The organism is Candidatus Avelusimicrobium sp. (assembly GCF_050873505.1).
Classification (GTDB): domain Bacteria; phylum Elusimicrobiota; class Elusimicrobia; order Elusimicrobiales; family Elusimicrobiaceae; genus Avelusimicrobium.
Genome location: NZ_JBNMIY010000007.1, coordinates 1 through 57,671, shown reverse-complemented (window position 1 = coordinate 57,671; position 57,671 = coordinate 1). Strand labels below are relative to the sequence as shown.

At 48.7% G+C, this 57,671-nt stretch carries 50 protein-coding genes and 1 tRNA gene (1 of these 51 running past the window's edge); 34 read left to right on the top strand and 17 right to left on the bottom strand.

Annotated elements, in window-relative coordinates:
• The 4 genes from gyrB to dnaA all read right to left on the bottom strand — a co-directional run.
• Positions 1–2,131, bottom strand: partial view of a DNA topoisomerase (ATP-hydrolyzing) subunit B gene (gene gyrB, locus ACR0QV_RS05380; RefSeq protein WP_428060049.1) — the 5' portion only. It extends 344 nt beyond the left edge of the window; only the first 2,131 of its 2,475 coding nucleotides appear in the window; its start codon is at positions 2,129–2,131; its stop codon lies off the left edge, out of view.
• Between the two features lie 30 nt (positions 2,132–2,161).
• The gene (locus ACR0QV_RS05375; RefSeq protein ID WP_428053239.1) at positions 2,162–2,458 is read right to left on the bottom strand and encodes a DciA family protein; all 297 of its coding nucleotides are present in this window, start codon (positions 2,456–2,458) and stop codon (positions 2,162–2,164) included.
• Positions 2,458–3,567 carry a DNA polymerase III subunit beta gene (gene dnaN, locus ACR0QV_RS05370; protein WP_432635210.1) on the bottom strand — a complete coding sequence of 370 codons (1,110 nt, stop codon included), beginning with the start codon at positions 3,565–3,567 and terminating at the stop codon, positions 2,458–2,460. Before dnaN ends, ACR0QV_RS05375 begins: the two co-directional genes overlap by 1 nt.
• 171 nt (positions 3,568–3,738) lie before the next feature.
• Positions 3,739–5,121 carry a chromosomal replication initiator protein DnaA gene (gene dnaA, locus ACR0QV_RS05365; protein WP_428053235.1) on the bottom strand — a complete coding sequence of 461 codons (1,383 nt, stop codon included), beginning with the start codon at positions 5,119–5,121 and terminating at the stop codon, positions 3,739–3,741.
• Between the two features lie 310 nt (positions 5,122–5,431).
• On the opposite strand from dnaA, the gene tpx reads away from it, so the two are divergent.
• From tpx to ACR0QV_RS05320, 9 genes are all read left to right on the top strand, one after another.
• Positions 5,432–5,941, top strand: a complete 510-nt coding sequence (gene tpx, locus ACR0QV_RS05360; RefSeq protein WP_432635208.1) for a thiol peroxidase — start codon at positions 5,432–5,434, stop codon at positions 5,939–5,941.
• Between the two features lie 9 nt (positions 5,942–5,950).
• On the top strand, positions 5,951–6,337 hold the full coding sequence (locus ACR0QV_RS05355) for a desulfoferrodoxin (protein WP_432635206.1): 387 nt from the start codon (positions 5,951–5,953) through the stop codon (positions 6,335–6,337).
• Positions 6,338–6,357: 20 nt separating this feature from the next.
• Positions 6,358–7,554, top strand: a complete 1,197-nt coding sequence (locus ACR0QV_RS05350) for an FprA family A-type flavoprotein (RefSeq protein WP_432635204.1) — start codon at positions 6,358–6,360, stop codon at positions 7,552–7,554.
• Positions 7,555–7,567: 13 nt separating this feature from the next.
• On the top strand, positions 7,568–8,080 hold the full coding sequence (locus tag ACR0QV_RS05345) for a flavin reductase family protein (RefSeq protein ID WP_432635202.1): 513 nt from the start codon (positions 7,568–7,570) through the stop codon (positions 8,078–8,080).
• Between the two features lie 21 nt (positions 8,081–8,101).
• The gene (gene rd, locus ACR0QV_RS05340) at positions 8,102–8,263 is read left to right on the top strand and encodes a rubredoxin (protein ID WP_432635200.1); all 162 of its coding nucleotides are present in this window, start codon (positions 8,102–8,104) and stop codon (positions 8,261–8,263) included.
• 135 nt (positions 8,264–8,398) lie between these two features.
• Positions 8,399–9,508: a glycosyltransferase gene (locus ACR0QV_RS05335; RefSeq protein WP_432635198.1), complete on the top strand. Its 1,110-nt coding sequence runs from the start codon at positions 8,399–8,401 to the stop codon at positions 9,506–9,508.
• 8 nt (positions 9,509–9,516) lie between these two features.
• Entirely contained in the window at positions 9,517–10,485 is a 969-nt protein-coding gene (gene lepB / locus ACR0QV_RS05330) for a signal peptidase I (protein WP_432635196.1), read from the top strand.
• An 82-nt stretch (positions 10,486–10,567) separates the two neighbouring features.
• Positions 10,568–11,401: a ParA family protein gene (locus ACR0QV_RS05325; RefSeq protein WP_432635194.1), complete on the top strand. Its 834-nt coding sequence runs from the start codon at positions 10,568–10,570 to the stop codon at positions 11,399–11,401.
• 1 nt (position 11,402) lies between these two features.
• Positions 11,403–12,308, top strand: coding sequence for a ParB/RepB/Spo0J family partition protein (locus ACR0QV_RS05320; RefSeq protein WP_432635192.1), 906 nt, complete (start codon positions 11,403–11,405; stop codon positions 12,306–12,308).
• Between the two features lie 844 nt (positions 12,309–13,152).
• On the opposite strand, the gene ACR0QV_RS05315 is transcribed toward ACR0QV_RS05320, so the two are convergent.
• The 4 genes from ACR0QV_RS05315 to ACR0QV_RS05300 all read right to left on the bottom strand — a co-directional run bounded on the left by ACR0QV_RS05315 (position 13,153) and on the right by ACR0QV_RS05300 (position 16,309).
• On the bottom strand, positions 13,153–14,292 hold the full coding sequence (locus tag ACR0QV_RS05315) for a DegT/DnrJ/EryC1/StrS family aminotransferase (RefSeq protein ID WP_428053216.1): 1,140 nt from the start codon (positions 14,290–14,292) through the stop codon (positions 13,153–13,155).
• Positions 14,293–14,310: 18 nt separating this feature from the next.
• On the bottom strand, positions 14,311–14,940 hold the full coding sequence (locus ACR0QV_RS05310; RefSeq protein ID WP_432635190.1) for an MgtC/SapB family protein: 630 nt from the start codon (positions 14,938–14,940) through the stop codon (positions 14,311–14,313).
• Between the two features lie 100 nt (positions 14,941–15,040).
• The gene (locus tag ACR0QV_RS05305; RefSeq protein WP_428060035.1) at positions 15,041–15,679 is read right to left on the bottom strand and encodes an outer membrane protein; all 639 of its coding nucleotides are present in this window, start codon (positions 15,677–15,679) and stop codon (positions 15,041–15,043) included.
• Positions 15,680–15,721: 42 nt separating this feature from the next.
• Positions 15,722–16,309: a KdsC family phosphatase gene (locus ACR0QV_RS05300; RefSeq protein ID WP_432635187.1), complete on the bottom strand. Its 588-nt coding sequence runs from the start codon at positions 16,307–16,309 to the stop codon at positions 15,722–15,724.
• A 48-nt stretch (positions 16,310–16,357) separates the two neighbouring features.
• On the opposite strand from ACR0QV_RS05300, the gene ACR0QV_RS05295 reads away from it, so the two are divergent.
• From ACR0QV_RS05295 to ACR0QV_RS05275, 5 genes are all read left to right on the top strand, one after another.
• Positions 16,358–17,038, top strand: a complete 681-nt coding sequence (locus ACR0QV_RS05295) for a CsgG/HfaB family protein (protein WP_432635185.1) — start codon at positions 16,358–16,360, stop codon at positions 17,036–17,038.
• Complete coding sequence (locus tag ACR0QV_RS05290) at positions 17,035–17,286, top strand: hypothetical protein (protein ID WP_432635183.1); 252 nt, start codon at positions 17,035–17,037, stop codon at positions 17,284–17,286. Before ACR0QV_RS05295 ends, ACR0QV_RS05290 begins: the two co-directional genes overlap by 4 nt.
• A gap of 10 nt (positions 17,287–17,296) precedes the next feature.
• Entirely contained in the window at positions 17,297–18,586 is a 1,290-nt protein-coding gene (serS, locus tag ACR0QV_RS05285; protein WP_428053204.1) for a serine--tRNA ligase, read from the top strand.
• Complete coding sequence (locus tag ACR0QV_RS05280; RefSeq protein WP_432635181.1) at positions 18,586–19,779, top strand: tetratricopeptide repeat protein; 1,194 nt, start codon at positions 18,586–18,588, stop codon at positions 19,777–19,779. The genes serS and ACR0QV_RS05280 overlap by 1 nt, the downstream gene beginning before the upstream one ends.
• Positions 19,780–19,923: 144 nt before the next feature.
• Positions 19,924–20,559, top strand: coding sequence for an outer membrane beta-barrel protein (locus ACR0QV_RS05275; protein WP_432635179.1), 636 nt, complete (start codon positions 19,924–19,926; stop codon positions 20,557–20,559).
• Between the two features lie 624 nt (positions 20,560–21,183).
• On the opposite strand, the gene speB is transcribed toward ACR0QV_RS05275, so the two are convergent.
• Together speB and ACR0QV_RS05265 are read right to left on the bottom strand one after the other, a co-directional pair.
• Entirely contained in the window at positions 21,184–22,056 is an 873-nt protein-coding gene (gene speB, locus ACR0QV_RS05270; protein WP_428053198.1) for an agmatinase, read from the bottom strand.
• 14 nt (positions 22,057–22,070) lie between these two features.
• Positions 22,071–22,625: a pyruvoyl-dependent arginine decarboxylase gene (locus tag ACR0QV_RS05265; protein ID WP_177746613.1), complete on the bottom strand. Its 555-nt coding sequence runs from the start codon at positions 22,623–22,625 to the stop codon at positions 22,071–22,073.
• A 163-nt stretch (positions 22,626–22,788) separates the two neighbouring features.
• Between ACR0QV_RS05265 and ACR0QV_RS05260 the strand changes: the two genes are divergently transcribed.
• From ACR0QV_RS05260 to ACR0QV_RS05235, 6 genes are all read left to right on the top strand, one after another.
• Positions 22,789–24,834 (top strand): M3 family metallopeptidase, encoded by a 2,046-nt coding sequence (locus ACR0QV_RS05260; RefSeq protein WP_432635177.1) that lies wholly within the window; start codon positions 22,789–22,791, stop codon positions 24,832–24,834.
• Entirely contained in the window at positions 24,831–25,679 is an 849-nt protein-coding gene (gene coaW, locus ACR0QV_RS05255; protein ID WP_432635175.1) for a type II pantothenate kinase, read from the top strand. The genes ACR0QV_RS05260 and coaW overlap by 4 nt, the downstream gene beginning before the upstream one ends.
• The gene (locus ACR0QV_RS05250) at positions 25,666–26,487 is read left to right on the top strand and encodes a phytoene/squalene synthase family protein (RefSeq protein ID WP_432635173.1); all 822 of its coding nucleotides are present in this window, start codon (positions 25,666–25,668) and stop codon (positions 26,485–26,487) included. Before coaW ends, ACR0QV_RS05250 begins: the two co-directional genes overlap by 14 nt.
• Entirely contained in the window at positions 26,462–27,796 is a 1,335-nt protein-coding gene (locus ACR0QV_RS05245; RefSeq protein ID WP_432635171.1) for a tetratricopeptide repeat protein, read from the top strand. The genes ACR0QV_RS05250 and ACR0QV_RS05245 overlap by 26 nt, the downstream gene beginning before the upstream one ends.
• A gap of 389 nt (positions 27,797–28,185) precedes the next feature.
• Positions 28,186–28,833 (top strand): hypothetical protein, encoded by a 648-nt coding sequence (locus ACR0QV_RS05240; protein ID WP_432635169.1) that lies wholly within the window; start codon positions 28,186–28,188, stop codon positions 28,831–28,833.
• 20 nt (positions 28,834–28,853) lie between these two features.
• On the top strand, positions 28,854–29,456 hold the full coding sequence (locus ACR0QV_RS05235) for a hypothetical protein (protein ID WP_432635167.1): 603 nt from the start codon (positions 28,854–28,856) through the stop codon (positions 29,454–29,456).
• Between the two features lie 151 nt (positions 29,457–29,607).
• Here the strand turns inward: ACR0QV_RS05235 and ACR0QV_RS05230 are convergent, their stop codons facing one another.
• Positions 29,608–30,564: an L-lactate dehydrogenase gene (locus tag ACR0QV_RS05230; protein WP_432635165.1), complete on the bottom strand. Its 957-nt coding sequence runs from the start codon at positions 30,562–30,564 to the stop codon at positions 29,608–29,610.
• An 82-nt stretch (positions 30,565–30,646) separates the two neighbouring features.
• Positions 30,647–34,138 (bottom strand): DNA polymerase III subunit alpha, encoded by a 3,492-nt coding sequence (gene dnaE, locus ACR0QV_RS05225; protein ID WP_432635163.1) that lies wholly within the window; start codon positions 34,136–34,138, stop codon positions 30,647–30,649.
• 72 nt (positions 34,139–34,210) lie between these two features.
• Here dnaE and ACR0QV_RS05220 point away from each other — a divergent pair, with 72 nt between their 5' ends.
• On the top strand, positions 34,211–34,771 hold the full coding sequence (locus ACR0QV_RS05220) for an NUDIX domain-containing protein (RefSeq protein ID WP_428053435.1): 561 nt from the start codon (positions 34,211–34,213) through the stop codon (positions 34,769–34,771).
• Between the two features lie 897 nt (positions 34,772–35,668).
• Here the strand turns inward: ACR0QV_RS05220 and ACR0QV_RS05215 are convergent.
• Genes ACR0QV_RS05215 through ACR0QV_RS05205 form a run of 3 tightly spaced genes read right to left on the bottom strand, consistent with a single transcriptional unit; the run spans position 35,669 to position 37,392 of the window.
• Positions 35,669–36,169, bottom strand: a complete 501-nt coding sequence (locus ACR0QV_RS05215; RefSeq protein WP_428053630.1) for a thermonuclease family protein — start codon at positions 36,167–36,169, stop codon at positions 35,669–35,671.
• A complete protein-coding gene (locus ACR0QV_RS05210) occupies positions 36,170–37,057 on the bottom strand; it encodes a diacylglycerol/lipid kinase family protein (protein WP_432635161.1) in 888 nt (295 codons plus the stop codon).
• A complete protein-coding gene (locus ACR0QV_RS05205; RefSeq protein WP_432635159.1) occupies positions 37,054–37,392 on the bottom strand; it encodes a hypothetical protein in 339 nt (112 codons plus the stop codon). Before ACR0QV_RS05205 ends, ACR0QV_RS05210 begins: the two co-directional genes overlap by 4 nt.
• A 128-nt stretch (positions 37,393–37,520) precedes the next feature.
• On the opposite strand from ACR0QV_RS05205, the gene alaS reads away from it, so the two are divergent.
• Together alaS and ACR0QV_RS05195 are read left to right on the top strand one after the other, a co-directional pair.
• Positions 37,521–40,133: an alanine--tRNA ligase gene (gene alaS, locus ACR0QV_RS05200; RefSeq protein WP_432635157.1), complete on the top strand. Its 2,613-nt coding sequence runs from the start codon at positions 37,521–37,523 to the stop codon at positions 40,131–40,133.
• Positions 40,134–40,783: 650 nt separating this feature from the next.
• A complete protein-coding gene (locus ACR0QV_RS05195) occupies positions 40,784–41,377 on the top strand; it encodes a type IV pilin protein (protein WP_432635156.1) in 594 nt (197 codons plus the stop codon).
• A 261-nt stretch (positions 41,378–41,638) separates the two neighbouring features.
• On the opposite strand, the gene ACR0QV_RS05190 is transcribed toward ACR0QV_RS05195, so the two are convergent.
• Positions 41,639–41,725 (bottom strand) — tRNA-Tyr (locus ACR0QV_RS05190).
• Between the two features lie 186 nt (positions 41,726–41,911).
• Here ACR0QV_RS05190 and mutS point away from each other — a divergent pair.
• Both mutS and mutL read left to right on the top strand, forming a co-directional pair.
• A complete protein-coding gene (gene mutS, locus ACR0QV_RS05185; RefSeq protein ID WP_432635154.1) occupies positions 41,912–44,473 on the top strand; it encodes a DNA mismatch repair protein MutS in 2,562 nt (853 codons plus the stop codon).
• Positions 44,466–46,343 carry a DNA mismatch repair endonuclease MutL gene (mutL, locus tag ACR0QV_RS05180; protein WP_432635152.1) on the top strand — a complete coding sequence of 626 codons (1,878 nt, stop codon included), beginning with the start codon at positions 44,466–44,468 and terminating at the stop codon, positions 46,341–46,343. The genes mutS and mutL overlap by 8 nt, the downstream gene beginning before the upstream one ends.
• A gap of 60 nt (positions 46,344–46,403) precedes the next feature.
• On the opposite strand, the gene ACR0QV_RS05175 is transcribed toward mutL, so the two are convergent.
• Positions 46,404–47,780: a hypothetical protein gene (locus tag ACR0QV_RS05175; protein WP_432635150.1), complete on the bottom strand. Its 1,377-nt coding sequence runs from the start codon at positions 47,778–47,780 to the stop codon at positions 46,404–46,406.
• A 128-nt stretch (positions 47,781–47,908) separates the two neighbouring features.
• Between ACR0QV_RS05175 and hpt the strand changes: the two genes are divergently transcribed.
• The 9 genes from hpt to ACR0QV_RS05130 all read left to right on the top strand — a co-directional run bounded on the left by hpt (position 47,909) and on the right by ACR0QV_RS05130 (position 57,198).
• Entirely contained in the window at positions 47,909–48,439 is a 531-nt protein-coding gene (hpt, locus tag ACR0QV_RS05170) for a hypoxanthine phosphoribosyltransferase (RefSeq protein ID WP_428053885.1), read from the top strand.
• Complete coding sequence (gene ftsH, locus ACR0QV_RS05165) at positions 48,439–50,370, top strand: ATP-dependent zinc metalloprotease FtsH (protein ID WP_432635148.1); 1,932 nt, start codon at positions 48,439–48,441, stop codon at positions 50,368–50,370. Before hpt ends, ftsH begins: the two co-directional genes overlap by 1 nt.
• Positions 50,371–50,443: 73 nt before the next feature.
• Positions 50,444–51,796, top strand: coding sequence for a phosphoglucosamine mutase (gene glmM / locus ACR0QV_RS05160; RefSeq protein ID WP_432635146.1), 1,353 nt, complete (start codon positions 50,444–50,446; stop codon positions 51,794–51,796).
• Positions 51,793–52,509: a pyridoxine 5'-phosphate synthase gene (locus tag ACR0QV_RS05155; RefSeq protein ID WP_432635144.1), complete on the top strand. Its 717-nt coding sequence runs from the start codon at positions 51,793–51,795 to the stop codon at positions 52,507–52,509. Before glmM ends, ACR0QV_RS05155 begins: the two co-directional genes overlap by 4 nt.
• A 9-nt stretch (positions 52,510–52,518) precedes the next feature.
• Positions 52,519–54,360: a glutamine--fructose-6-phosphate transaminase (isomerizing) gene (glmS, locus tag ACR0QV_RS05150; RefSeq protein WP_432635142.1), complete on the top strand. Its 1,842-nt coding sequence runs from the start codon at positions 52,519–52,521 to the stop codon at positions 54,358–54,360.
• Positions 54,360–54,707, top strand: a complete 348-nt coding sequence (gene acpS / locus ACR0QV_RS05145) for a holo-ACP synthase (RefSeq protein ID WP_432635140.1) — start codon at positions 54,360–54,362, stop codon at positions 54,705–54,707. The genes glmS and acpS overlap by 1 nt, the downstream gene beginning before the upstream one ends.
• Entirely contained in the window at positions 54,704–55,594 is an 891-nt protein-coding gene (locus ACR0QV_RS05140) for an NAD(P)H-hydrate dehydratase (RefSeq protein ID WP_432635138.1), read from the top strand. Before acpS ends, ACR0QV_RS05140 begins: the two co-directional genes overlap by 4 nt.
• 9 nt (positions 55,595–55,603) lie before the next feature.
• Entirely contained in the window at positions 55,604–56,503 is a 900-nt protein-coding gene (locus ACR0QV_RS05135) for an alpha/beta hydrolase (protein ID WP_432635136.1), read from the top strand.
• Between the two features lie 44 nt (positions 56,504–56,547).
• On the top strand, positions 56,548–57,198 hold the full coding sequence (locus ACR0QV_RS05130) for an HAD family hydrolase (protein WP_432635134.1): 651 nt from the start codon (positions 56,548–56,550) through the stop codon (positions 57,196–57,198).
• The last annotated feature ends 473 nt before the right edge of the window (positions 57,199–57,671 follow it).

Sequence of the window (57,671 nt, the reverse complement as noted above, 5' to 3'; positions counted from 1 at the left end):
ATTGGGCAAACGTAAAGCCGAAGACTTCCATTTTCTTTTCGTCGGCTAACAATTTGCCGAACTCAAAGAGGCTCTGGTGTTCCGGCACGAGCGAATCGTTGCTGACGGTGGCAATATCCACTCCGTCGGCGGCTAATTCGTCGCGTTTTTCCTGCATATACTGTTCCTCGTATTCGCGGTATTCCTGTTCCGTATAGAAATAGCGGAAACCGCCGCTTCTTAACGGGATGCGGTACACCGGCACTTTGCCTTCGGCGAGGAACGCCATAAAGTCGGAAAGCGTAATGTTTTTAACTTCCAGTTTACCCAAGGTGTCTTCCACGTCGCGCAAAATTTTGAGCAAATCGCGCAACTGGTCGCCGGACAGGGCTTCCTGCTTCTTCATATCCGTAACCGTAACGGTGGCAAGGCCTTCCTTCATTAACCATTGTTGCATTTGGTCTTCGGTTTGCAGGTACTGTTCCACTTTGCCTTTTTTGACCTTGTACAAAGGCGGCTGGGCCAAATAGACGTGGCCGTTTTCAATAAGCGGCTTTAACTGGCGGTAGAAGAACGTCAAAAGCAAGGTAGAAATGTGCTGTCCGTCCACATCAGCATCAGCCATTAAAATAATTTTGTGGTAGCGGAGTTTGGCAATATCAAAGCCGCCTTCCCCTTCGCCTACGCCCGTACCGACGGCGGCGATTAAGTCGCGCACGGTATCGCTGGATAAAATCTTCACAAGCGGGGCTTTTTCCACGTTGATAATTTTACCGCGCAGCGGCAAAATGGCCTGGAACACGCGGTCGCGCCCTTGTTTGGCGGAACCGCCTGCGGAGTCCCCTTCTACGAGGAAGAGTTCGCACTTGGCGGAATCTTTTTCTTGGCAGTCGGCCAGTTTACCCGGCAGTCCGCCCCCCTCCAAGGCACCTTTACGGCGGGTTAAATCACGCGCCTTTCTGGCGGCTTCACGCGCCACTGCGGCGCCGACGCATTTTTCGCAAATGGCGCGGGCCGTTTTGGGGTTCTCTTCAAAGAACGTAGAAAGCGTATCGGTTACTACGGAGCGGACAATACCTTCCACTTCCGAGTTACCCAACTTGGTTTTGGTCTGCCCTTCAAACTGCGGGTGCGGAATTTTGACGGACAAAACAGCCGTCAAACCTTCTTTAATATCGTCCCCACCCACGGAAATATCTTTATGTTTGGAAAGGTTGTTATTTTTGATGTATTCGTTAATCAAGCGCGTAAGCGAAGAGCGGAACCCGCTTAAATGCGTACCGCCTTCCACGGTGTGAATATTGTTGACGAACGAAAACACATTTTCGGAATAACTTTCGTTGTACTGGATAGCAAAGGAAATATAGTTATCCCCGATTTCTTTGGTTAAGTAAATCGGTTCCGGGTTGATAACGGTTTTGTTGGTATTTAAATACTTAACAAATTGGGAAATTCCCCCTTCGTAGTGGAAGGTAACGGTTTGGTTATCTTCCTTGCGTTCATCGGTGTAAATAATTTTGATGCCCGCGTTTAAGAACGCGAGTTCGCGCAAGCGGTTGCCGATAGTTTCATAGGAAAAGGCCACATCGCCGAAGATTTCTTTATCTGCGTGGAAGGTAACCTTGGTACCGTGTTCGTCGGTATCGCCGATAACTTTAACCGGCTCGGCGGGTTTACCGCGGTGGTAGCACTGGTAGTGAATATGGCCGTTGCGGCGGACTTCCACTTCCATTGTTTCAGACAAAGCGTTTACGCAGGACACACCCACGCCGTGCAAACCGCCGGACACTTTATAAGCGCCGCTGTCAAACTTACCGCCCGCGTGGAGGACGGTCATTACCACTTCCAGCGCGGATTTATTGCGCAGTTTGGCGTCCTTGGCGTTCTTCATCAGGTCCACGGGGATACCGCGCCCGTCGTCCTGAATAGAGCAGGTCATATCATCTTTAATCGTAACGGTGATGGTAGTGGCCCCGCCGGCTAAAATTTCGTCCACAGAGTTATCCACCACTTCGTACACCAAGTGGTGAAGCCCGGGAAGCCCCGTAGAGCCAATGTACATAGCCGGACGTTTGCGGACCGCTTCCAATCCCTCTAAAACGGTAATTTTGGAAGAATCGTAATCCTTCTCTTTCTGTTCTTCGGTTGTCATTTACAACTCCTTAATGTAAATACGGCAAATCTATTGTATTTCTATCTTTCCGATCCACGGCTGTTCAAAATGTTTGTTCAGTTCTTTAATTAACTGCTGGCGGCGGGCGATTAATTCGTTCTTAGCCACCGAAATTTTGACCTGCACATAGAGCGTATCGTCTTTAACGGCCTTTAATACCCAAAATTTGGCTTTATTTCCAATGAGTTGGTTCCATACGTGGTCCAGAATCATAAGCCTGTTTAAACGGCGGTTTAGGCCGTTAAAACGGTTTTCCAGTTCCGCACTGGAACGCCACTCTTTTTTGGGGTTTTGGCCGAACTTCATTAAGCGCGCACCGGCATAATGACGTATTTAAACATCGTATCGCCCACCGGTTCCACCAGTACGGGCTGGGAGGCGTTTACGAACGAAAAAGAAACCTTTTCCGTAGCGATGTTTTTCAGTACGTCAATAATGTAATCCGGGTTAAAGGCCACATCAAAGGCTTCCTGCGTGTATTCTACGGGCAATTCGTCCGTAAAATCCATCTTTTGGGAGTTAGCGGAAATCGTCAAATTATTGTTTTCCAATTTGAATTTCACAAGTGCGCCAAATTCCCCGATACAAAGTTTCGCGCGGCGGGTGGAAGCCAATAAATCCTTGGTAAATACTTCAAAACCAAGGTTCTTTTTGGTGGGAATTACTTGGTTGTAATTCGGAAAGTTGCCTTCAATCAAGCGGGAAATAAAGGTGGTTTCCTTCATCATAAAACTGACTTGGTTGGAAGCCACATTTACTTCAATCATATCATCCTTGCCCGGTTTGGCAATGGTGATATAGCGGCAGACTTCGTTCAAAATCTTGGTGGGAATAATAATTTTAAATTCGTTGCTGCCCGGCAAAGCCGCGTGAGAGGCCACCGCCAAGCGGCCGCCGTCGGTGGCGACGACTTCAAACTTTTCAGGGGTGTTATTCCACAAAAGGCCGTTTAAAATATAGCGGGTTTCCTGCGTGGAAGCGGAGAAGGCGGTTTTAACCACCATATCCTGCAATTCCAAGGGAGACAACGAAACGCTGTTCGTGCGTTCCACTTCGGGAATAGCCGGGTATTCGGACTTGGGGGTGCCGATTACCCAAAATTTACTCTTGCCGGATTTGATATGAAATTTATTGTTTTCGTCGGTGTACAAGTTGATTTCTTTATCATCGGGTAAGTTTTTGATAATTTCCGAAAATTCCTTTATCGGTACGGTAATGCTGCCCTCTTCCTCCACTTCGGCATTTACGTAGTGGATAGTGGCCATTTCCATATCGGTACGGACCAACTTTAACTTTCCGGCTTGCGCCTCAATCAAAAAGTTATGCAGGATAGGCAGCGTGGTTCTGGATGAAACACCCGAAGAAACAATCTGTATGCCTTCCAAAAAGGTTGATTTAGTAATATTTATTTTCATATCTTAATCTCTATTATATGTCCTGTTGATTGCGTGGATAATGTGATTTTACCTATACAACTGTTGGGGTTTGCTTGTGTATAACCCGGTTTTTTTATCCACATCATCCACCGCAAAAAATTTTATTAGCCGTTTTTTAAACTTATTCCCAAGTTATCCACCGGTTATATACTACTTATCCACAGCCTTAATATCCAAAATAATTTGGTTTATTTCGGCCGCAAAAAACGGGTCCGTCTCTATTTTTTCTTTTACCAAGTCGCGCGCGTGGACCACGGTGCTGTGGTCGCGGTTAAATTCCCGGCCGATTTCCGGCAGAGATAAATCCGTCAGTTCCGTGGTTAAAAACATCGCTATCTGACGCGGCCACGCAATAGACTGCGTCTTGCGCTTGGAATTAAAATCTTCCATTTTAATATTAAAATGCTTGCCTACGATTTTTTTAATCGTATTTACGTTAATAGACAAATCGTTGTCGCTTACCAAAATATCGGCCAGTAATTCCTTAGCAATGGATATAGTGGGCGTTACGCCGTGCATTCCGCAATAGGCTACCAAACGGAAGAGGGAGCCCTCTAATTCGCGGATATTGGTTTGTACGCCCTCGGCGATAAAGGCCAACACGTCGTCGCCGATATCAAAGTTAATGCTGTCCCTTTTTTGGCGCAAAATGGCAATACGCGTTTCCAAATTGGGGCGTTTTACCTCTACGCAAATACCCGACAGCAAGCGCGAGGACAAACGCTCGTCCAGTTCCAACTGTTGGGGTGTTCTGTCGGAGGAGAGCACAATTTGTTTGTGGCTTTCAAACAGCGCGTTAAAGGTGTAAAAGAATTCCACCTCGCTGGCGGATTTGCCGGCTACAAACTGGATATCGTCCATTAAAAAACAATCCAGGGAGCGGTATTTCTTGCGGAAACTTTCCGAGGCTTTATTCTGTAAGGCCTCAATGTATTCGCTCACAAATTCCTCGCCGGACATATATAAAACTTTGGCGTCCGGGTTTTCCTTTAAAATCTGGTTGCCAATGGCGTGGAGCAAATGGGTTTTGCCGAGCCCCGGGGAGGAATAAATCACCAGCGGGTTATTTTCGCGGTTGCCCAGTTTATGAACCACGGCTTCGGCCGCCTTGTAAGCAAAGCGGTTGGAGGGGGATTCAATAAAGTTATCAAACATATAGGCGGAATTTAACCGCGAGGGAAAAGGGTTTCTTTTTATTGCCGGGGCTGCCTGCACAGAGGCCGCCAAAACGGGCGCGGCGGAAAGAACATCCTGCGCGGTTTGTACCGTCGGGGTAGGTTGTTGGGCGGAAACCTCGTAAACGACGTTAATTTCCGCGCCTAAATGTTTTAAAAAAGCGTCCTTTATAATATGTTCGTAACGCTCGCGAATTGTTTTACCCCAAAATTGGTTGGGCAAGGAAATCGTAAGCACATTGCCCGCGTAGGCAAACTGCGCCGGGCGGAGCCACATATCGTAAGTATCCTTACCTATAATATTTTCTATATCTTGAAAAACGGGAATTAATTGGGGTGTGTCCTGAAAGTTATCCACAGTAAAGCCACCATAAAATAATATATTCTTTATAATACCACTTATTACGGGCTCCGTCAAATAAAAAAGGTTTAAAACGGTTACTAATGGGGTTAAAATGCAAAATAAACCGCTTTTTGAAATTTCGGCTATATTTCTATTAAAACATATAAAAAGTGTTAAAAACGCGGTTTTTGCCAAAAAATACTATTTTTAAATAAACTAATCCCTTTTTGTGCTTGTGCGGATAAGGAACCTTTGTTATGATGCAAAAAAGCGGAAAATATGATATAGTATTAATAGGAATAATTATTAATAAGGAATTTTTACGATGACAAACTTATCTATAAAAATGAACGGAAACCCGGTTACTTTGCTGGGAAACCCCGTGAAAGCGGGGGAAACAGCGCCTGATTTTAAACTAATCGGCAATAATTTGGAAGAAATTTCCAAAAAAGATTTGGAAGGCAAGGTGCTGGTTATTTCCTGTGTGCCGTCTTTGGATACGCCGGTATGCAGTGTGCAGACGCGCCGCTTTAATATGGAAGCGGACAAACTGCCGGGCGATGTGGTGGTATTGACGGTAAGCAAGGATTTGCCCTTTGCACAGGCGCGCTGGTGCGCGGCAAACGGCGTAAAAAAGGTGATTACGGCTTCCGACTACCGCAATTTCGGCTTTGCGCAGGATTACGGCGTACTTATTAAGGAACTGGGGTTACTTACCCGGGCGGTCTTTGTCATTAATAAGCAAGGAGTGGTTACCTATACGCAGTTTGTGCCGGAAGTAACAAACGAGCCGGACTATGAAGCAGTTTTAAACGAAATCAAAAAAGTTTTATAAGAGGTGCATATGACGAAATTAAACGATATTTACAAATGTGAAACGTGCGGCAATATGGTGGAAGTAGTCCACGCGGCGGGGGGAGAACTCTCCTGCTGTGGGCACGCGATGAAACTAATGCAGGCGGGCGTTTCCGACGGTGCGGCTGAAAAGCACGTCCCCGTGATTGAAAAGATTGACGGCGGTTACCGCGTAACCGTGGGCAGTGTAGAACACCCGATGTTGGACAACCATTATATTGAATGGATTGAACTGATTTGCGAAAAATGCGGCAAGGTCCAGCGCAAATATTTAAAACCCGGCGAAAAACCGCAAGCGGAATTTAAGAGCGCGTCGGATAAAGTTATGGCACGGGAATATTGCAATTTGCACGGTTTGTGGCAGAAGGAAAATTAATTTAAGGGGAAGAAAATAATATGATGCAAGCGGTAAAAATTTCGGACAAAGTTTATTGGGTGGGGGCGATTGATTGGAACATCCGCGATTTCCACGGTTATTCCACCAAGCGCGGTACGACGTACAACGCCTATTTGGTAATGGGGGAAAAACCGACCCTGATTGATACCGTAAAAAAGGAATTTTACGGCGAAATGATGGAACGCATCCAGAGCGTAATTGACCCGAAAAAAATCAAAATTATTATTTCCAACCACTCGGAAATGGACCACTCCGGCGCTTTGCCGCAGGCGGTAAATTATATTGAGCCCGAGGAAGTGTATGTTTCTACAATGGGCTTTAAAGATATTACCGAGCAGTTCCATTGTGATTTAAAGTTAAAAACCGTTAAAACCGGGGACCGTATTGACGTGGGCGGCGATACTATTTCGTTCGTGGAAGCGCGTATGTTACACTGGCCGGACAGTATGTTTTCTTACTTGGAAAAGGAAAATGTCCTGTTTACCAACGACGTTTTTGGTATGCACTACGCTACGGGTAAACTGTTTGACGACGAGAACGAGGAACGCCTTTGGCTCTACGAGGCGGAAAAATATTACGCCAATATTGTTCTGCCGTATTCCGATATCGTCTTGCGCTTTTTGGACCAAGTCAAAAAAATGGGGCTTTCCCCACGTTTGATTGCGCCGGATCACGGTTTTGTATGGCGCAAGGACCCGGCCAAGATTATTAATTTGTATGCCAAATGGGCCACGCAGGCGCCGAAAAACAAGGCGGTTGTCGTCTATGATACAATGTGGGGCAGTACCGAAAAAATGGCGTCCTACATTACCGACGGACTCCGCGCTGGCGGCAGTGAAGTGAAACAACTTTCTATGCACAGCAACCACCGCAGCGATGTGGTTACCGAACTGTTAGACGCCAGCGCGCTTATTATCGGTTCGCCGGTGCTTAACAGCCAGATTTTCCCGTCTATGGCGGATATGCTTTGCTACTTAAAAGGCTTGCGCAAAAAAGGCCTTATCGGCGCGGCTTTCGGCTCCTACGGTTGGAGCGGGGCGCCTATTGACGAACTTACTAAAACCTTGGAAGCAATGAAGGTGGAAGTGGTGGCCCCGGCTATCAAATCGCCCTTTGTTCCCGACGAGAAAATAAAGCAAGCCTGCCGCGATTTGGGCCTGCTTGTCAGCCAAAAATTGGCCGAAAAAGTAAAATAACGGAGTTTTCTATATGGCGGTAAACGACATTAACCAAGGGCTTAATTATATAACGTACGGGCTGTATATTGTTACCACCTGCGAGGGGGAAAAGAAGAACGGGCTTATCGTAAACACCGTCTTTCAGGTAACGGCGGACCCGGCCCAAATGGCTATTTCCGTCAATAAAAACAGCCTTACGCACGATATGATTTTAAAAAGCCGTGTGTTTGCCGCTATGCCGCTTGAACAAAATACGCCTTTGCCGTTTATCGGAATCTTTGGTTTCCGCTCGGGCCGGACGTTTGATAAACTGGCAAAGGTACCCTATAAAACGGGCTTTTTGGGGTGCCCTATCGTCGTGGAGCACACGCTTTCTTATATGGAAGTAGAGGTAAGCCAAACGGTGGATATGGGCACCCATACGCTTTTTATTGGGCAAGTAAAGGATGCGGGGGTTCTAAACCCGGAGGGGGTAGCCTTAACGTATGATTATTATCATAACGTGATAAAAGGCAAAACGCCCGCGGGAGCCACGCATTTATAAAAAAATGGGGAGGATTAAATTATGGTGAAATATGTTTGCGAAGTTTGCGGTTATGTGTATGACCCGGCAGTAGGGGACCCGGCCAACGGTGTTCCGGCCGGAACCAAGTGGGAAGACGTAAAAGAGGACTGGGTTTGCCCGGTTTGCGGGGTAGGAAAGGACCAGTTCCAGCCGCAAAATTAAAATTAGGGGCGGTTTTGAAAAAAATGCTTAAATTTTAAGTATTTTTTTACATATAAAAACGGGTGCATTTTGTGGCCCGTTTTTTATTGTTTTTCGGGGCCGCGCGGCAGGGTGAAACTTGGTATAATAAGACATATGAAAATCTTATACGTTATTACTTCAACTGATGTAGGGGGGGCGGAAAAAGCCCTGTTGCAACTGGCCGCCAAAACGGCTCAGGCGCATACCGTGCGGGTGGTTTGTTTAAAACCGCTGGGCCCGGTGGCGCAGGAATTGGCCCAACATCACATACAAGTAATAAGCCTGAATATGCGCTGGCTGGGGGGAAAAATTATCCAAAAACTCGCGGCGCAAATAAAAGATTTTCAGCCGGATATTGTTCACGCGATGCTCTACCGCGCCATAGAATATGCCCGGGTAGCGTGCGCGGGGAAAAAGGTAAAACTGATTACGACCCCGCATTTTGATTTGTCTAAAAAGAGTTTTCCGCTCCGCTGGGCGGATAGACTATTAAAAGATTTGGATACGCTGACTGTGGCGGAATCCTTTTCCACAGCCCGGTATTTAATAGAAAAGCAAAAATACAATAAAAATAAGGTTTATTTGCTCCCAAACGGAGTAGATAAAACCGTTTTTTATGCAGACGAATCCTTGCGCAAACAAATGCGTCAAAAGTATGGCTATACCCCGGAACATACCGTATTTATGGATGTAGCGCGCTTGGCCCCGGTTAAGGACCCTTTCACCTTATTAAAGGCATTTTGTAACGTGGTTAAAAACCACCCAAACGCCCGTTTAGTATATGTGGGAGAGGGGGAAAAACGGCCTATGCTGGAAGAGTTTATCCACCAAAACGGACTGGAAAAAACGGTATTATTGGCCGGGAAGCAAGATAATATTAATGCTTGGCTTAATATGGCGGACGTGTTTGTTTTGCCGTCCGTGGAAGAGTCCTTGCCTCTTTCATTATTGGAATCTATCCAGGTAGGATTGCCTTGTTTGGTTAGTAAGGTGGGGGATATGCCCCTATGGGTGGAACACGGCAAAAACGGGTTTGTTTTCCCTGCGCAAGATGTTACTTTGCTTAGTTGCTTTATGGCGGAACTAACGGATAATGCACCCTTGCGCGAACAAATGAGGGGGACTTCTAACCAAATTTCCCAGCGGATTGGACAGAGTTCTCAACAATATCAACAAATTTATCAACAAGTATTAAACAATAGTTTTCACGTGAAAACAAATTAGGAGCCTATATGGAACAACGTCTTTTTGCGGTGGCGTGTATAATGTACGCCTTTACGCTAATTACCCGCTATCTAAATAAGAAAAATAAACTTATCACTCATAATGCCTTTGCCTGGTGGCACGGAACTTTCTTATTTGTTATTTTATCCTGTGCGGTATATATCTTAACCTTTGTAATGGGGGGCGGAATAGGGGAACCTTTAAACTGGCCTAAACTTATTTTAGGGATTATTTTAGCCTTTGGGTGTGGTATTTATGGGTTCTTTAAGGGTAAAAAAGCGGCAGATGAAAAAAGACAAAAACTAATGAAGGCGGATTTGGAGTGGAGTAACACAGTTTATTTTGCTGGATTTGTGGCTTCTATTGTAATGTTCTTTTTTATCCAAGCCTTTAAAATCCCGTCCGCTTCTATGCGCTATACCTTGGTGGAGGGGGACCATTTGTTTGTGAATAAAGCCGCTTATGGTTTACGTATTCCGTTTACGGATATCCGCCTTTTCCCTTATGAACAAATTAAAACGGGTGATATTATTGTTTTCCAGTTTCCGGCTAAGGACCGCACTCAACAAAACTGCGGCGGTAGTCAATATGGTAAAGACTTCGTAAAGCGCGTAATTGCTATGCCGGGCGATACGGTTCAGGTTAAAAACGGCCGCCCGTGGGTTAATGGAAAAGAACTCCCCGCACAAGATTATGAGGTTTATGAGGATATAGAACGTGTGCCTTATTTTGAAGTGGAAGATAAAGAAGAATACCAAACCTTGTGGCAAGAGCATTTGCTGGATAACTATTTAGGGCTTGAACTGCGTGATTCTTTTGGCCCAGTGGTAGTGCCGGAAAACACCTATTTTGCTATGGGGGATAACCGGGATAACTCTTGCGATTCCCGTTTCTGGGGCCCGGTGCCGCACGAAAATATTAAGGGAAAGGCTTGGTTTGTTCATTGGCCGCTTAACCGTGTGCGCTGGATTAAGTAAGTTTTCACGTGAAAACAGCGCCCTTATATTGCAATTTAACACTAATTAATGTTTAATATATGTATAGTTAAACGGAGGATTTATGGGAGAAATTGTCGTCATCGCCAACCAGAAAGGCGGGGTAGGTAAAACCACTACTTCTATTAACCTTTCCTATGCGTTGGCTTGTTTGAACCAAAATGTGTTGCTCGTGGATTTTGACCCGCAAGGTAATGCCGGTTCCGGCTTGGGGGTAATGGTACAAGACGGCGATAAATCCGTATATCATCTGCTTACCAAAACCGCTACCTTTGAACAAGTGGTCCGCCAAACATCCAGCGAAATGTTGGACGTTCTGCCCGCCTGTAAGGATTTGTCCGGGGCCGAGGTGGAACTGGTAAATGTGCGCGGACGCGAAAATATGCTCAAAGACGCGCTGGACCCCCTGCGCCAAATGTACGATTATATTATTATTGATTGTCCGCCCTCTTTGGGGTTGTTGACCTTAAACGCAATGATGGCGGCGGACAGCGTGATTACCCCGGTCCAATGCGAATATTATGCCTTGGAAGGCTTGGCCCACTTTATGAACACCGTGTCCAAAATTAAACAATTTTTGCACCCTAAACTGAAAATGGACGGCGGGCTTTTAACAATGTACGACGCCCGTATGAACTTGTCCAAACAGGTATTTGCCGAGGTTAGCCGCTACTTTGGCGACCAAGTGTATAAAACGCCTATTCCGCGCAATATCCGCTTGGCCGAAGCGCCCAGTTTCGGGCAGTCTATTTTCAATTACGACCCGGCTTGCCGCGGGGCCAATGCGTATATCCAGTTGGCCATTGAATTTTTGGGCCGCCGCGGGGCGGATGTAAACGCATACAAAGATTTTAAAATGACGGGCGAACTCCCGGTGAATTACGATTTTGGAGGATGAGATGGTTAGACAGGCATTAGGTAAAGGTTTAGACGCTTTAATTAAACAAACGCAAGAAGTGGTAAATATGCCCACCAGCGAGGCCGCTGTGCAGGTTCAGCAAACCCCCGGGATGAGCGTTACGCGCATTGATATAAGCAAAATTGTTCCCAACCGTTTTCAGCCGCGCCGCGTATTTAATGAGGAAAAACTCCAAGAGTTGGCCCAATCTATCAAAGAGCACGGTCTTACCCAGCCGATTGTGGTAGTGTACGACGCCGGACTTGATAAATACGAAATTGTAGTGGGGGAACGCCGCTTCCGCGCCACCCAGTTGGCCGGATTAAAGGAAATTGACGCCATTGTCCATAAACACTTGGGCGACCAGGAAATGTGTGCCTTGGCGTTAATTGAAAACATCCAGCGCGAGGACTTAAACCCCATTGAAACCGCTCTCGGTTACCGCAATTTGATGAGCAAATTCTATATCACGCAAACGGATTTGGCTTCCTATTGCGGCAAATCCAAAGCCGCTATTTCCAACGCCTTGCGCTTACTGGACTTGGAGCCCGAAATCCAACAGGCGTTGCAGGACGGTGCCATTTCCGAAGGGCACGGCCGCGCTTTATTAATGGTTACGGACCCGGCCAAGCGCGAAATGTTGTTCAAAAAAATGCACAACAGCAAAATGTCCGTTCGCCAAGCCGAAGATGCCGCCCGCGCGCTGATGTTCCCGGTTAAAAAGGCCGAAAAAGGCGCGAAACCCGTAGAGGTGGCCTCGTTTGAGAACGATTTGCAATCTGCGTTAGGGACCAAGGTGGAAGTGAAATACGGCAAAAATATGAAGAAAGGGACGCTCGTTATTCACTATAATTCCTTGGATGAACTGGATAATATTGCCAGCCGCCTTAAAACCAAAATGTTATAGTCTTGCAGACGGCAACTCAATACGCTGGGTAGCGATTAGTTGAGCCACACTGTTTTTGTAATGTTGCGCTCTAACGAAACGGCGCCCTAGCGGGCCGCCACTCTATGCGCTGGGGTAGCGATTGGTTGAGCCACACTGTTTGTGTTGTGTCGCGCTCTAACGGAACGGTACGCTGTTTGTGAGGTCGCAGTGTGGTAAAACAGCAGACAGAAAAATTCCTTGATGATTAGAGCAACACTTTTTTAGTGTTGCTCTTTTTTATTGCCCTTAATGGTCTTTGGTTGTTTGCCGTCATTAAATTAGAGGTCATTTTGAACTGCTGCCCATACCGCTAGGCGGCACCCCGTAGTGTTTTTGTGCGGTAAGTGTTGTTATTAAACAAGTAGGTCATCCTGAATTTAGTTCAGGATCTACCGATTGTGTTGTTAGTCGTTTATAAAAATAAAGGTCATACTGGAAGGTTTGCCGGCGCGGAGCGTTCCAGTATCTGTTGTTTTCCACTTTATTAATAACAACAGATTCCCGACTACGACCTTCGGGAATGACGACAACGACGAACAATCTAAAAAGTAGATTCTGAAAATCCTGCGGGCCGCTAATTTAGGATGACTTTTGATTAATAACGCCGTCATCCAGCAGGGTTTTGATAGAGTATTGTTAAAAACAGATTTGTTTTACTAAAAAACACTTAAAATATAAGTATAATTTTTAAAATCAAGCGTAATAAAGCGTTTGCACCCAAGGGGTAAACGGATATCCCGCTTTATGAAAACAGGGCAACCCATAAAAACTGGATTGCCCTGTAAAGTTTTTAGCGCACGCCACGCTACCTTAAAACATCTGTTTAAATAGTGGCGTCTTTTTCGTAAAATGCGCGAATCGTTTCGCACACGCGGCGTACTTGTTCTTCGGTTATTTCCGGGAACATCGGGATAGAGAGCACCTCTTTGGCCGCTTTTTCGGCTTCCGGGTAGTCCTCGGCCTTAAAACCGCGGTTCTTGTAGGCCGGCTGTTTATAAAGCGGCACCGGATAATATACCGCGCAGCCAATGTTGTTGGCCTTTAAATATGCTTGCAGTTCGTCGCGTTTTTCCGCGCGGATGGTGTAAACATAGTAAGATTGCGCATATCCGGCAGGCGGAGTGGGGGGAAGCACCACCGGCACGCCCTCTAATCCTTCGGCATACCAAGCGGCGGCCTTGCGGCGTTTTTCGGTCCACTCTTCCAAGTGCGGCAGTTTCACGCGCAAAATAGCGGCTTGAATTTCGTCCATACGCAAGGTGGAGCCTTCCAAATCGTATTCGTAGGCTTTATCCTTGGCGCGTCCGCTGTGGCGCAGGGAGCGGCAGCGGTCGGCGATTTCGTCGTCGTTGGTAGTAACGCAGCCCGCATCGCCACAAGCGCCTAGGTTTTTGCTCGGGTAGAAACTAAAACAACCCGCATCGCCAATGCCGCCAACTTTTACGCCGTCGGCCATAGCCAAATGGGCTTGCGCGCAGTCTTCAATTACCTTTAAACCGTGTTCGTTGGCCAGGTGCATAATCGCGTCCATATTGGCCGGATAACCGTAAAGGTGTACGGGCAAAATGGCCTTGGTTTTTTTGGTAATTTTGCGCTCCACATCTTGCACGTCAATGTTATAGGTGCGCGGGTCAATATCGGCGAAGACAAACTTGGCCCCCGTCAAACTGACGGAAGAAGTGGTGGCAATAAAGGTAAACGGAGTGGTGATTACTTCGTCCCCGGGGCCCACGCCCGCGGCGGCTAGGGCGATTTGGATGGCGCTCGCGCCCGACGAACAGGTAATGCAATGTTTCACACCGATAAGGTCGGCAAATTCTTCTTCAAATTTTTCGGTTTGTGGGCCCAAAAGCCAATGCATAGAGTTCAGGGCTTCCATAGCCGCGGCATTAATTTCCTGTTTCAAACTGTCGTGCTGTTCCTTTAAGTTAAACAGCGGAATCGGTTTTAATTCGTCCGTCATAGATTTAAATATCTCCTGTTATTTGTATAAAGTATAGACTTCGGGCATTTCCAAAAGGTCTTTGGTGATGTTTTGAAAGTCGTGCCCGGTAAAAGTGGCCACCAAACTGACGTGAAAGCGGTTGTCCTGTTTGGTAACTTCGTTTTTTAAAATGGTTACTTGGTGCGCTTCAATTTTTTTGATGATTTTGTTTACGGCGTTCCAGGTGGGGTCGCAAACAATGTAAACGGTATCGTAATGTTTAACGAGTTCTACCAGTTTGAGCGTTTTGCGCACGCCCAGTTGCACCAACAAAATAGACACCGCCGACAGCGAAGCCCAAAAATATTGCCCGTATCCCACCGCCATACCGATAGCGGCCACCAGCCAAACGCCTGCGGCGGTGGTTAAGCCGGAAATCTTGTTTCCGTCGCGCCAAATAGAGCCTGCGCCCAAAAAACCCACGCCCGTTACCACTTGCGCGGCAATACGGCCCGGGTCGCCGCCCTGTTGGCCCATATATTCAGATAAAATCGTAAAAAGCATTGCGCCCAGGCAAATCAGGCAGTTGGTGGCAAAGCCGGCAGGCTTGTCGTGGTATTGGCGTTCCATACCCAGCACGCCGCCCAAGACAAGGGATAAAAATACTTTTATGAAAATATCGTCCATATTCTTATCATACAATACCCGGGGTAAAAAAGTAAATAACCCGGGCACAAATAAAAAGCCCCGCCGTGTTGCGCGGCAGGGCTTTTTAAAAACAATTCTATTAGAAACGCCAGCCCAGTTTGAGCATTACGTTCATATAGTGGATGCGGCTTTTGCCAAAGGCATCTTTAAAGTCGCTGTCGGCTTCTACCAAGTAGTAGCGGCCTTCTACGCCAAAAATGGTGGAGTCGTCAATGTCAAATTCCAAGCCTAAACCAACCATTTGCGCCAAGTCGGTGCTGCTGGTGGTCAAGTGGGAACCGTCATCAAATTTCTGGCGGGCAAACATATGGCCCACACCTGCACCGAAGGGGATGTACAAGCGGGTGGCTTGGGAGGGGAAGAACGTTACGCGGCCCGTAACAAGCCCGGTAGCGATACCCGTGCGGTAATAGGAATCCATACCGCGGGAGGTAAACGTATCGCCGTCGCCCAGTTGGGCATAGTTGGCGTCCAACCCCAGGGAGAAGAAGGACATAATGTTGCGGGTGAAGCCGATACCGGCGGTCCAGCCCGTGGTACCTAGGTCAACTTCTTGCCCTTTGTGGGTCCAACTGTCTTGGGGTAATACCATACCGCCGTATAATTCTACGCGGGTGGTGTTTTTGCGCAAACCGTATTCTTGCAAGCCGTAATAGTCCTGCGCAAACACCACAGGGGCGGCTACGAATAAGGCGCATAATAAAAGCAGTTTTTTCATAAGGCTCCTTATAAAAGATAAGATAATTATATTGTAAAAATTTTATAACCCTTTTACAATGTGAATTTGATTTTCCACACGGGTAAAAGTGCCGTCTGTGTTGTCTTGCACTACTTTATCCCATTGGCCGCGGGCGCGTAAAATCTGCTCGGCAATATCGCGCACCGCCGCATCACCGCCGTGGCGGGGGGAGGTATATAGGGCCAACTGTTTGGCTTCGGGCACGCTGTTGGCTACGGCCAGCGGCAGCCCCACGCGCGACATCATCCCCAAGTCAATGAGGTCATCGCCAATAAAGGCAGTTTCCTCGGGGCTGATATTAAAATGCTCCTGCAAATAGTCTAAGGCTTTGTGCTTTACGGCGGTGTTGTAAAAGAGATATTTCATCCCCAGCAGTTTTGCCCACCAGGCAAGCGTATCGCTGGACCCGCGCGAGACGATACCCGTCTCCACGCCGCAATAGGTTAAATACATTAACCCCATACCGTCTAACGATTCAAAATGTTTGATTTCGCGCGTAACGCCGTCTTCCCCAGTAAAAAAACTTAATTGGCTGTTGGTCATTACGCCGTCCACATCCGTAAGCAGCAGTTTCAATTTTTTGGCTTTTTGTATAAAAAGGTCGTTCATATCATTATTATACCTTTTCCATAGGGCGAAAAATTATATAATAAATTTATGAGAAAGTTCTTAACTCTGGCACTGGCAAGTTGTTTGCTCGCTTGCGGCTGTACGCCCAAAACGGTTATCAGCAAAACATACGATTTTAACCAAATGGACCGTATCGGCGTAATGGCGTTTACAAATGCGCGGCCTGCGTTGCAGGGCGTGGAAAATTTGTTTGCCAAATATTTAATCAGCGCCGGATTTAAGGTAGTAGAACGTGCCCAACTGGAAAGCGTACTGAAAGAACATAATATTTCGGTGTCGGGGTATTTATCACCCGAAACCACGCGCGAGATAGGCAAAATTTTAGGTGTAGATGTGTTGCTTATCGGCGAGGTGAGTTCTTATTCGCCCGCCCGCACGGAACTGACGCTTACCAGCACCCGCCGCACGGAATCCCGCCCGGTTTACACGCAGGACGTAATGCAACTGCCCGATGGTACTTATGTGGGATATACGCGCAACGTGGGTACGCAGTACACGCACTCTACGGATGTTCGCCCGACGGAATACACCATTAATGCACGGGTGGGCATTATTGCCAAACTGGTGGATGTGGAAACGGCTGAAATCGTGTGGATTGGTTCGGCCGACGAATCCAGTTCCAGCGCGTTGGACGCGGCGGATTATATCGCGCGCGGCCTCGTGAAGAGTTTTAGCAAGGAACTGGCCAAAATCCAGGAGGGCAAATGAGCCGTTTTGAGTCGTCTTTGGCTGAACAATCGGCCATTTGGTTATTAAAGGCGTTTTTTATGGGTGTAAAAACGCTGTTCGTTTTAGCGGCGCTGACGGTGGGCGCCTTGGTGGCGGGGCAAAGTTCCGTGGCTCCTGTCAGCGTGCATTTGCTGACGTCCTACGGGATGGAATATGCCGTTTCCACCTTTAAACCGTACCGTCATTGGTTCCCGGAACCATATTTAATAGAGTTAGAAACTAAATAAGAGGACTTATATGTTAGACATTAAATATATCGTTGCTCATCCCGATGAAGTTAAAAAACGCCTGTCGCTGCGCAAGCCGGAACTGGCCGCGCAAATTGACGGTGTACTTACCAAATATTCCGCTTACAAAACCGTTTTAGCCCGCGTGGAGGAACTGCGCGCCAAACGCAACGAAATGTCTAAATCTATCGGCAAGATTAAAAAGGAACAAGGCGACGAAGCCGCCAAGGAAGCAATGGCCGAAGTGGGTAAGTTGAAGGAAGAAATGGCCGTAAAGGAAGCCGAACTGGACCCGCTTAAAAAAGAAATTAACGATTTGCTTCTCAGCATACCGAACTTGCCGAACGAAAAGATTCCGGTGGGCGTGAGCGATGCGGACAACCCGGAATATTTGCCTTGCACGATTCCGCTGCCTAAATTTGATTTTAAACCGCTGGACCACCAAGCGGTGGGCGAAAAGTTGGGCATTTTGGACTTTGAAGCCGCCGCGGCCCTTTCCGGCAGCCGCTTTGCCTTGTTCAAGGGCGACGGCGCCCGCTTGGAACGCGCTATTATCGCGTTTATGTTGGATATGCACGCCAAAAAGGGCTATACCGAAATTTTGCCCCCGGTTGTGGTAAACGAAGATATTTTGATTGGTACGGGCCAGTTGCCCAAATTCCGCGAGGATATGTATGAACTGGTGGGCGAGCCGAAACAATTTTTGATTTCCACCGCCGAAATTCCGCTGACGAACCTGAACCGCATCCGCGTAATTCCCGAGGCGGAACTGCCCGTCAAATTGACGGCGTATTCCCCGTGCTTCCGCAAGGAATCCGGTACTTATGGGAAAGACACCCGCGGCTTAATCCGCAACCACCAATTTGATAAAGTGGAACTCGTAATGCTCTCCCACCCGGAACACTCCTACCAAATGTTGGAGATTATGGTTTCCGATGCGCAAGAAGTGCTTAAAGAGTTGGGATTGCCGTACCACGTGGTGGAACTGTGCAGCGGCGACATTGGCTTCTCGTCTGCCAAAACGTATGATATTGAAGTTTGGATGCCGAGCGAAAACCGCTTCCGCGAAATTTCCTCCTGCTCCAACTGTCTGGACTTCCAGGCCCGTCGTATGGGCTTGCGCTTCAAAAACGCCCAAGGCAAATTGGAATACGTCCACACCCTTAACGGCAGCGGTTTGGCCGTAGGCCGCACCTTTGCCGCTATCTTGGAAAACTTCCAGCAGGCGGACGGCTCCGTGATTATTCCGCAGGCCTTGCGCCCGTACTTCGGCAAAGACAAGATTGAGGCCAAGAAGTAATGAAGAAGGTTTTGCATTTGCTGGCGGCGGTATGCCTTTTGGCGTCCGCCGCCGTTTCGTCCCAAGCGGAAATTACGCTCCCGCCGGACGTAATGGCCTACGCCACGGAAGGAATTAACGGCGTATATAGTTTGGATTTTGACACCGCGGATAAAAACATCCAAAAGGTGTTTGCCGAATACCCGGACCACCCGTTTGCGCACTTTGGCAACGCGATGATTGCTTGGAGCCGCTACGAATACGAATATGAACTCAGCGACGACAAACAACGCAAGGTGTTTGAGCAGATTTTGGATGATTCCATTGCCGGCATTAAACGCTGGATTAAAAAGAACCCGGACGATTCCAACGCCTATATGGGCATTGGTGCCTTGTACGGCCTGCGCGCAATGTTTACAATGCGAAACCGCAGTTGGATTACGGCGTATTTCAGCGGCAGAAAGGCCATTAAAAACTTGGAAAAATCCTTGGAAATTGACCCCACCTATTACGATGCGTATTTTGGCCTGGGCATTTACCAGTATTACGCGGGCACCTTGCCCTCGGTGATTAAGGTTTTAGCCAAAATCGTAGCCATTAAGGGCAACCCGGACGAGGGGGTAAAACAACTTAATTTGGCGCGCGAAAAAGCGCATTTTACGTCCGACAGTGCCAAACTGATTTTGATTGAAATCCAAAACACGCGTAACAGCAAATACTACGACCCGGAGAAATCGTTGCAGTACATCCGAGAGTTGCGCGCCAAATATCCCAAAAACCCGCTGATGCACTATGTGGAAATTATCTGCCTGTACGAAACGGGCCACTATAAAGAAGTAACCGAACAAGCCCAGCAGTTTTTGGCTTTAATTGGAAAAGACCCGTTCTATAAAGATATTTACATTTCCCGCGCTTATACCGCGCTGGGGACCTCCCAAATGGCGCAGGGCAATTTTGAGGCCGCCAAAACCTTGTTTGAACAAGGCCATAAGGCGCTTGAAAAGCAGGAGCCCAGCCGCTGGGGTGTGTGGAACGAGTTCCGCTTGGGCGAGGTGTATGATGTGTTGGGCGAGCGCGAAAAGGCCAAAGCGCAATATAAGTATGTCCTTTCGTTTAAGGACAAATGGGGCTTTGACGATGCCGCCAAGGCACTCTTAAAAACGCCGTACAGCGTGCCGGAAGGCGGAGACGTAGGTCCGTTGCCCCCGCTGTGAAAAACCGCACAAAACGCATTTTAACCGCCCGAAAGGGCGGTTTTTTTCGGGCAGAAAAGAGCCAAGGCCCTTGGCGGTAAAGTGCGTAAAATTGTATCATTTAAATATGGCAACTTATTGCCATATTTTATAAGGAGATAATAAATGAAAAAATTAGCAGTATTAGGTGTGCTTTTAAGTATTTTGTGCGCTTGGCCGACCGCTGCCAAAGCAGATAACTGGGGCGTAGGGGTAAAAGCGGGCGTTAGCGAAAACGACCCCAAATGGCTGAAAGAAATTCAAGACGGAACCATTTGGAGCAATGAATTAAACGAGAACGGCTCTGTGTTTGGTGGAGTAGAAGCCTTGTATGAGTTTGCTTTAAACGACGAAGCCAATAAATTGGGTGTAAAAGTAGGTTTTGATGTATTTGGTCAAAACGATTTGAAAATTACCACACCTTACGCTTATACAAAATGGACGGAAACGACCTATGCGATTCCGTTGACTGTTTATTACAAAAGAGATAACGGCATAAAGGCTTGGAGCCCGTTTGCTGGGGCCGGTGTGTCTTTCTTCCGCAGTGAAATGAAACAAGAATTTTATGATGAAAAAGTGAAAAATCACAAGAGCAAAGCAGTGCCCCACTTGGTGGCGGGTGCTGAATATCGCTTCAACCACTTGTTTGCCTTGGGTGTAGAAGCCAAATATAACTTTGGGGCCAAGTTGGAAAAAGACGGCGAAGTCTATTCCGACCACACGGGTTTTAGTGGTGCCGTTACCGGCCGGTTCTACTTCTAATTAGTTGTACAACTTGTTTTACTTGGGCTTGCGCTATTATCCGCGCAGGCCCTTTTTGTATAACGACAGATCCCGTATAAAAACACTACGGGATGACAACACAAGCGGTAGGTCCTGCAAGCCCTGCGGGCCGCCAAACCCACGGGAATAACAACAAAAGGCAAAAACTGTTATAAAAATAAGGCTGTCGTCCTGAACTCGTTTCAGGACCTACAATTTGAGTTGTTTTTGTTGTTGTCATCCCGTAGTGTTTTTATACGGGATCTGTTGTTGCTGTTGCTTTTGAAGCAAACAACAACCCAATAGGTAGATCCTGAAACCTATTAATGGACCCCGTACAAAAACTTTACGGGGTGCCGCCTAGCGGTAAGGTCGGCAATTCAGGATGATCTCCAATTTTTATAACGACAAATTAATGTTTTAAAAAGTGCAACAATACGGAAAGAGTGTGGCGCCACTAATCGTAAGTCAGCGCATAGAGTGGCGGCGCGCAGCGCGCGGCCCGCTAGGGCTGTTTTGAAAGAGTGCGACATTGTGGAAAGAGTGTTGCCCCGCTAATCGTAAGTCTGCATATAGAGTCGCAGTCCGCAGGACCAAAAACCCGCTCCGAAGAGCGGGTTTAAATTATTTCTTTACAGCCAGGTAGCCCATTAAGCGGTAGATTAATTTGGAGACGTTAAACTCCGTAATCACGTCCGCTTTGCGTTGACAGGCTTCCACTACGTCCACCGCCACGATTTTTTTATGTTTAATGACTTCGCGGAATAAGTCCAGCGCTTCATACCACATAAAACCGCCGGGCTGCGGCGTGCCCGTAGCCGGGATGACGGAGGGATCAAAGCCGTCCACGTCAATGGTCATATAGACGGTATCGGTCAGTTTTTCAAGCACTTGCGGAATCAATTTTTTGATATCGCGGTGTTCGTGCATTAAAAACGTGGTTACCTTGCCCGCGTTGCAGTATTGCTTTTCTTCGCTGGCAACGCTGCGGATACCCACCTGTACCACCGGCACTTGGCGGCTGGCCGGATAAAGCGCGCAGGCGTGGCTTTTGGGCGTGCCTTCAAAGGTTTCGCGCAAATCGGCGTGAGCGTCAAAGTGCAGGATGCTCAAATTTTTGTATTTATCAATATACGGCTGGGCCAAGGCTTGCGTAACCGTGTGTTCGCCGCCGATGTAGAACGGGATGGCTTTGTACTGCATCAAGTTCCGTACGGTTTTATCAATATTTTTAAAAACCGTATTGGTGGAACCCTTGCAGTTGACGGCGGGTTGGGTGTTGATGCCCAATTCCCAAGTTTCGGTTTTGGTTTCTTCGTCCCAAAGTTCAATTTGGGTAGAGGCCTCAATAACGGCAGCGGGCCCCTTGGCGGTACCGTGCCCATAGCAGACCGTTTTTTCAAACGGTACGGGCACTACCACGAATTTACAAAGGGGCAGAGAACTATATTTGCTCTCTAGCCCCATAAACTTATCGGTTTGTACGTTATCGCTCACAAATGTTACCGGAGTTATTTGACAAACACAGCCGCAGCCACTACGGTGGTCCAAAGGCCTTCCACGCAGATGGCGGACTGGGTAATGTTGGTCGTGCGGACGATTTTTCCGCTCATTTTCCAGATTTCTTCTTTCTGGTCCCACGTAGTATTGTTATCAAACTCAATACCCAACGTGGTAGAGAGCATCAAAGCGGCCAAGTCTTCCGCATAGTCGCCGGCCTGTTTGTCGGTTTCGCCGAAACTGTGGTGTTCGGAAATATATCCGTGGGTGGTTTTCCCTTCTTTCGGGATAGCCAACCCCACCGAGGCGGAAATCAAGCGGCGGTATTCGTTGCTGGTGTTTCTGCTGATGACGCAATGCAGAATTTGGCCCGGGTGCAATTCTTGAAGCCCTTTGGAAACGGGCACGGTTTTGCAGCCGGGAGGGAAGATGCTGGATACAGGCACCAAGTTGAAACTGGCAATTTTGGCGTCTCTCAACGCTTCTTCAAAACTGGCCAATTTTTCTTTGTGTCTGCCAATTCCTTTGGTAAGGAATATCTCTTTGGGTACAAACGCTTCGTACATTTTTATTTTTCCACTAATTCCTTGATGTGAGAATTAATATAATATTAATTATAACAAATAACACAAGACCAAAACATCTTTCTTTGTTATTGTTACGGGCTTTCAAAGCAGCGGTTGCCCCCGCAATGGGAAAACCGCTACAATAAGAGTGTATTATATTACTATGAAAAAAACAAAATTTCTTTTGGTTACGGCTTTGCTTTTAACCGCGACGGGAGCGTTTTCTATGGCAGATATGTTTAACAAAAACGGCGTTTTGCATTTTGATTACAAGGCGGAGGACCTGGCCCCGGCCGAGGCCGCCGCGCGCGTAAAACTGGAAAAAGATTTAGCCGCTTTAATCGCTATCCCGCAGGCCGAGCGCACCTTTGACAATACCATTATGGGCTATGAGCGCGCCTTTGACAATTACGGCAACGCGCTGGGGATGAGCGGATTTTTGTCCTATGTTTCCACAGATAAAAAATTCCGCGACGCCGCCAACGATTTGCAAATGCAAATCAGCCAATATATGGTGGATGTAGCCACCCGGCGCGATGTGTATAAGGCCATCCGCGAATATACCGACACCAACCCCAAGTTGGACCCGGTGCAGGCCAAACTCGTTAAAGAAATGCTGATTGGTTTTAAAAACAGCGGTATGGATTTAAACGATGCGGATTTGGAAAAATTTAAAGCCTTAAATAAAGAAAAAGCCGAGTACATTATTAAGTTTGATAAAAACATCCAAGAGTACAAGGACCCCTTGGCCGTTACGCAAGAACAGTTGAAGGGCTTGGGCGAAGATTATATCCAAAAACTCGCCAAGACCGATGACGGCAAATATTTGGTTACGCTGGATTACCCCGATTACGTTCCTTTTATGCAAAACGCCGATGACGAACAGGCCCGCAAGGAATTAGAGTTTAAATTTAACCGCCGCGGCGGACAGGAAAATGTGGAACTGCTTGAAAAAACGCTTACCCTGCGTCGCGAAATCGCCCACCTGTTAGGCTATAAAAACCACGCCGAACTGCGCTTGGAAGACCGTATGGCCAAAAATCCCAAAACGGTTATGACGTTTTTGAAGGATTTACAAAAGAAATTAAAACCGCTCGGCAAAAAAGAAGACAAAGAAATGATTGCCTACAAAAATTCCAAAACCGGCAAAAACAGCCGCACGCTTTATTCGTGGGAAAGCGGCTATTGGAGCAACAAATTCCGCAAGGAAAATTTGGAATTGGACAGCGAAAAAATCAAAGAATATTTCCCGTCCCAAGTAGTGATTGACGGAATGCTTGATTTGTTTGGCGGGGTGTTTGGCATTACGTTTGAGCCGGTGGATATCCCCGTGTGGCACCCGGATGTAAAGGCGTTTAAAATTAAAGACAAAGCCACGGGCGAACTGGTAGCCTACTTTTATATGGACCTTTATCCGCGTGAAGGCAAATACAAACACGCGGCCTGCTTCGGCCTGGTGGATGGCGAGGAAAAGCAGGACGGAACGTATCAAATCCCGTTCGTGGCGATTGTAGCCAACTTGAATAAACCGTCCGGCGATACGCCTTCTTTGTTAAAGCACGGCGAAGTGGAAACGCTGTTCCACGAGTTTGGCCACGTGTTGCACAACGCCTTAACCAAGGCGAAATATTCCGCCTTTTCGGGCACCAGCGTTAGTTGGGACTTTGTAGAAGCCCCCAGCCAAATGCTGGAACGCTGGGCGTGGGACCCGCAAGTGCTTAAAAAAATCAGCAAGCACTACAAAACGGGCGAACCGTTGCCGGATGAATTAATCAAACGGATGATTGCGGCCAAGAATTTCGGCGCGGGCGGTATGTATCTGCGGCAGGACTTTTTTGCCCAGTACGATATGACGCTCCACACCGCGGATACAACCCCGGATTCCACCAAATTATATTTTGAATTAACCAAAAAAATCCGCGGGCTCCCGCTTACCAAGGGCACGATTCCGCAGGCCTCGTTCGGCCACATTATGGGCGGCTATGACGCGGGGTATTACGGTTATTTGTGGTCGGAAGTAATCGCCGAGGACTTCTTTGGCGAGTTTAAAAAGCACGGCATTTTCAACCCGGAAACGGGGTTAAAATTCCGCCGCGAAATTTTGGAAAAGGGCGGCACGTTGGACGAAGAAAAAATGGTAGAAAACTTTTTAGGCCGCCCGGCGGACAATAAGCCCTTCTTAAAATCCATCGGCTTGGAGAATTTATGAGCGCGGTAATCGGTATTGATGTGGGCGGCTCCACCACTAAAATTGTGGGCTATACGGACGGCGGAAAATTAATTTCTGTCTTAAAGGTGGAAGCGGCCGACCCGCTGACGTCGGCCTATGGTGCGCTGGGTAAATTTATTAACGAAAATAATTTAACACTGGCCGAGGTAAAGCAAATTATTTTAACGGGTGTCGGTTCCTCGCTCTTTAAAAAAGAGGTGTACGGAATCCCCACGTCCAAGGTGGACGAATTTGAAGCCATCGGCCTAGGCGGGCTGGCTCTGTCCGGCAAAAAGGAAGGTTTAATCGTCAGTATGGGGACGGGTACGGCATTTGTCCGCGCGGGCAAGGACGGCATCCGCCACATCGGCGGCTCCGGCGTGGGCGGCGGCACGGTATTGGGCCTTTGCAACAAACTGTGCGGCGCGACCTCGTTTAAAACGGTGGTTGAAATGGCCGCCGGCGGTTCCTTGCAGCGGGTGGATTTGAATATTGGCGACATCAGCAAGGGTGTTATTCCCACCTTGTCCGCCGATACCACGGCCTCCAACTTTGGCAAAATGGAGGACGGCGCCACCCATAACGATTTGGCCCTCGGCATTTTGAATATGGCCTTTCAAACAATTGGTATGATGGCCGTCTTCGCCTGCCGCAACGACAGCGTAAAAGACGTGGTTTTAACGGGAACTTTAACCTTGGTGCCGTGCGCGAAAAAGGTCTTTAATGCCCTGCACAAAATGCACGGGGTAAACTTTATTATCCCGCAAAACGCCATTTACGCCACGGCCACGGGCGCGGCGCTTTCGTACCTGTATAAAAACGGAAAAAACAATGGCGGCAAATAAAAATTCGTACAAAAAATCCAGTTTCGGCCCGGCGTTTTTCTTTTTGGATAAACTCCGGCGCGAAGCCTTGGCCGATTATTACGAGTTTTGCCGCTTGATGGACGATATTGCCGATGAACCCGATGTAAAAGACCCGGAGAAACAACTGGCCTTTTGGCGGGCGGAAACCGCCCGCATTTACGAGGGAACGCCCACCACGGATTTAGGCCGCCGTTTGCAAAAGGATGTGCGGACCTTTGGGATGTTGCCGGACCGCTTTTTGCTTTTAATTGAAGGGATGCAAGCCGATTTAACGGGCCGCACCTATCGGACGGCGGAGGAGTTGGATTGGTATTTACTGCGCGTAGCCGTGATTGTGGGGCGCGCCACCTTGGACATTTTGGGCGTAAAGGGCCCGCAGGCGGACCAGTTGTCCTGGGAGTTGGGCTGTGCGGTGCAAATTACCAACATCATCCGCGACGTAGCGGACGATAAAGCCTTGGGGCGCGTGTATATCCCTAGCGATTTACTTATTAAATACGGCCTCACGCGCGAGGCGGTTTTGCAGGATAAAATCCCCGCCAAACTGCCCGAAGTATTGCGCGAACTGGCCACGCAGGCCGAAGCACACTATCAAAAGGCGTTTGGGTTAATGCGCCTGTTCCCGCGCCTAAAAATGCTCCCGTGCAAAGTAATGGGGTATGTATATTTAAAAAATCTTGCTAAAATAAGAAAAGAGGGCTTTACATTATTATCGGCCCCGGTTAAATTAACCAAAGGCGAAAAATTACGAAGCGTATTTTATGCACTACTCAAAACTATTTTCTAACGGCTTTTTAATTGCTTGCTTGTGTACGCCTGCCGTGTCGTTCGCGGCGGACAAGGTGTCTGCCTGTGTGGAGAACGGCAAAACGCTTTACGCCGCCAAAAATTACGATAAAGCCAAGGACGCTTTTGCGCGTTGCGTAAAAATGGACGCGTCCAATGTGGATGCGCTTTTATCCTTGGCGGGCGTGCTTCTAACGCAGGACGATTTGAACGGAGCCGAAAAATATTTTAACGAAGCACTCAAAAATATGAAGCGCAATTCCCCGTATTGGTCTTATGTATATTCTATGTTGGGGGATATCGCGCTCAAACGCCAGCAGAACGACCAAGCCCTTAAAATGTATTCCAAATCCTTGGAGTACAACGCCGCTAACGTAAATTCCTTGGTGGGTAAGGGCGTGATTGTGGAATACCAGGGCGATAAACAGGGCGCGGCGGAATATTACCGCTCGGCGATTGCCGTGGAGCCGATGAATTTAATCGCGCGCAAGCGGCTGGTAAACTTGGAGCCGGATTATTTGACGGACGAAGAAATGCTGGAAGCCCTTAAACAGCGCTACGCCGTCAAACCCGAGGCCACCGAACTGACCGAAGCGGACCGGGCGCTCTTCTCCGCTATCCACCGCGACGAACAACGCCAAGGCGTAACGTATCTGAAAAATAAATACCCCAAAATGCCCGCCGAATATGTGGTAACGCTAAACAAAGGTACGGGCTTTGAGCGCGAAATTTTGACGTTGGACGGTTATAAAGCGCTTGAAAAAAGTATTGGGCAGGACGCGTTTAACGTTTTTAACCGCGCAGGCGTGGCGGTGCGGGATATTTACAGCCTTCGCGATATGAAGGGCAACAAAATTTACACGCCCGAAAGCACCTTAACCGACAGCGGCTTTTATGTTTATACCGAAGCCTTAAAAAACCGCAAACGCTTTTTGCTCCCGAGCGAATCCGTGCCGCCGACCCCGGCCTTTTTGGCCCAGTTGGAACAGCGGCAAGAGGAACTGAAAAAGGCGGGGTATATTGAAATTTCCCGCTCCGAAGTGAAAATGCTGGAAAACCAAACCTTCTGTTCCGAGGACACCCTGCGAAAAAATTTGGGACTGTATATTTTGAATATGTCCAAAAACGAACGCCGCTATTTTGTGCAATCTCGCGCTTCGGACGATAAGTTGGGCGTTTCTTACTATTACGTGATGTCCTCGCGCAAGAAGCGCAACCCCAAGGTAAAGGTGCCCGCTAACGCATTAGTGGAAACCTACGCCCTCTATGGCTACACCTTGTGCGCGAGCGACGGCCTACTTATCCAATAAAATTGCTGTTTTGCTAAATTGAACGCACCCCCGGGCCTACGCGCCCGGGGCTTTTATGTGGTGTTAAAAATAGGGCTTGTGGAAACAGGGTTTGTTTTATAAAATAAATGTATTAGTTTTAATTTAGAGGTAATTAGAAATCAGATAAGTTTAATTTACAACAGTAAAACAATTTAAAGGTTATTTGTTGGAAGCGTAGGGGAAGCCTATGCTGAGCCGGGCAAAACATCCGGCACATTGCACTCCACAGATAGCCGTTTGCTTCGCACCTCCCTCCCTAATTCGGGGGGAGGTGGGCGACGGTTACCACGGTTAGTGCAATGGCTTTGGTAATACGTCGCTTTTTTTATGGCTAAAAACACCACTATCTTAATAAAAGGAGATATTAAATGAATAAAAACGAAGCAGAAGAGTTTGACGCGAGTGAAGCGGCTCGTAAAAGGGCCTTTGCGGAATTGGAAAAGGAACTGAAAAATAAAGGGTATTCTGCGGGTTTGATAGATAAGGGAAATAACTGGTGGAGATTAAAGAATAATTTCGGTGATGTTATAGCCCTTTTTGTTTTTGAAGACAACCCACCAGCCATCAAGCCGTTAAAGGAATATTCCATTCTATATGGAGTACCTCTTATTTTTGTTGGAGTGAAGAACGACCGCGTAAAGTATTTTAAATATATAAAACTCAAATTTGTTGAGGAGGGAAGTTGGCACGAAATAGATTTTATGTTAGTAGTCCCAAAATATAGTGCGAAATATCCTGCGTCCGCTAATGCAGGCCTGATTCAGCAGGCCCAAAGGCTGGCTCGGGGCACTGCTTGGGCTGCTGCTGTATGGCTTATTTGGATTGTGATACGTTTCTGGCTGTCGGTTAAGATGAATTGTACTTGCGGTACGGCTACAACTCCTGATATAGATATTAGTTTAGCCTTGGTGGCAGGGGTATATTTTGTGCCGCGCTTATATCTAATTCACATACAGAAAAATGATATTGCGGACATTGCACACCAGAAGCAAAATGACGAAAGTAAATTGAAATAAATTTATATTAGGAGAAATATATGTCTCAAATAAACGAAGAGCAAAAAGATAAAAAGGAACAGCCGTTAGAAACGCCACAAAATATAAAAAAACCGAAAGGTCTAGAACCCGCATCGGATTCACCCTTGCCAGATTGGCTAGCGGGATTCTTAGCCGTCTGCATAGTGGTCGTTATGGGAATGATTATCAGTCAGATTGCGACTACTGCAACTACAAGTAAAAGCCAGCAAAGTGCTAATGAGAGTGTTTGTCCAGATGGGTATGATCGTACGAGCAGAAGTGTTTATTTAGCGCAAGACTTTATAGAGGGGACAATTGATAGCAAGTATGGTGGTATTGTTGTTGTAGGGTGGTTAGCCCATGCTGACTGGAGCAGACATACTGCCGATTTATGTATGGACGCTGCGTGCCAAGGGCCTTCAAAACCAGTATTTTTGAATCCCCGCCTCATCGGCGCTAGTATGTTTCATCAAGCGTATGTTCAACACCGAACTATGAGCAATTTTGAAGCAGCTATAACTATAGAAAATGGAGAGGTTGTAGGCATGTTTCCCCAGTATTTTGGAGGTAACCAAATATGGATGCGGAAGAGTGAACACGAAATCTGTATTGTGTCGAATTAAGCATATTAGACTCGTCCCGCTGTTTCAGTATATTAAAACCCCGGGGAAATTTTTATAATTTCCCCGGGGTTAAATTCTTATATTTTGCCACAGAAGCCGCGCGTATAAGGCGGTTTGCTGGCTAATGCTTACAAGCGGTCTGCCACAACGATTACAGTTCGTTTTGGGCGAGGACTTCTTGCAAGGTATTGGCGGATTTTTGCAGGTCGGCCGCTTCCTGTTCGTTGATTTCAAACGGGACGTGCGTTTCTACGCCGTTTCTGCCCACAATCGCCGGCATACTAAGCGCAATGCCCGAAATGCCGTATTGCCCGTTCATCAAAGAGGAAATAGGCAAAATGGATTTTTCGTTGCGCACAATGGCTTCGCAAATGCGGCGCACGGCCATAGCAATACCGTAATAAGTGGCGCGTTTGCGTTTGATAATTTCGTACGCGCTGTTCTTCACTTCGTCGGCGATTCTCTTCATCGCTTCCTCGTGCTTGAAGTAGCCGCGCATTTCGCAGAATTTGTTTAACTTAATACCGGACACGTTGGCGCAACTCCAAGCGGCAATTTCGCTGTCGCCGTGTTCGCCGATGATAAATGCGTGCACGCTGCGGCTGTCCACGTCCAAATGCTGGCCCAAATTGTATTTCAAGCGCGCGGTATCCAACACAGTGCCGGAACCAAAAACGCGGTTGGTCGGGAAGCCGCTTAACTTAATGGCGACGGTCGTCAAAATGTCCACCGGGTTAGCCACGATAAGCAAAATGCCCTTGTAATCAATTTTTTTGATTTCCGGGATAATGGACTTAAAGATAGCGATGTTCTTTTTGACGAGGTCCAAGCGGGTTTCGCCGGGTTTTTGGTTGGCGCCCGCGGTGATGATAATCAGTCCGGCGTCCTTTAAATCGTTATAGCCGCCAGCGTAGATTTTCATCGGTTTGGCAAACGGCAGGCCGTGGCTGATATCCAACGCTTCACCCTCGGCACGGGCTTGGTCGGCGTCAATAAGCACCATTTCGGTAAACATACCGCTCTGCATTAAACTAAACGCAGAGGACGAGCCGACAAATCCGCAACCAATAATGCCCACCTTGCTGAAATTGATATAATTTGTTTCCATACTTTTACTTCCCCCTTGGGGCTTCCGCCCCGCTGTTATTACTATACAAAATCTGTTTTTGTTGTGCCGCCCCTAAAAGAGGTTACTTAAAACTCCAAGCGTTGCCCATTGTATTTTCAATAAATTCAAGCAGGCCCTTGTGGAGCAAAATCCGCTTGTTGGTGCGGATACGGTGCACCTTGCCCGGGTGTTCCTTGGAGAGAACCTCCAAATAGACCACGGTGGTGCCGCGCGTCATATCCAAATACGTGCGCAATTTTTGCAGGTTGTTTTTGGAATAACCCGCCGGAATATGAATCGTAAATTCCTTGGCAATGTTGGAAATTAAATCCGTTACGCTGCTTACGCCCTTTAAGTTTAGTTCAATGCGCGCGCTGTCCTCGTCCACCTTAATATCGCCCATAAAGTTCAAAATGGCGTTCGGGGCCAATTTATGGGACATCCCTTCATAGGCCCGCGCAAAAGCGTTTACCAAAATGGAGCCCGTGCAGTCCTCAATCGTCATTTGCGCCCACTCTTGCTTTTGCTTGTTTTGACGCTTTTTAAAGAGCGTAATAATACCCACGATGTTTAAGCGGCCCGTGGCGCGCCCTTCCAAAATATCAATAATCGGCGTGCAACGCAACTGCTTTAAATAGTTTTGGTATTTGGCAATCGGGTGCCCGCTGAAATAAAGACCTAACACCTCTTTTTCATAAGCGAGCAAATCGTTTTGCGTGAGCGGCTCGGCCTTAACGGTCGGTTTTTTCTTAACGCTGAGTACAGATGAAAAATCGTCGCCGAACAGGTTGCCCGCGTCCTTTTCTTTTTCCTTGGCTACCAAGTGGGCGGTATCTACGGCGTTGTCTATATTGGCCAGTAGCGTGGCGCGGGCGGCCTTGGGGTCCTGCCCCGGCATCATAGAGTCCAGCGCGCCTGCCTTGGTTAAACTTTCAATCGTTTTCTTGTTGGCCTGAAAAAGGTCAATGCGGCTGCATAAATCTTCCAACGATTTATAAGGGCCGTCTTTTTTGCGTTCGTTTACGATAGACAGGCACGCCTCTTCCCCGGCGTTTTTAATGGCTTCCAGCGCGTAGCGGATGTATTCCTTGCCGTCAATTTCCTCTACGGAAAATTCCGGCTCGGACTTGTTCACATCCGGCGGGAGCGTAGCAAAGCCCATTTTTTTGGCTTCTTCCAGATAGGTAACAATTTTGTTTTCCTTATCGTCGGAGCCGATGGCGTTGTGCCCGATTTCGTTGGTCAGGGCCGCGCACATAAATTCAATAGGATAATTGGCCTTTAAATACGCCGTTTGATACGAAACCAAGCCGTACGCAAACGAGTGGGATTTGTTAAAACCGTAACCTGCAAAGGCCTTCATTTGTTCGTAAATGTGCGTAGCGATTTTTTCGGAAATGTTGTTCTTTTTGCAACCCTCTACGAACTTTTTACCGAACTTTTCCATTACGTCCAGTTTCTTTTTACCCATAGCCTTACGCAAGGTATCAGCCTCGCCGGGGGTAAAGCCGCCCAATGTTTTGGAAATTTGCATAATCTGTTCCTGATACACCATACAACCGTAGGTGTCTTTCAGGGTTTCTTCCAACAGGGGCGTTTCATAGACGATTTTTTCCTGTCCGTTTTTGCGGCGGACAAACATATCCATCATACCCGATTCCATCGGGCCGGGGCGGTAGAGCGCCACCAAGGCGGACACGTCGCTAAATTGGGTCGGCTGTAACTTTTTGATAAGGTCGCGCATCCCGCCGCTTTCCAACTGGAAGATACCCAACGTCTTGCAGGCGCAAAGCATATCGTAGGTTTTTTTATCGTCCAGCGGGATTTTGTTAATATCAAAATCGGGGTCGTGGCGGGCGCGAATCATTTTTTCGGCATTATCAATAACCGTCAGCGTACGCAGACCCAAAAAGTCCATTTTCAGCAACCCTAAATTGGAGCACGGTTCCCCTTCAAACTGGGTGGTAATGGAATCACGCGCCCCGCGCGCAAGCGGCACGTATTCGGACACCGCATCCTTGGTAATCAGTACCCCGGCGGCGTGAATACCCGTATGGCGTTTTAAGCCCTCAATCTTGCGGGCCATTTCAAAGAGTTTTTTGCTCTGCGGGTTGTGGTCAATTTCGTTTTTGAGTTCGTTGATTTCCAACGCCTTTTCCAAGGTCATTTTGGGGTCGTTGGGAATCATTTTGGCGATACGGTTGGCCTCGGCTACCGGGATTTCCATTGCGCGGGCCACGTCCTTTAAGGCCAGTTTGGCCTTCATCGTACCAAAGGTAATAATCTGGGAAACTTTATCGTAGCCGTATTTGCCGCGCACATAATCAATTACGCGTTCGCGCCCCGCGTCGGACATATCAATATCCAAATCGGGCATACTTACGCGGTCCGGGTTCAAAAAGCGTTCAAACAGCAGTTTGTTTACAATGGGGTCCACGCGCGTAATGTCCATACTGTACGCCACCAAAGACCCTGCGCCGGAACCACGCCCCGGCCCTATCGGAATTCCGTTGGCGCGCGCCCAGTTAATAAAGTCCTGCACAATAAGGAAGTAGCAGTCAAAGCCCATTGTAATAATAACGTTGAACTCAAACTCCAACTGCTTCCAATAATTGTCCGGCACATTGCCGTTCATCTTTTTGATAAGCCCTTTGCGGCAAATATCCTTAAAGTATTCGGCTGAGTTGGGGAACTCTTTGGGAATATCAAAATTCGGTAAAATAAACCCGTGTTTGGGAAACTCCAAATTGCACTTTTCGGCAATGGCCAAGGTGTTGGAGCAGGCTTCGGGGGTGTGCGAAAACAGCGCGCACATTTCGTCGGGCGATTTAAAATACAACTCGTGCGACATTTGCATACGGTTGGGGTCGTTTAACGTCTTGCCCGTTGCAATACAAACGGCCACGTCGTGCGCCAGCCAGTCATCCTTTTTGTAATAGTGGCAGTCGTTGGTGGCCACCACGGGGATGCCCGTGCGCTTGGCGACGTCCTTTAAAAGCGGCAGGGATTCCACCTCTTCCCGTATGCCGTGGTCCATTAGTTCAATGTAATAGTTCCCCACGCCAAAGATGTCTTGGTATTCCTTGGCGAGTGCGCAGGCCTTGTCAAAGCCGCCCGGTTCGCGCACATATTGGGATAAAAAGCCCTTTAAGCAGCCGGACAAACAAAGCAGTCCGCCGCTGTGCTGGGCCAAAATTTCTTTGTCTATGCGCGGGTGATAATAGAATCCGTCCACCCAGGCCATAGAGTTTAACTTCATTAAATTGCGGTAGCCCTCATAATCGCGGGCCAACAGGGTTAAGTGCCCGGTGCGGGATTTATCCTTCTCGTTATATTTGCCTTCGGTGATGTAGAACTCGCACCCGATGATAGGCTTAATGCCCGCCGCGCGGCCCGTATCGTAAAAGTCCAGCGCACCGTACATATTGCCGTGGTCGGTCATTGCCATAGCCGGGATGCCCTGCGCCACTAAATCCTGCAAAAATTGCGAGGGTTTGTGGTTGGAGGATATGCGCAGCATACCGTCCAAGAGGGAGTATTCCGTGTGGTTGTGCAGTTGTACAAATTCGGCCATAGGGGCAAATCCTTTTAAAATCGGCGGACGGATAAACAGTCCGGGCGGGTCTAAATGTTATAAGATATGTATATGAAACATTATAGTAAATTAAAAGAGACAACGATTTCCTCCAAAACGCTCTATAAGGGCGTATTGGGTGTAAAAATGGATGAAGTAAGATTGGTAAACGGCAAGACCTCCACCCGTTTGTATTTTGACCACCGCGGCGCAAGCGGCGTACTGCCCGTAGAGGACGGATATGTCTATTTAGTCCAGCAATACCGCTACCCGATTGGGCAGGTTACGCTGGAAATCCCCGCTGGCAAACGCGAGGAAAACCAAACTTTTTTGATGTGTGCCGAAGCGGAACTCAAACAGGAAACAGGCCTAACGGCTAAAAACTTGCAAGAAGTGATGACCTTCCACCCGTGCAATGCGTTTTCCAACGAAATCCAGCATTTGTATTTGGCTACGGGGCTTACGCGCGGGGAAGACCAGCCGGATGAAGACGAATTTTTGAACTTGGAGAGAGTCCCCTTGGAAAAAGCCTACCAAATGGTGGAAAATGGCGAAATTACCGACGCCAAAACGGTGATTATGCTCCAATGGTATAGAATACATTTCCCTACTTTTTTTACCGAAAAAAAGTAGCAAAAAACTCGCCGCCCAAAGCGTTATAAAAAGCAGAGTTGAACGGATATTTTGATAACTCGCCCGAACGGGCTCAAACAAATCAAAATATTTTTCCGTTCAACTCGCTTTTTATCAGCAACGCACGGGCGGCCTACACAACCAACAGTCCAAGCGGAAAAGGGACTTCTTCTCCGCCTTTTACGCATTAACCGCCGGGCAAGACCCGCAAAATGGTTCCTTACTTTTCTTTAAAGAAAAGTAGCAAAAGTTTCTTTTTTCTTTTTCTCGTGGGAGAAAAAGAACCAAAAAGACCAGCGGGTCAGGGCCCATAAAAGGCAGTAACGGCGGGTATTTTTACAACTCGCTACGCTCAGACAAGTAAAAATACTTCTCCGCCTTATACGCCTTTTATAAGCGGGCAAGACCCGCGCCAACAATAAGAGGTCATCCTGAATTGCCGCCTGCAAGGTGCCGTCATCCCGGAAGGTTTTTATCCGGGATCTGCCGTTATTAAATAAGACAGTCATCCTGAACTTGTTTCAGGATCTACCGCTTGGGTTGTTGGTTGTTGCCGTTGTTTTTAATAACCCAATCGGTAGATTCTGAAAACCCTGCGGGCCGCCAGTTCAAGGACCCCAATTTTTGTAACAGCCTTTTATTGTTATTGTTTTATTGGTTTGCAACATTGCAAAAAAAGTGTGGCTTCCTTAATCAAATGAGTGCAGACAATCTGCCACCTGTAAGGTGAGGCCCGCACAGGGGTTTCAGTATCCATCGCAAGAGAATCAAGGTATTCTTTTGGGAAAGAGGGGCAATGCGGGGGATAAGGGGCGTAAGTTATGTATTCCCTTGGCAGAAAGAAAACAGGTTCTGTTAATGGGTTTGATGTTTACACATTAAACTAAGATTTCAATTTTATTGATACCTTTTAGACTTCGTACCACCGTCGTAAGGATAGCCTAAATCGCGGCGGATAAGTTCGTCCGCCAAGTTTTTGCCCTCGCCGTTGGTTACATCACAGAGCAGACGGAAATATTTATCCCTCCCGCAGTCGGAAAGCGTAATAGGTTTTTGGTCCAAAAATGCTTGGGTAAATTCCTTGGCCTGCTGGGCTTTGCGCTTTTCCTTTTCGGTCTTGCCTTTCATTTCCGCGCAGTCCACCCCGCGCACGCGCACGGGCACTTTCTCGCAATACACGGCTAGCGAGCAATTTAAATTAATTTTAAAGGTATCCCCGTCGTAAACCGAGGCGATAGACACGTCCCTAAATATTGCCCCGTCCTCCACCTCGCCCGTTTGGGTAAGCGGCTTGCCCTGCTGCTGCATAATGTACAGCACGGCGGTGGCAATCACGGTCGCCCAAAATTTTACCTGCTTATTTGTCTTGCGGGTGGAGGTTCGTCTTCTGCGGGCCATTTATTTCTCCGGGAACAGCACATTTAAAGCGCCGGGCTGTATGGCAATTTCCAACTGGTCCTTGGTTTTGCGTGGTTCGCCGTCAATGTGATAGACAATGTCGCCCGGCAGGCGGATAACGGCGTACTTGGCGTGTGTGGTTTCCGTAATGCCAAAGGGGCGCCAGTTGTCGGTAAAGAAAGACGGGGCGGCCAACGCCAATTTCCACTTGGGCGCATCACGCACGATAACCATATCCAATTCGCCGTCGCTTAAATTGGCCTTGGGCGCAATTTTAAAGTTGCTTCCGTATTGGCGTCCGTTGGCAAACACCAAGGTCAAAGGTGCCAAGGTGCAAGGCGTGCCGTCCAAATCCACCTGCAAGGTTTTGGGCTTATAGGAAAAAACGGTCTGCGCGCCGATTTTAAAATAAGGCCACATCCCGCGGTTGCCCGTTTTGCCCTGTTCCATAAACTGCCAGGCAATTTCGGCCTCAATGCCGACCCCGGCCAGATTTAAAAAGAGTTCCCCGTTGGCGCGGCCCGCATCGCATTTGTGGATTTTTGCGCGTTGCAACCGCATTACGGCTTCTTCAAACAAAAGCGGCATACCCAACTCGCGCGCAAAGCCGTTGCCGGACCCTTTGGGGATAACGCCCAAGGCCGTATTCGTGCCCACCAGCCCGCGGGCGGTTTCGTTTATCGTCCCGTCCCCGCCGATAGCCACCGCGGCATCGTATCCGTTGGCGGCGGCCTCTTTGGCCAGTTCCGTGGCGTGCCCGGCGGCCTTGGTTAGGCGCATATCGGCCCCCGGAAAGTTCAGTTGAATACATTTGGACATTGCTTCCAAACGGTCCTGGTCCAGTTGCGTTTTCCCGCTCTTGGGGTTTAAAATAAAAAGAATTTTCATAATTTTTTCAGTTCCTCTTCCGTATTGCGGCTGTTTTTTATGGTTTCGCACAACCGTTCGGTTTTGAGCAACCCATTGCCGATTTGTGCTACCTTGCTCCCGGCGGATAACACAAACATCATCAGCACCGCAAACAAGCCCAAATTGGCCAAGGTGCTCAGGTTCTTCATCGGCAGGAGCATCGGCCCGTATTGGGTGTTAATTTGCATATCCGCAAATTGCATAACGGGCATTACGGCCCCGCCGTTTACAAAAACTTTGTACATCCCGGTCAGCGAAAAAAAGATTAAGCCTAACCCGGCGCAAATCAGTAAATATCCGAAAATTTTGTTCATAGGAAAATTATAACAAAACAGGCAACAGGTCTGTTGTTTTATTCGGGGACGAGTTAGCCACGCGTGGGAGCCCCTGTATTTGATATACTTTATTATATATGTTTTAAACGTTACGTTAAGAAGGTTTTATGAAAACAAGTACAGAAATCAGAAACGGTTATTTGCAATTTTTCCACTCCAAAGGACTGCCGATTATCGCGTCCAGTTCCCTTATTCCGCACTCGGACCCGACCTTGCTTTTTACCTCTGCCGGTATGGTGCAGTTTAAAGCCAACTTTTTAGGCATTGACGACTCCCTCAAAAACGCCACCACCTGCCAAAAATGCGTGCGCACCACGGATATTGACAGCGTGGGCTTTACCGAACGCCATTTGACGTTTTTTGAAATGCTGGGCAACTTTTCCTTTGGCGACTATTTTAAAAAGGAAGCCATTGATTGGGCGTGGGAATATTTAACCAAGGTACTTGGCTTATCCCCGGATAAACTCTACGTCAGCATTTATAAGGGCGGTATTGCCCCGCGCGACGAAGAAGCCTATAATTTGTGGCTTAACTATGTACCCAAGGAACGCATTTTTGAATTGGGCGAAGCGGACAACTTTTGGACGATGGGCTCTACCGGCCCGTGCGGTCCGTGCAGCGAAATTTATTACGACTTTGGCGATAAAGGCTGCAAAAATCCGCATTGTGATATCACCTGCGACTGCGGCCGCTTTGTAGAAATTTGGAACATTGTATTTGAAAGTTACAACCGCCAAGAGGACGGCACCTTTAAACCCTTGCCGCATAACAACATTGATACGGGTATGGGCTTGGAACGCTTGTGTATGGCGATGCAAAACGCCAAAAACGTATTTGAAACCGACCTCTTCACTCCGCTTATTAACCGCGCCAAGCAGGATTTGCATATTGAGGGAACCACCAAAGAGGAAGTTTCCGCCCTGCGCATTATTGCGGACCACGTCAGAAGTTCCAGTTTCTTAATTGCCGAAGGCATTTTGCCCTCTAACGAAGGCCGCGGGTACATTTTGCGCCGCTTGATTCGCCGCGCCGCGCGCTATGCCAAATTAATGGGCAACGAAAAACCGTATCTTTACACCTTGGTCCCTGTGGTAAAGGAAATTTTTGCGGGCCTGTACCCGGAAATTGATAAGAACCTTTCCCACATCCAAGACGTGCTTAAATTGGAAGAGACCACTTTCTTAAAAACCTTGGTAAACGGCGAAGAAAAACTTTCCGCCCTGCTCGCTTCCTGCGGCAAAACCTTGCCCGGCGAAGAAGCGTTCCACTTGCACGAAACCTACGGTTTCCCGTTGGAACTGACTAAGGAAATTGCGGCCGCCAAGGGTGTAACCGTGGATGAAAAAGGCTACGAAAAAGCCAAATCCGCCGCGCAGGAAAAGAGCCGTTCCTATGCGGACGAATTTACCAAGGATAAAGCCTATATGATGCAGCACGTGGAAACCCACAACCCCGCCACCGCGTTTACGGGTTATGAAACGCTGACGGACGAGGGCACGGTGCTGATGTTACTTAACGACAAATTTGAATTGACGGACGAAGTCAACGGCGAAGGGTATGTTGTCTTTGACCGCACGCCTTTCTATGCTGAATCCGGCGGACAGGTGGGCGACAAGGGCGTTATCACGCTGGACGGAAAAGAAATCGCCCGCGTGGACGATGTGCAAAAGCCCGTTGCCAAAGTGTTCTTGCACAAAATTTCCGGCAAACTTAAAAAAGGCCAAAAGGTTACGCTTACGGTCAACGCGGCTCTGCGCAAACGCTGTATGGCCAACCATAGCGCCATCCACTTGGTAAACGCGGCCTTGCGCCAGGTGTTCGGCACGTCCGTACACCAGAGCGGTTCTTATGTGTCGCCGGAACGCTTCCGCTTTGACTATACGCTCTCCAAAACGCCGACCGCCGAGGAATTAAACAAGGCGTGGGCGATTGCCAATAAAGCGGCCGAAGATGCCCTGCCCGTTACTTGCGAGGTTCGCCCGTTGGCCGATGCCGAAAAATTGGGCGCGGTAACCTTGTTGGGCGAAACGTACGCCGACCCGGCCCGCTTTGTGCTGATGGGTGGCAGTTTTGCTCACCCGGAACAAAAGTACAGTTTGGAACTGTGCGCGGGTACGCACGTTAAAAATACGGCGGACGTAATGACGGTTTTAGTGCTCAAAGAGGGCTCCGTTTCCGCCGGGGTTCGCCGTGTGGAAGGCGTGGCGGGTTATGCCGCGCTGGACTATTTAAAGAACGTCAACCGCCAAGCCGAAGAATTGGCCGCGCGTTTGGAAGTGCCGTCCAAGGATGTTTTCACTCGTGTTAATGCGATTGCGGATGAACTGAAAGAGGTCAAAAAGCGCTACTTGCAATTCCGCGAAAAGACCTTGGCCGCCGGTGGCATTAACGAGATGAGTTTCACGCTGAAAAACGGTACGGTATTAGTCGTGCGCAACGCCGAGGGCGCCGAACCCAAGGAACTGCGCAACATCGCCGATACGATTGCCCAAAAATACAAGCAGGCCTTGATTATTGTGGCTTGCGATAAAGACGGAAAACGTGCGTTTGTCGTCAAGACGGCGGGCAGCCTGCCCAATACCAATGCGGCAACCGTTGCCAAGCAAATCGCGGCGGACCTGAACGGCCGCGCGGGCGGACGCGCCGACTTTGCCCAAGGCGGCGGCGAGGCCAAACGCCCGTGGCAGGAGTTTATTGACGGCTTGAAGATGTCGTTATAAACAAGTATTGGGCTTAAACGCCGCGCGGCGCAAGCCGCTTTGCGGCCCGCAAAAATTCTAATGTAATGCAAAGCACCCCGGGAATATTCTCCCCGGGGTGTTTGCTATTATAACAGCCTTTGTTTTATTGTGCTGTTGTCTCGCTTTTCGTCGTCATCCCCGAGAAATTTAGTCGGGGATCTGTTGTTGTCTTTTCGTTGGTTGCAACATTGCAAAAACAGTGTCGCCCAATAAATCAAAAGGGCGCGGAAACTCTGCCGCCCGCAGGGTGTTGTCATCCCGGAAGGTCTTTATCCGGGATCTCGTTGTTATTGATGTCATTCCCGAGGGTGTGCCGGCGCGGAGCGTTCGGAAATCTGTCGTGTTTCTTTTTTTGATAACAACGGATCCCCGACAGAAACCCTCGGGGATGACAAGGGAAAACGACCATTGATTAAACAAGCGGTCATCCTGAACTTGTTTCAGGATCTACCTTTTGAGTTCTTTATGTTGTTGTTTTTTGGCAGTTCTTTTTAAAGGGGTTGTTTCGTTTTTTTTTTTTGTTAAAATTTTGATAAATTGCGATTGGTGTACCCGGATGTATCCGCCGTATAAAAACGCGTATAAAAGGCCGTTTTGCTCAAATATAAAGGCCTTAATAAGGAGAAAAAATGAAAGGATTTGGTAATATTAGCCGTGCGACCACCCCAAGCAGACGTCATTCCGTAAGGTTTCTGTACGGAATCTCGTCGTTTCGTAACAACAGATTCCCGACTACAACACTCGGGAATGACGCCACTAGCACAAGTGGGCGCACGGTTAATACTTTTCACACAATAACAGCAGGCTTTACCCTTATTGAACTCCTTGTCGTCGTTCTCATCATCGGCATTTTGTCTGCCGTGGCTTTGCCACAATACACCAAAGCCGTAGAAAAAAGCCGCACTGCCGAGGCCATCACAGGCCTAACGGCGATTGGCCACGCGCAAGAAGTATATCATTTGGCGACGGGTTCGTATGCGGACGATTGGAGCGACTTGGATGTTTCTATCCAAGAAGGGAAAAATTTTACTTTTGGGGGGAAGACATTAAGCGAGGGCCTTTATCCCGGTTCCGTGGCCGAGGCAAGCCGTGTCCCCCGTTACACGCGCTATACGTTATTATATATGCCCGAGGAACAAAAAATTGTTTGTTTTGCCCACGCAACCAACCAGCGACAATATTGCATATCCGCAGGATTAGAAATTGCCGCTAATTCTTATTAAAAGCAGTTTGCCTGCTTTCCTACCTACCCAATAAAAAACCCCGCTTGCGCGGGGTTTAAATAATAGGGCGGATTCGCCTTCCAGTAAAATTCCTGACGGAATTTTCTTGCAGGCCGGGCTCGCGGTTTTTGCCTTGTGTGCCGTGGAACTATGCGCACACAAACAAAAACATCGCTGTGCCTTTCTCATCCTAACGCAGGCAAAGCAGTTTGCCTGCTTTCCTACCGCCCAATAAAAAACCCCGCTTGCGCGGGGTTTAAATGGTGGTAGGAATAGGATTCGAACCTATGTAGGGCGTAGCCCGACGGTTTTACAGACCGTTGCTTTTGACCGCTCAGCCATCCTACCAAACTAAAACATTAAAAACGCCGGAACTTAAAAGCCCCGGACCGTAGTTATTACTTAAACAACTAGGTACAAATATTATAACAAAAATTTACGTTTCTGTCATTTCTTTGTCTGTCGGCTTTGTCCTAGCCCTTTCCTTGCTTTGCCGTCGGGCCATAAACGGGCAAAAATTGCTAGAATATCACTATGCAACAGACTGGTCTTACCCCTTTAATGAAGCAATATTTTGACACCCGGGCCAAATATCCCGACATCGTGTTGTTCTTCCGCCTGGGTGATTTTTACGAAATGTTTGACGACCAAGCGCGCGAAATCAGCGCGCTCTTAGGTCTTACCCTTACCGCGCGCAACGGTATGCCGATGTGCGGCATCCCCTATCACGCGGCCAATAACTACATTGTCCGCCTGTTAAACGCAGGCAAAAAAATCGGCATTTGCGAACAAACCAGCGCGGTAATGGACAAAAATACCAAACTGTTTGAGCGCAAAGTTATCCGCGTAATTACCCCCGGTACGCTAATGGAAGATACCTTGCTGGATGCCAACCAATCCAACTATTTGGTGTCCGTCATCACGTCGCCCGCGGGGTGGGCCATGGCGTGCGTGGAGGTTTCCACGGGCGAATTTTGGGTAAACCAGAACGATAAAGACGCTTCTTTGACCAATCTGGCTGCCGCCTTGGCCGCAGTCAACCCGTCCGAAATCATTGCGGACAAAGACACCCTTTTGCAACTTAAAACCAAAATCGTTTTACCCTCTAATTTAACGCTTACCGAGCAGCCCGCCTTTGACGGGGATTATACCCTGCCCGAAAATTGGCCAGCCTTGGGCGCGTGGGGCAATAAGCGCAACGCCTTGGCGTGCGCGCTGCTGATTATGCGGTATTTGAACGTAACCGAGCCCAGTTTTAAGCGCGTACTGATTCCGTCTTACCGCGAATTGAAAGACTGTTTGCAAATTGACGAAAATGCCGTGGCCTCGTTGGAACTGGTAAAAAGCCAAGAAGGGGGCAGGAAGGGCAGTTTGTGGGCGTTATTAGACAAAACCAAAACCGCAGTGGGGAGCCGCAAATTAAAGGAGTGGATTTTGCACCCGTTAATGGACCCGGCGGACATCGGTGAACGCCAAAACGCGGTAGAGGGGTTTGTAAATAACCAATCCGCGCTGGCCGATTTGTCGGCACTTTTAGAAAACATTTCCGATATTGAGCGCATTATGACGCGCACCGCCACGGGCACCGCTTCCCCGCGGGATATGTCCGGCCTGCGCAATTCCCTTTTAAATGTGGACCCGATTGCCCGCTGGTTTGAAGAATACGGGCAAATGGTACCGCGCTTGGACGCTTCCTTAAAAGAGCATTTGCCTGTTCTGCGCGATATGGCACGCGTGCTGTACGACGCTATTAGTGAAAATCCACCCTTAAAAATTTCGGACGGGCACGTCATCCGCCAAGGCTACAATGCCGAATTGGACGAACTCCGCTCGTTAAAAGCCAACAGCAACAAATGTATGGAAGAAATCTGCGCGCGCGAACGCGAAAAAACAGGCATTACCACCTTAAAGGTGGGATACACCTCCGTTTTTGGCTATTATTTTGAAGTTACCAAGAGCCATATTTCCAAGGTGCCTTATAACTATGTGCGCAAGCAAACCTTGGTAAACGCCGAGCGTTTTATTACCGAGGAACTCAAACAACTGGAAGATAAAATTTTAAACGCCGAGCAAAAAATTATCCGCTTGGAAAGCAGTTTGTTTGACGAGGTCCGCAAAACCTTGGCGGCACAGATTAACCATTTAAAAGCGTTTGCACAAATTGTGTCGGAATTGGACGTATATATGTCCCTGGCGCTAGACGCAATGAAGGGCAACTGGACAAAACCCGAGGTCAATAACGGTACCGAACTGTATTACGAAAATGGTCGGCACCCGCTGGTGGAAGATACTTTGCCCGCGGGCAGTTTTGTGCCGAATAATTTGGATATCGGCACCCCGCAAACCCAAATTATGCTGATTACCGGCCCCAATATGGGCGGTAAGAGTGTATTTTTAAAGCAGACGGCTATCATTACAATTTTGGCGCAAATGGGCAGTTTTGTGCCCGCCACCGTGGCGCGTTTGGGCGTGGTGGATAAGATTATGACGCGTATTGGCGCGCACGACGCGCTGGGGCGCGGCAACTCTACCTTTATGGTGGAAATGAACGAAACCGCCCATATTTTGGCCTCTATGACCCCGCGCAGTTTGATTTTGCTGGACGAAGTCGGCCGCGGGACCTCTACCTTTGACGGTATTTCTATTGCGTGGGCCATTGTGGAATATTTGTATAAGCCCCACGGCGGGCCCAAGGTGCTGTTTGCCACGCACTATTTTGAACTGGTGGATTTGGAAAATAAATACGCCAGCGTGCGCAACTATCACGTGGAAGCCAAGGAATACCAGGACGCTTCCGGCGAGAGCAAACTGGCATTTCTGTACCAAATTTTGCCCGGCGCGGCAGACCGCTCGTACGGGATTCACGTGGCCGAGATTGCGGGCTTGCCCGCGGCTTGCACCTTGCGCGCTAAAAAGGTGCTAAAAGATTTGGAAGCCAAAAAAGGCTCCAAAATTTCCGCCAAGGAACACGATATGGTAAAGGATTTGTTTTCCTCGCCCATTGTGGAGGAAATCAAACTGGCCGATACCGACCAGTTGACCCCTATGGCGGCGTTGCAGTTAATTTGCGAGTGGAAGAAACGGATTAATGAGTAATATTCACGTTCTGGACGAAAAAACTGCCGGGAAAATCGCCGCGGGCGAAGTAATTGAACGCCCGGCGGGCGTGCTAAAAGAACTGCTGGAAAACGCGGTGGATGCGGGCGCGACGGCTATCAATATTGATATTGAGGGAGCCGGACGCACCTTAATCCGCATTAACGATAACGGCTGCGGGATGAGCGAGGAAGACCTGTTGTTAAGTATTCAGCGCCACGCCACCAGCAAAATTAATTCGTTTAGTGATCTGGAAACCTTGCAAACCTTTGGCTTCCGCGGGGAAGCCTTGTACTCGGTGGCGGCGGTATCGCGGATGACGATTACCAGTTGCCAAGCGGGCGGACAGGGCCACCGGGTGGAAATCCACGCCGGAAAAGTGTTTGCACAAAGTCCAGCGCCGTCTATCAAGGGTACAACGGTGGAAATACGCGATTTGTTTTATAATGTGCCCGCGCGACTTAAATTTTTAAAAAGCGATTCGTACGAACGCGCTTGTTTGTTAAAAGTAATTGAAGAAAGTGCGCTTGCCAATTTAACGGTGGGCTACCGCGTGATGATTAACGGACGATCCGTATATGACTTGCCCGCACAAAAAGGAGATTTGCCGCAAAGCGCCCTTAACCGCGCCAAGCATATTTTAGGGGATGAGGTGGCGCAGACGCTTTTATTTAAAGAATTTGACGAACTGGGCCTGAAACTCTTTTTAACGCCTGCGGATAAATTGGTTTCCGTGCGGGATATGCAGTACATTTTTGTAAACCGCCGTCCGATTGATTCCAAGACCGTCCAGCAGGCCATTTATAAGGCTTATCAAAATGTCCGCCCCAAGGACCGCCACCCGGCGTTTTTGGTGTATATGACGCTAAACCCCGCCGATTTTGATGTAAATATTCACCCACAAAAGCGCGATATCCGCTTTGTAAACGAAAGTAAGGTGTTTGGCTTGGTGATGAACGCGGCAGGTGAAACTATCTTCAAAAATGCGCGCCCGGTGGAAGTAACGCTTGCCCCCAAAATAGATTTGCCCGCACCCGCGCAAGCGGCGGCGGAAAAATTATTTACGCCCTCGCCTATGGAAACCTTTGCCCAAACGGTGGCGGAGCCTTTAAAATTGGGCGACTTTAAACCAAAAAATACCTTTACCCTGCGCGAAACCGAAGAACCCGCCGAATATGTGGCCCGGCCCGAAGAACTTAAACCGTCGGTCGCGCCCGTTCAGGCGGCCCCCATAGAGCCGGTGAACGCACCGCAACAAACGGATTTTGTTTCCGCCGGGGCGCCGGAGTGGTATCACGGCCCGTACCGTTATTTGGGGCAGTTACAGCGCAGTTATCTGCTGTTTGAAAACCCGCTCGGGCTGGTGGTCATTGACCAACACGCCGCGCAGGAACGCGTGCTTTTTGAGCATTATTTGGAAGCGTTTGAAGCCCGTGCCGTAAAAGTACAGAAACTTCTGTTCCCCGTACACGTGGACTTGCCACCGTCCAATGCCGAAACGCTTTTGTCTTGGGCCGGGTGGCTCAAAACGGCGGGCTTTGAGTTGGAACCCTTTTCCGCCCGCACCGTGCTGGTGCGCACAATGCCGCATATGATTCGCTTTAAAGAGGATGATATGAAGGAATTTATTATCTCTCTTTCGCAGGTGGTGGGGGACCCCTCCAAATCCACCGAAACCTTAAAGCGCAAAATGGTGGCTATGCTGGCCTGCAAAAAAGCCATTAAGGCGCACGACCAAATATCGCCCGCCGAGGCCGAAGGCCTTTTGGAGAATATGAAGAAGTGTAAGGACGGTATGCACTGCCCGCACGGGCGCCCGTGCGTAGCGCAACTGGATATGAAGCAGTTGGATAAACTTTTTGGCCGATAATTTGCTAAACGCCTAATAAAAAAGCCCCGCTTACTGCGGGGCTTTTAAATTTAGCGGTTCTTACTTTGTTGAAGGATTTTTAATTGTTTTAGGTGCAGGGCAAACTTCCGGTTGTGGCTCTTGCTCTACGCGGGGTTCTGCTAAAATTACTGCATAGGAACAATGGGCCTCTATATCATTTTTTAAAGCAGCAGGTGTTTTGTAGTTAGGGTTCATGCGGTCAATGTCCTCTTGTGTTAGAACAGTCCAAAGCGGTAGTTTTTTATTCTTCCAATTTTCATAGGCTTTTTGATTTTCTTCGCCTATTTGTTTGAGTGATTTGTCGTATTTAGTATCACGGATTACTTGTCCTTGTAAAAGAGTTTCCTCTTGGTATTGTTGTGCATTGTTGGTAATGCCGGACTGTTCTCCTTTTAGAAAGCGGGTATCATAGTATTTCTCATCGGATTGGTCTATTGGGTCCGTAGGCACTAACATAATATTGGCAAAATCCTTGTATTTAAGCAACGTTTGCAGATCATTGGAATAGGTTCTATTTAAATGGCCATCCCCAGCATACACCAAAATCAGGTCGTAATTTTTTTCTACTGCTTTTATGCGTCTAGCCCATTGGCGGTTGCGTTCCAATACGCCAAATGGAGATATAGCAATAAATTGTTCTGCGGATGCCCAACGGGTATATAAGGCATCGCACCCTTTATACTTTAAAAGGGGCAGTTTGTCCTGTGGCGTTACCCAAACGACATATTTCCCCATTTTTACAGCGACATCTTTTTCATCAGCCATATAGAGATCATCATCCAAGGCTAGTTGGTCTATCCCCAATTTGTCGGCCGCTTGGGTTACTTCCGGATAACCGGATTCTAATTTGGATTCTTTGCCTGCTTTTTTGAGTAAAGAGGTGCATTCATCCCCATTCCACATTAAAAATTCTTGGGCGAGCAAAATTTTATCATTGGGGCGTGCCTGGCGGGCCGCCTTTAAAATATTAATTACTTCTTGCGAGGCGGATTTTGTGCCGTGTGAAATGCTTTCGGAGATAAAAATATATTTGTGCGTAAAGGCGTGGGAGTAGTCCGGCGCGGAATTTCTGTAATCTATCTTGGGTATAACCATATTGGGGTTTTCTTTGAGGTGCAATTCCAGGGCTTTGGCATCCAACCGGGTGGAGACTAATAAGCGCCCTTTTGCTCCTTCATTTAAGCGCAAAAATTCCTTCCAAGAAACAGGTTCCAAACGGGACAAATCCCTTTCTTTTAACAAAGCAAATAAAGGGTCGTCCTCCACATCAAAAGGAGAACTTAATAAATATGTTTCCCTGGCTTGGTTGGCTTTTTGGGTTATACTTGTATTTAAATCCGCATTTTTTCCGCGCTGGCCCCACACAGGGGCGAGAATAAATAAAAAAGCAAATAAAAGGGTAATTAATTTTTTCATATTTATATTATAAGGTTTTTACCTGCAAAACGCGAGGGCCAAAAGGCCTAAATTTCCCTAGGTCCGCTCCCCTTTCTTTTCGGGCGAAAAAAAGGTATCCTGTATTATATATCTCTATTGGAGGGTTTATGTCTGATATTCCCGTTTTGGAACGTGTTTTATTTTCGCAGGAGCAACTCGCGGCGCGCTGTGCTGAACTCGGCCGCCAAATCTCTGCCGATTACCGCGGCAAACAGCCGCTGTTTGTAGGTATTTTGCGCGGGTGCATCTTGTTCTATGCCGATTTGATGAAGAACATCAGCGTAGATTGCAATATGGACTTTATGTGCTTGTCCTCTTATGCGGGCGGCACGGCCAGCACGGGCCAAGTGCGCACGATGTTGGATTTGCGCGAAAGCATTAAGGGCCGCCACGTTGTGATTGTGGAAGACATTGTAGATACCGGGCTCACCTTGGATTATCTGCTTGGCAATTTAAAAAACCGCGGCGCAGCCAGCATTGAAATTTGCTGTCTGTTGGATAAACCCTGTAACCGCAAGGCCGATGTCCACCCCAAATACATCGGTTTTACCGTTGGTAACGAATTTGTGATTGGGTACGGGTTGGATTACAACGAACTCTACCGCAACTTGCCGTATATTGGAGTATTTAGAAAATAATGAAGAATAATAAACGTCCGAACAGCCGCCGGATTGTATCCGTCGGGCAAATTGTAGGCTGGTTGGCTATTTTTGCGCTGGCCGTGTTGCTTTTTAATAAACAAGGCCCCAAACAAGCGGAATTAGACTATTCCGACTTTAAAACCAAAGTAGCCGCGGCCGAAGTGTCGGACTTGACGGTGGCCCCGGGTGTTATTTCCGGGATGTACAAAAACCAGGACGGCCAATTTGCGCCCTTCAAAACCGTGCGTATGGAAGACCCGGATCTGGTAAACCAATTATCCGCCGCCAAAATTAAATACAAAGCCGAAAAGGACAACAGTTGGCTGGGCAATATTCTGTTCAACGTGTTGTGGATTGTGCTGTTAATCGGCTTGTGGTGGTTTATTTTTCTCCGCCCGCAAAGAAGCGATGGCAAAAGTGCGCTTAACTTTGCGCGCTCCAAAGCCAAAATGCAGGACCCTTCCCAGCAGACCGTAACCTTTAAAGATGTGGCCGGTTGCGACGAAGCCAAGGAAGAATTGGAAGACGTTATCAAATTCTTAAAGAACCCCAAAAAGTTCCAGCGCTTGGGTGGCAAACTGCCCAAGGGCGTGCTTTTATACGGGGCGCCCGGTACGGGCAAAACCCTGCTGGCCAAGGCCGTAGCGGGCGAAGCGGGCGTGGCGTTCTTTTCCGCTTCCGCTTCGGAATTTGTGGAAATGTTCGTCGGCGTGGGCGCGGCGCGTGTGCGTGATTTGTTTGACCAAGCCAAAAAGAACTCCCCCGCCATTATTTTTATTGACGAATTGGACGCCGTTGGTCGCCGCCGCTTTGCCGGTATTGGGGGCGGACACGACGAACGCGAACAGACCTTAAACCAACTGTTAATTGAACTGGACGGTTTTGAAAGCAAGCAAGGCATTATTTTAATGGCCTCCACCAACCGCCCGGACGTGCTGGACCCGGCGTTAATCCGCCCCGGCCGTTTTGACAGACATATTTCCGTTCCCGCGCCGGATTTAAAGGGTCGCGAGGAAATTTTAAAGGTCCACGCCAAAAAAGTAAAATTGGGCGCGGATGTGGATTTGAAGGTAGTTGCCAAGGGTACGCCCGGCTTTGTGGGGGCGGATTTGGCTAACGTTATTAACGAGGCTGCCATTTTGGCCGCACGCGCGGACGAAGAAGCCGTAACCGCCGCCGATATGGACGAAGCCATTGAACGCGTGATTGCGGGCCCGCAAAAAAAGAGCCGCATTATCTCCAAGCACGAACAGCGCGTTATTGCCGCGCACGAGTGCGGGCACACCATTGTGGCGCGCCTAACGAACCACTCGGACCCTGTGCATAAGGTTACCATTATTCCCCGCGGCCAGGCCTTGGGTTATACCTTGCAACTGCCGCTGGAAGATAAATTTTTAACCAGTAAGTCCGAACTGTTGGACAAACTGTGCATCTTGCTGGCCGGACGCGCCGCCGAAGAAATTGTATTCGGCGAAATCACCTCCGGCGCCAGCGATGACCTCAACAAAACAATGGCTTATGCCCGCAAAATGGTGGTGGAATTGGGTATGAGCGAAAAACTGGGGCCGATTGCCCTGCCTAACGGCGATGACGGCGAAGTGTTCTTGGGCCGCGACCTTTCGCGCCACAAAACCTACTCCGAAGAACTCGCCCGCACCATTGATGAGGAAATACTGACTTTGATTAAATCGTCCTATGCGCGCGCGAAAGAGATAATCTCTTCCCACCGCGTGGCATTTGATAAATTGGTGGAAACCCTGCTTGCCAAAGAAGTGGTGGACGCCAAGGAAATTGACGAAATTTTGGGTTTGAAACCCGTCGCGAAGGAGGATGCTTCGCCCAAGCCCGCAGAGCAAGAACCCGTAAAAGAGGAACCGAAGGCGCCGAAAGCCGAAAAGCCGGAGGCTAAACAGGCGGAACTCTTTTAACGCGTTTAAACTTTGGGACGGGACTAACCGCGCCGGGGCCGCTTTGCGCCCGCCGGTGCAAAAGGAAGTGTGTATGGGAAAGTATTTTGGAACCGACGGGGTCCGCGCCGTAGCAGGCCAGTTCCCGTTGGTGGATGATTTCATCCAAAAATTGGGCTATGCCGCTTTGCGTGAATTGCAAGAATACGCCAAGGCCGAGCATTTAAAACCCCAAGTAATTATCGCGCAGGACTCCCGCGCCAGCGGCCCGGCCATTTTAGCCTCGCTGGAAAAGGGTATCCGCGCCAGCGGGGCGGACGTCATCAGCGTAGGCATTGCCCCGACGCCTTGTGTGGCGTACCTCGTTAAACAGACGGGTAGTTTGTGTGGCGTGGTCATTTCCGCTAGCCACAACCCGGCTGAATTTAACGGCATTAAATTTTTTACCAACCACGGCACAAAACTCCCCGAAGAGTTGGAAAACTCCATTGAAGCCGAAATTGAATCTTTAAAGGAAATTCCTGCCCCCAAGGGTTCCCTCAAAGAAGATTTATCCTTAGTTAAAGAATACGAAAAATTTTTGATGTCCACGGTGGACGGCTCTTTATTAAAGGGCACCAAAGTTGTCTTGGACTGCGCCAACGGCGCAAGTTCCAAAGTGGCCGTAAATGTGTTCGCGGGGCTCGGTATGGAGGTGGTAGTAACCGCCGCCAAGCCGGACGGTACCAACATTAACAAAAATGTCGGGGCGCTCCACACGCAGTTTATGCAGGATCTTACCAAAAAGGAAGGCGCGTTTGTCGGGTTTAGTTTTGACGGCGATGCCGACCGCGTGATTGCGTCCGACGAAAAGGGCCGCCAGTTGGACGGGGATAATATTATTGCTTCCTCTGCGCTGTGCCTGAAAAAGGAAGGCCGCCTAAATAACAATAAAGCCGTTTTAACCATTATGGCCAATTTGGGCTGTATTAATTATTTAAAGGAAAACGGCGTAGAAGTGGAACTTACCACGGTAGGGGATAAATATGTCTCCGAAGCGTTGGAAAAGGGCAACTTGTCCGTGGGAGGCGAAACCTCCGGGCATATCATCTTCCGCCACTTTGCCAACACGGGCGACGGCATTTTGTCCGCTCTGCAATTTTTACAATTTGTCAAAAAATCGGGTAAACCCGTCAGTTGGTTTGCCGACCAATGGTCCAAATACCCCAGCCAATTAACGGCTGTGCCGGTAACGTCTAAACCGCCGCTTGATTCCTTGCCTGGCTTTTTGCCCGGCGTGGCCGAAATTGAAAAAACGATGAACGGCCAGGGCCGCGTAATCGTGCGGTACAGTGGAACGGAACCCAAACTGCGCATTTTGGTAGAGGGAAAGGATATGTCCGCCGTCAGCCGCGTAATGAAAGAGGTGGAAGCCCTTTACAAGCAAAAAACGGAGGCGTGCAAATGAGTTTAAAATTAGGTGTAAATATTGACCATATCGCCACCTTGCGCCAGGCCCGCCGCGCCGCGTGGCCGGACCCGGTGGATGCCGCCGCTGTATGTTTGGAAACGGGGGCCGATTTTATCGTGGTGCATTTGCGCAAAGACGAACGCCACATTAACGAGAAAGACATTGCCTGCCTGTGCAAAACCTTCCCGGGCAAAATCCATTTGGAGTGCTCCTATACGCCAGAACTGGAAAAGGCGGCGTTAAAATACAAACCGTATTCCGTGTGTATCGTGCCGGAAGAACCGGGCGAAGTAACCACCACGGGCGGCTTGAAATTTACCCCGCAGGTGGAAAAGCGCTTGCTGGAAATGATTGAACGGCTGCATAAAAAAGGCATTTTGGTAAGCCTTTTTGTCAGCCCGGATGCCGCTTCCATCCGCACCGCGGCCAAACTGGGCGCGGACATTGTGGAACTGTGCACCCGCGATTACAGCGAAGCCACTACCGCCAAACAAACGCAAAAATTATTGCAAGACTTGGCCCTTTCCACCTTGCTTGCCAAGGAATTAGGGCTGGAAGTTCACGCCGGGCACGGGTTGGATTACCACAACGTGCTGGCGGTAGCCGATATTGGCGGGATGTCTTGTATGAACATTGGTTTTTCCATTGTTACGCGCTCCGTGTTTGCGGGTTTGCCCGCCGCGGTGAGCGAAATGAAGGAACTTTTATAGGAGCGTATTATGTGCGGAATTATCGGCTATGTAGGGAATAACAACTGCGTCCCCTACATTATTGACGGTTTAAAAAAATTGGAATACCGCGGATACGACTCCGCCGGGTTGGCCGTATTGCAAAACGGCAATTTGGTTACGGTCCGCGCCGTAGGCAAGGTGGCGGAACTGGAAAAAGCCACCCTGATTGCCAACCCCAAGGGTACCACGGGTATCGGCCACACGCGTTGGGCCACCCACGGCAAACCCAGCGAGGAAAACTCCCACCCGCATACCGACTGCACGGGCGATATCGTCGTAGTGCATAACGGAATTATTGAAAACTATTTAACCCTGCGCGCCAAATTGGAAGCGCGCGGCCACCGCTTTAAAAGTGAAACGGATACCGAAGTAATCGCCCATTTAATTGAAGAAAATTTGCTTCACGTCCGGGCGGCCAACGACCAAGACCGCCTGTTGAAGGCCGTCCAAAAAACCAATAAAGAAATTTCCGGCGCTTACGCTTACGGCGTTTTGTGGGCGCGCACGCCGGGGCTTTTGATTGGTGTTAAAAAGCAGAGCCCGATGGTGGTGGGCGTAGGCAAGAACGAAAACTTTTTAGCCTCTGACGTTCCCGCTTTCTTAAAGCACACCAATAAAGTGCTGTTTTTGGAAGAGGGCGATGTGGCCGTTCTGCACGTGGACGGCGTAACGGTGCTGGATAAAGACGGTAAAGAGAAAAAGATTAAACCTGTTAAAATTTCGTGGGACCAAAAGACCGCCGAAAAGGGTGGCTATGCCCACTTTATGTTAAAGGAAATTTACGACCAACCCCAAGCCATTGAAGACACCCTGCGCACTGCGCGCACGGATTTCGGCAAAATTTTAGGCTTGGATACCGAGGGTATCCGCCAACTGCGCAATATCCATATTATTGCGTGCGGTACGGCGTACCACGCGGGCTTGGTCGGCAAATATTATATTGAACAGTTGGCTGGAATCCCGGTAAGCGTGGACCTGGCAAGCGAATACAAATACCGCACCGTGCCGCAACTGCCGCATACGCTGGCGATTGCTATCAGCCAATCGGGCGAAACCGCCGACACCATTGGCGCCATTAAAAAGGCCAAGGAGTTGGGATTCCGCACGCTGGCGATTTGCAATGTGCTGGGCTCGTCTCTCACGCGCACTTGCGACAGCACCTTCTTTACCCATTGCGGGCCGGAAATCAGCGTGGCCTCCACCAAAGCCTTTACCAGCCAAATTACGTCTATGTATGCACTGGCGGCGTTCTTGGGGCAGGCCAACGGCAATTTAAGCCCGGCCACCTTTGAAAAATTGTATAAGGAACTTTTAGCGCTTTCCAAAGCGATGAGCGAAGCCGTTAAATTGGAGTACGAAGTTCGCCATTTAACGCGCAAAATTTACAAGGCGGACCGCTTTATCTTTTTGGGCCGCAACGTAAACTTTCCGATTGCGCTGGAAGGGGCACTTAAATTAAAAGAAGTTTCTTACCGCAGCGCGGAAGGTTTTGCGGCGGGCGAAATTAAACACGGGCCGATATCTATTATTGATAAAGGCACGCCCGTAATTGTGATAATGCCGCACGATGCGCTGTTTGAAAAAATGCTTTCCGCCTGCCAAGAGTGCCGCGCACGCGGGGCTTTTGTGGTGGCGGTAACTACCAAGACCGGGGCCAAATTGGCCGCGGACGTGGCGGATAAGGTGTTTATCGTGCCGCAAACAAACGAATTTTTACAGCCGGTGGTAGACGTGGTCCCGCTCCAATTTTTGGCGTATTGGATTGCCAAACGCTTGGGGTGCGATATTGACCAGCCGCGCAACTTGGCTAAAAGCGTAACGGTGGAATAATGCAGGTAATCGGCCTGGGCACGGATATCGTGGAAGTAAAACGGATAGAAGCCTTGGCCCAAAAGCCGGGAGCCTTATCCCGCCTGTTTACACAGAAAGAAATTGATTATTCTTTGGCGCGCAAAAATAAGTACGAGCATTTAGCCGTGCGTTTTGCCGCCAAAGAAGCCGTTTTTAAGGCGTTGCCGTTTGCGGAAATTGCGTTTAAAAATATCCAAGTAACCAATTTGGAAAACGGCCGCCCGCAGGTAACAGTGGCGGACGAACGCGCCAAAGATTTGGTTATTTTAGTTTCGCTCTCGCATACCAAGGAGTATGCCCTAGCAACGGCGGTGGTGCAAAAATGAATTTACTTACGCCCGAAATAGTCCGTTCCTGGCTGCCCGTCCGGCCCCAAAATGCTAACAAAGGCACCTTTGGCCGGGTGTTGGTGGTGGCAGGTTCCCGCACAATGTGCGGCGCGGGCTATTTGTGCGCCAAAAGTGCGCTTTTGGCGGGGGCGGGGCTTGTGTTTTGGGCGCTTCCCGAAAGTATGCAACCCGCTTTTGCGGCCGCTCTGCCGGAAGTAATTACGCTCCCTATGCCGGAAACGGAAGAGGGAGAATTGTCCGGCGATGCTCTTTATGAACTGACGGATTGTATGGCCGATAAAAAGCCGTCCTTGGCGGTAGTGGGGCCGGGGATGGGCAAAAGCCCGCTGTTGATTCCATTTTTGCAGGCTTGTAATTTGCCTTTGGTAGCCGATGCTGATGCGCTAAACGCCCTATCTAAGGAGCCAAACTGGACTGTTTGGTGGCCCAAAAACCGCCCTTGTATTTTTACACCGCACCCCGGTGAAATGGCGCGCCTGTTACACACGCAAATAGCCACTACCGCGCAGGAGCGCGTTAAACAGGTGGAAGCGTTACAGCAAAAAACGGGCAATGTGTGCTTGTTAAAAGGAGCAAACACCTTAGTAAGCGGACCCGGGGAAACCTGTCAAAACACCACGGGCGGCCCGGCACTCGCCAAGGCGGGCTCGGGCGATGTGTTATCCGGCGTGATAGCCGGGCTGTGGGCCCAGTTGGGAACGCAAGCAGATTTTTCTGATAGCGCCTTTCGCGCCGCCTGCTGTGGCGTATATTTGCACGGGCTGGCCGGGGATTTGGCCGCGCGCAAGCGGTCGGACTATGGCGTTTTGGCAAGTGATACGGCTTCGTGCGTGCCGGAAGCAATTTGTGAACTTTTAAAATAAGGAGGACGTATGAGTCCCGTCTTAACTGTTATTGTAAGTATTGTCGGTGTGTTGGCGCTCTTGGCGTTGTTTACCGTTTGGTTCTGCGTGCATTGCGCCAAAAAAGTCTTGCACCCCACGTCCAAGCGCAAACCGCTGGATGCGTGGCCGGACCAGTTTGGCCTGCCGTATGAAAATGTTTATTTCAAAACCGAGGACAAGGTGCAACTGCGCGGGTGGTTTATCCCGAGTGCGGAATATTCCAACAAAACCATTATTTTAATGCACGGTTGGGGGATGAACCGCGCCGATATTTTAAAGAATACCTATTTCCTGCGCGATTTAGGCTTTAACTTATTTTATTTTGATTTCCGCGCGCTGGGCGAAAGCGGCGGCAAGACGAGTTCTATCGGCTATTTGGAAATTAAAGACGCCGCGGCGGCTATCCGCTTTTTAAAGGAAACGCGCCCGCAATTTAGCGAAAAAATCGGCCTCTATGGCCTTTCTATGGGCGGTATGGTGGCCATTTGCGAGGCCGCCCGCAACCCCGAAGTAGCGTGCGTGGTGGCGGAAGCGTCTTATTATTCGTTCCGCCGGGTGGTGTCCCGCTGGGCGTGGGTGCACAACAAGGTGCCCTATTTCCCGCTTATTCCCATTATCTTGCACTACATCCGCAAAAATTTGGGCGTAAACCCGGAGCGGTACAGCCCCAAGTATAACATCCCCAAAATTGCGCCGCGCCCCGTGTTTATCATCCACGGACGGTATGATAATTTGGTCCCGGCCGCGCAGGCAAAAATGCTGTTTAAAAAGGCGGGCGACCCCAAGGAAATTTGGCTCGTACCCGGTGCGCGCCACAACAAATGCGCCGAGGTCGGCGGGTTTGAATACAAACAACGCTTGGCCGATTTCTTCCGCCAGCATTTATAATTTTACACCCGCCTTTCGGCGGGTATCTTTTGTAAGGAGCAGATATGAAGCAGTTGGTAATTTTTGATTTGGACGGTACTCTTTTAAATACGATTGCGGACCTTGCCGCGGCGGCCAATCACGCCCTAGGAGCGTTGGGCCTTCCGGTGCGGTCGCAGGCGGAGTGCCAAAGTTTTGTAGGCAATGGCGTGGGTAAATTGTTGGAGCGCGCCCTGCCGGAGGGGAAAAAAACGCCGGAGTATATGGCTAAAATTCGCCCGGCTTTTTTTGAATATTACGATAAACATTTAGCCGATGCTACACTGCCTTATACGGGTATGGCGCAGTTGCTGGCGCAGTTGCAAAAGCGCGGTATTAAACTGGCGGTAGCATCCAACAAATACCAAAGCGCCACGGAACGCTTGGTAAAACATTTCTTCCCGGATATTCATTTTACGGCGGTGCTGGGCCAACGCGAGGGCATCCCCGTAAAGCCGGACCCGGCGATTGTAAACGATATTTTGTTTGCAGCGGGCTGCGCGCGCGAAGACGTGCTGTATGTGGGCGATTCGGACGTGGATATGCAGACGGCCAAAAATGCCGGAGTGCGCGTATGCGGCGTGCTGTGGGGCTTTCGCACGCGTGAGGTATTGGCGGAATATCAGCCGGATTATCTGACTGAAAATCCCCAAGAAATTTTGGATATGGTGATGTAAAAAAGGTTGCTAATTTTGCCTAACGTAAGGAACTCCGCAGGCTTTTTGTCGGCGGAGTTTTTTGTGATGTGTTGGGGTGCTACCTAATATTATAACGACAGATTCTGGAACGCCCTGCGCCGGCAGACTTTCGGGGCAGACGACAACAACTAACGACACAATCGGTAGATCCTGAAACAAGTTCAGGATGACCAGCATTTTTATAACGCCCTTGTTTTATTGTTTTTAGCCGTCATCCCGTAGTGTCTTTATACGGGATCTGCCGTTGTTTCGTAAGGGGGGACAACAACGGCAAAAACAGATTCCCGACTACAACTTTCGGGAATGACGACCTTTCCTCTTTGTCATCCCCGAGTGTTTCTGTCGGGGATCTGTCGTTGCTATTTCGTCGTTTATTTTAAAGGGGTTGTTTCTTTTTTTTTTTTTGTTAAAATTTTGATAAATTGCGGTGGTCGTACCCGGATGTATCCGCC

Coding starts and splice junctions, on each gene's coding strand:
- ACR0QV_RS05295 (WP_432635185.1), top strand. CDS start 16,358: ATGAGAAAGTTCTTAACTCTGGCACTGGCAAGTTGTTTGCTCGCTTGC.
- dnaE (WP_432635163.1), bottom strand. CDS start 34,138: ATGGCCGAATTTGTACAACTGCACAACCACACGGAATACTCCCTCTTG.
- acpS (WP_432635140.1), top strand. CDS start 54,360: ATGCAGGTAATCGGCCTGGGCACGGATATCGTGGAAGTAAAACGGATA.
- coaW (WP_432635175.1), top strand. CDS start 24,831: ATGAGCGCGGTAATCGGTATTGATGTGGGCGGCTCCACCACTAAAATT.
- ACR0QV_RS05305 (WP_428060035.1), bottom strand. CDS start 15,679: ATGAAAAAACTGCTTTTATTATGCGCCTTATTCGTAGCCGCCCCTGTG.
- serS (WP_428053204.1), top strand. CDS start 17,297: ATGTTAGACATTAAATATATCGTTGCTCATCCCGATGAAGTTAAAAAA.
- ACR0QV_RS05210 (WP_432635161.1), bottom strand. CDS start 37,057: ATGAAAATTCTTTTTATTTTAAACCCCAAGAGCGGGAAAACGCAACTG.
- tpx (WP_432635208.1), top strand. CDS start 5,432: ATGACAAACTTATCTATAAAAATGAACGGAAACCCGGTTACTTTGCTG.
- ACR0QV_RS05300 (WP_432635187.1), bottom strand. CDS start 16,309: ATGAACGACCTTTTTATACAAAAAGCCAAAAAATTGAAACTGCTGCTT.
- glmM (WP_432635146.1), top strand. CDS start 50,444: ATGGGAAAGTATTTTGGAACCGACGGGGTCCGCGCCGTAGCAGGCCAG.
- ACR0QV_RS05155 (WP_432635144.1), top strand. CDS start 51,793: ATGAGTTTAAAATTAGGTGTAAATATTGACCATATCGCCACCTTGCGC.
- ACR0QV_RS05220 (WP_428053435.1), top strand. CDS start 34,211: ATGAAACATTATAGTAAATTAAAAGAGACAACGATTTCCTCCAAAACG.
- lepB (WP_432635196.1), top strand. CDS start 9,517: ATGGAACAACGTCTTTTTGCGGTGGCGTGTATAATGTACGCCTTTACG.
- ACR0QV_RS05290 (WP_432635183.1), top strand. CDS start 17,035: ATGAGCCGTTTTGAGTCGTCTTTGGCTGAACAATCGGCCATTTGGTTA.
- ACR0QV_RS05250 (WP_432635173.1), top strand. CDS start 25,666: ATGGCGGCAAATAAAAATTCGTACAAAAAATCCAGTTTCGGCCCGGCG.
- ACR0QV_RS05355 (WP_432635206.1), top strand. CDS start 5,951: ATGACGAAATTAAACGATATTTACAAATGTGAAACGTGCGGCAATATG.
- ACR0QV_RS05175 (WP_432635150.1), bottom strand. CDS start 47,780: ATGAAAAAATTAATTACCCTTTTATTTGCTTTTTTATTTATTCTCGCC.
- dnaN (WP_432635210.1), bottom strand. CDS start 3,567: ATGAAAATAAATATTACTAAATCAACCTTTTTGGAAGGCATACAGATT.
- mutL (WP_432635152.1), top strand. CDS start 44,466: ATGAGTAATATTCACGTTCTGGACGAAAAAACTGCCGGGAAAATCGCC.
- ACR0QV_RS05275 (WP_432635179.1), top strand. CDS start 19,924: ATGAAAAAATTAGCAGTATTAGGTGTGCTTTTAAGTATTTTGTGCGCT.
- ACR0QV_RS05335 (WP_432635198.1), top strand. CDS start 8,399: ATGAAAATCTTATACGTTATTACTTCAACTGATGTAGGGGGGGCGGAA.
- ACR0QV_RS05205 (WP_432635159.1), bottom strand. CDS start 37,392: ATGAACAAAATTTTCGGATATTTACTGATTTGCGCCGGGTTAGGCTTA.
- ACR0QV_RS05245 (WP_432635171.1), top strand. CDS start 26,462: ATGCACTACTCAAAACTATTTTCTAACGGCTTTTTAATTGCTTGCTTG.
- ACR0QV_RS05140 (WP_432635138.1), top strand. CDS start 54,704: ATGAATTTACTTACGCCCGAAATAGTCCGTTCCTGGCTGCCCGTCCGG.
- ACR0QV_RS05235 (WP_432635167.1), top strand. CDS start 28,854: ATGTCTCAAATAAACGAAGAGCAAAAAGATAAAAAGGAACAGCCGTTA.
- ACR0QV_RS05345 (WP_432635202.1), top strand. CDS start 7,568: ATGGCGGTAAACGACATTAACCAAGGGCTTAATTATATAACGTACGGG.
- ACR0QV_RS05280 (WP_432635181.1), top strand. CDS start 18,586: ATGAAGAAGGTTTTGCATTTGCTGGCGGCGGTATGCCTTTTGGCGTCC.
- ACR0QV_RS05375 (WP_428053239.1), bottom strand. CDS start 2,458: ATGAAGTTCGGCCAAAACCCCAAAAAAGAGTGGCGTTCCAGTGCGGAA.
- ACR0QV_RS05230 (WP_432635165.1), bottom strand. CDS start 30,564: ATGGAAACAAATTATATCAATTTCAGCAAGGTGGGCATTATTGGTTGC.
- hpt (WP_428053885.1), top strand. CDS start 47,909: ATGTCTGATATTCCCGTTTTGGAACGTGTTTTATTTTCGCAGGAGCAA.
- ACR0QV_RS05350 (WP_432635204.1), top strand. CDS start 6,358: ATGATGCAAGCGGTAAAAATTTCGGACAAAGTTTATTGGGTGGGGGCG.
- ACR0QV_RS05325 (WP_432635194.1), top strand. CDS start 10,568: ATGGGAGAAATTGTCGTCATCGCCAACCAGAAAGGCGGGGTAGGTAAA.
- ACR0QV_RS05320 (WP_432635192.1), top strand. CDS start 11,403: ATGGTTAGACAGGCATTAGGTAAAGGTTTAGACGCTTTAATTAAACAA.
- rd (WP_432635200.1), top strand. CDS start 8,102: ATGGTGAAATATGTTTGCGAAGTTTGCGGTTATGTGTATGACCCGGCA.
- ACR0QV_RS05135 (WP_432635136.1), top strand. CDS start 55,604: ATGAGTCCCGTCTTAACTGTTATTGTAAGTATTGTCGGTGTGTTGGCG.
- ACR0QV_RS05215 (WP_428053630.1), bottom strand. CDS start 36,169: ATGGCCCGCAGAAGACGAACCTCCACCCGCAAGACAAATAAGCAGGTA.
- mutS (WP_432635154.1), top strand. CDS start 41,912: ATGCAACAGACTGGTCTTACCCCTTTAATGAAGCAATATTTTGACACC.
- glmS (WP_432635142.1), top strand. CDS start 52,519: ATGTGCGGAATTATCGGCTATGTAGGGAATAACAACTGCGTCCCCTAC.
- ACR0QV_RS05195 (WP_432635156.1), top strand. CDS start 40,784: ATGAAAGGATTTGGTAATATTAGCCGTGCGACCACCCCAAGCAGACGT.
- ACR0QV_RS05240 (WP_432635169.1), top strand. CDS start 28,186: ATGAATAAAAACGAAGCAGAAGAGTTTGACGCGAGTGAAGCGGCTCGT.
- ftsH (WP_432635148.1), top strand. CDS start 48,439: ATGAAGAATAATAAACGTCCGAACAGCCGCCGGATTGTATCCGTCGGG.
- ACR0QV_RS05260 (WP_432635177.1), top strand. CDS start 22,789: ATGAAAAAAACAAAATTTCTTTTGGTTACGGCTTTGCTTTTAACCGCG.
- ACR0QV_RS05265 (WP_177746613.1), bottom strand. CDS start 22,625: ATGTACGAAGCGTTTGTACCCAAAGAGATATTCCTTACCAAAGGAATT.
- ACR0QV_RS05315 (WP_428053216.1), bottom strand. CDS start 14,292: ATGACGGACGAATTAAAACCGATTCCGCTGTTTAACTTAAAGGAACAG.
- ACR0QV_RS05130 (WP_432635134.1), top strand. CDS start 56,548: ATGAAGCAGTTGGTAATTTTTGATTTGGACGGTACTCTTTTAAATACG.
- alaS (WP_432635157.1), top strand. CDS start 37,521: ATGAAAACAAGTACAGAAATCAGAAACGGTTATTTGCAATTTTTCCAC.
- ACR0QV_RS05310 (WP_432635190.1), bottom strand. CDS start 14,940: ATGGACGATATTTTCATAAAAGTATTTTTATCCCTTGTCTTGGGCGGC.